Here is a 56,479-nt window from a genome sequence, read left to right as displayed (position 1 = left end):
TCGAGTACAAGCCTTCTGCCGCTACTTGGCTGAACAGCTCATGGAAGGCGTCGAGGTCAATCAGGCGAATCTTGCGTGGCTGCATGCTCGGTTCATCTTGCCAATCGTCCCCCATGCTAAGCGAAACCGCGCCAGTCTCACAGCCAAATGTAAAGCGAACTTGACTCACGAAAAGACCGTCGCTAATGTAAAGCTTACTTTCCACATCAGGAATGCGTCATGAGCCAGAACCGTTTTCCCGTCCACTTCGCCCTGGCGATGGTTGCCTATGTAATCGCGGTGATCATCAGCAGCCTGTTGCTCGGCACGGTTGCGGACGGAGCGTTGCGTACCCTGTGCGCGCTGATTCCCATTGCCCCACTGATCGCCGTCGCCGTCACAGTGATTCGCCAGGTTCGTCAGCTCGATGAACTGGCCCGCGCCATCCATCTGGAAGCGTTGGCCATGGCTTTCGTGGGTACAGCCCTGATCACCTTCAGCTACGGCTTTCTGGAGACCGCCGGCTTCCCACGCCTGTCGATGTTCTTCGTGTGGCCGGTACTGGCCTCCCTGTGGGCACTGGGTTCGGTGATCGCCTGGAGACGCTACCGGTGATCAACCATGTACGTGAACGGCGCAACGAGCGAGGCTGGTCACAGGCTGATCTCGGCGCGAAGCTGGGCGTCTCGAGACAGACCATCAACGCCATCGAGACCGGCCGCTACGACCCCAGCCTGCCCCTCGCCTTCAAGATCGCCCGGCTGTTCGAGTCACGCATCGAAGACCTGTTCCAGGCACCCGAGGAGTGAGCATGCCAGCAGCTGAACACTCACCCCTGCAGCGTTATCTGCATGCCGTCGAGCACCAGGGCTTCGCTCCCGACGCTGCCCAGTTGCAGGCCGCGCACCTGCTCCAGGCCTGCCATGAAGCCCTGCATGCAGCGCCAGCGCAAACGCCACAAGGGGTCTATCTGTGGGGCCCGGTGGGGCGTGGCAAGACCTGGCTGATGGACAGCTTCTACCACTCGCTGCAGGTTCCAGCTCGGCGTCAACACTTCCACCATTTCATGCGCTGGGTGCACCGGCGCCTGTTCGAATTGAGCGGCACCGCCGAGCCGCTCGCGGTGCTGGCCCGCGAGCTGGGTGCGGAAATTCGTGTGCTGTGCTTCGATGAGCTGTTCGTCAGCGACATCGGCGACGCGATCCTGCTCGGTCGCTTGTTCGGCTCGCTGTTCGATGAAGGCGTGGTACTGGTCGCCACGTCCAACCAGCCGCCGGATCAGTTGTACGCTGGTGGCCACAATCGCGAGCGTTTCCTGCCGGCGATAGCCGCGCTGCAGCGACACATGCAGGTGGTCGCCGTGGATGGCAACCAGGATCATCGTCAGCACCCAGGCCAGCACTGCCAGCGCTACTGGGTTCGCGAGCCGGGCCAGCCCAGCGCCCTGCCCGCGCTGTTCGATTCGCTGAGTGGCGGCGAAACCGCCAGCCACGAAGCGTTGGCCCTCAACCACCGATTGATTGGCGTACAACGTCACAGCGACACGGTGCTGCATTGCAGCTTCGAGCAGCTCTGCGTGCAGCCTCTCGCCGCCCAGGACTTCATCCTGCTGTGCGACCGTTTCACGGCCATTTTGCTGGGTGACGTGCCAGCCCTCAGTGCTCAGCAGCGCCCCGCGAAGATCGCCCGCGGCACCGAAGATGCCGCCGAGCGGGTGGTGGCCGGTGACCGTCATCTGCCGGCGCTGTCAATTCACGATAACGCCGTGCGCCGCTTCATCGCCCTGGTGGACGAGTGCTACGACCGCCGCGTGCCGCTGTATCTGGAAGCCGAAGTGGCCCTTGAAGCGCTGTACACCGAAGGCTACCTGTCCTTCGCCTTCCGCCGCACTCTGAGCCGGCTGCAGGAAATGCAGATGCAGCGCTTCGGGTGATGGAGAGCGTGCCGAGTTGTGGATGGCACCAACGCTCCAGCGTGGGTGTACAGGCCAGGGCGCTCCGCGCCCGTTTTAGCCAAGCTGCGGTATTCGAAAGCGGACAAATAGCGTCCAGGAGGTAATCCCACACAGAGCGTGAGAGCGATGCGCTGCCTACCCTTGCGCGACCGTTGGCTCGATGCCGAGGAAGGCGCATAGCTCGGCCTTCTTGGCCATGGCGTCCTGGTAGCCCAGCTCGATCAGTTCGCTGCAGTAGCCGGGTTCGAACAGCAGGTAGCTCAGCACCCCGCCACCGCCATCGCGGGTCGCGCCGGGGCCGCGCAGGAACAGGCGCAACGCGGCAGGCATTTCGCGACGATGGCGGGCGGCGATCACGTCCAGTGGCTGGCTGGGGGAAATCACCAGCACCTCGACCGGCGTCAGGCCATAGGCACGGCTGCGCTGCTCGGCGGGCACCAGCCGACCCAGCTGGTTGAGGCGCCCCAGCAGCTCGACATCGCTCTCGACGTTATCGATGAAAGTGCTGTTGAGCATGTGCCCGGCGATCTGCGCCAAGCTGGGCATGCTGCCGGCCGGCCGTGGAGCTGCGGCACCGGCGCTGTTCTGATCGCCCACCGGATTGCCGCTCACCCCCACCACCAGCACCCGGGTGGCGCCAAGGTGCAGTGCCGGGCTGATCGGTGCCATCTGCCGCACTGCGCCATCGCCGAAGTATTCGCGGTTGATCTTCACGGGCTCGAAGATCAGCGGAATGGCGGTACTGGCCAGCAGATGGGGCAGCGCCAGACGGGTCGGTACGCCGACACGACGATGGCGAAACCAGGGATCGATGGCCGCCCGCCCCTGATAGAAGGTCACCGCCTGGGCCGACTCGTAACCAAAGGCCGTGACCGCCACCGCACGCAACTGGCGATGACGTATCGCGGCAGCGATGCCGGAGAAGTCCAGTTCGCGTTCGAGCAACCCGGCCAGCGGCGAACTGTCGAGCAGCGCCACCGGCACCTGCTTGCCCAGGCCAAGCATGCTGTGGCCGACGAAACGGCTGGCCTGGCGCAGCACGCCGGGCCAGTCGCTGCGATACACCTGATCGGTGTGAAAGCTGCGCCACACGGTGCTCAGTCGGCGCACCGCCTCGCGGAAATGCAGAGCACCGCAGGCCAGGCTGACCGCATTGATGGCACCCGCCGAGGTGCCGACGATGACCGGAAACGGATTGCCTGACGAATCAGGCAGCAGATCGGCAATCGCCGACAGCACGCCGACCTGATAGGCAGCGCGAGCGCCACCACCGGAGAGAATGAGGCCAGTGGTGGACGGCTCGCTGCGGGCATCCTGCGTCATCGGGTCGATTCCAATTCGAGGTTGTCAGTAGAGCTTGGGCTCGCCTGGTGGACGGGTCTTGAAGCGGCGGTGCGCCCACAGGTACTGCGTCGGGCAGGTGGCGATGGCTTCCTCGACCCAGGCATTGACGCGCAGGCAATCGGCTTCCTCGGTCTCGCCGGGAAAGTCTGCGAGCGGCGGGTGAATGGTCAGGCGATAGCCCTGGCCGTCCGGCAGGCGCTGCTGGGTGAACGGCAGCACGATGGCGCGGCCCAGGCGGGCGAACTTGGTGGTCGCCGTGACCGTCGCGGCCTGCACGCCGAACAGCGGCGCGAACAAGCTCTGCTTGGGGCCGTAATCCTGATCCGGCGCGTACCAGATCGCCCGGCCGCCACGCAGCACCTTGATCATGGCGCGCACGTCTTCACGCTCGATGGCGGTGGCATCCAGATTGTGACGCTCGCGCCCGCGCCGCTGCACGAAGTCGAACAGCGGATTGCGATGCTCACGGTACATGCCGTCGATGGTGTGCACCTGGCCGAGCAACGCGGCGCCGATCTCCAGGGTGGTGAAATGTATCGCCATGAGGATCACACCCTGCCCTTGGGCCTGGGCATGCTGCAGGTGTTCGATGCCTTCGATGTGGGCCAGTTGCGCGAGCTTTTCGCGGGGCCACCACCAACTCATGGCCATCTCGAAAAAGGCGATGCCGGTGGAAGCGAAATTTTCCTTCAGCAGTCGCTCGCGCTCGGCGGCGGACATCTGTGGAAAGCACAGTTGCAGGTTACGCGTGGCAATGCGTCGCCGGGAACCGGCCACCCGGTACATCAGCCAGCCAAGGCCACGCCCCAGGCGCAGCAAGGCGCCATAAGGCAATTGCACGATCAGCCACAAAAGACCCAGCCCCAGCCATAACGGCCAGAAGCGTGGGTGAAGGAAGGAGCGACGAAATACGGGACGATCCATTGACGATCCTGGACAGCGTTCAAAGCCGCTTAGTCTAACAGCTCGGTCGGCGATGATGCTCCACCGCCATTCAACGCTGCCAGCTGATGTGCAGCGTTTCTCCGACGACCATGCGCTGCATGTGATCGGCCACCACGGGCTCCAACTGCTCCAGAGTGGCCGCGTCCGGTGCCTCGATGAGCACCTCCAGGCCGCCCTCCACCACCGCCAGGGTGCAACGCGCCGGGTCGAAGAAGATCTCGCCACGGGTTTCGTCGAAGCTCACCTGAAACTTGTGGCTCCAGTGCCGACACAAACGGGTCACGCAGCGCACGGCATGTTCGGTGGTAACCGTCGCACGGGATTCGGGCATGGCAGGGCTCCTGATCGATAGGCTGTTGGCGAGGCGGGAAATCTAGCACGCCGCCTCGCTGCTCGGCATGCGGCATTGTTGATCCATACGATCGAAAAGCCTGGACTTGCATGCCGGTCGACCCGGCGTCAGGATCGTACCCAGCCAATAACAATACCCGCCCCGTCACGGCCAGGAGAACCCCATGCAAGATGTCGTCATCGTCGCCGCCACCCGTACCGCCATTGGCAGTTTCCAGGGGGCGCTGGCGGATGTTCCGGCCACCGAACTGGGCGCGGCGGTGATCCGTCGCCTGCTCGAGCAGACCGGCCTGGATGGCAATCAGGTCGATGAAGTGATCCTCGGCCACGTGCTCACCGCTGGCGCCGGGCAGAACACCGCCCGCCAGGCTGCCATCACTGCCGGCCTGCCTCATGCCGTACCGGCCCTGACGCTCAACAAGGTCTGCGGCTCCGGCCTCAAGGCACTCCATCTCGGTGCCCAGGCGATTCGCTGCGGCGACGCCGAAGTGATCATCGCCGGCGGCATGGAAAACATGAGCCTGGCGCCCTACGTGCTGCCCAAGGCACGCACCGGATTGCGCATGGGCCATGGCCAACTGATCGACAGCATGATCAGCGACGGCCTGTGGGATGCCTTCAACGATTACCACATGGGCATCACCGCCGAGAACCTGGTGGACAAGTACGCGATCAGCCGTGAGGCCCAGGATGCCTTCGCGGCAGCCTCCCAGCAGAAAGCCCTGGCAGCCATCGAGTCCGGGCGTTTCGCCGACGAGATCACCCCGATCCTGATTCCCCAGCGCAAAGGCGATCCCGTCGCTTTCGCCACCGACGAGCAGCCCCGCACGGGCACCACGGCAGAAACCCTGGCCAAGCTGAAACCGGCCTTCAAGAAAGACGGCAGCGTCACCGCCGGTAACGCCTCGAGCCTCAATGACGGCGCGGCCGCGGTGCTGCTGATGAGCGCAAGCAAAGCGCAGAGTCTGGGGCTGCCGGTGCTGGCGCGGATCAAGGCGTACGCCAACGCCGGCGTCGACCCGGCGATCATGGGCATCGGCCCGGTATCGGCCACCCGCCGCAGCCTGGACAAGGCTGGCTGGTCTCTCGATCAGCTCGACCTGATCGAAGCCAACGAAGCCTTCGCCGCCCAGGCGCTTTCGGTGGGGAAAGAACTCGGCTGGGATGCCAGCAAGGTCAACGTCAATGGCGGTGCCATAGCCCTCGGCCACCCGATCGGCGCCTCCGGTTGCCGCGTGCTGGTTACTCTGCTGCACGAGATGCTCAAGCGTGACGCCAAGAAAGGTCTGGCCACCCTGTGCATCGGTGGCGGTCAGGGCGTGGCGCTGCTGCTCGAGCGGGATTGAACACGGTGAGCGGTTGGGCCTGCCACTTCAGGGCCGGTTCGCGATACGATCAGGCTCCATCCCGACGAATCTGCCCATGAACGATTTCCCGACCCTCCACTATCTGTTCGCCGAATGCCGCAAAACCTGCCCGCAGCGCCCGGAAGTCACGGCCATCGTGCTCTTCGCCCTGCTCTGCGAGGATGACGACGTGGTGTACCTGGAAATCAGATACACCGACTACGCCAGCGGCCAGTCCGAAGGTGACCACCTCTGGCTGTCATTGGAGGAGGCAATGGACTCCGCTCTGGAGGATCACGGCATTGCCGAGGATGACTGGCGAGCGCTGTCGACCCGGGAGATCGCCCGCATAGACCGCACCATCGAGTAACGGACAGGGCTCACAGCCCAAAGTGGTCGACGCTAGCGTCGGCAGCCGTCCCACAGTTTCATGATCTGACCGACCGCAGCATCCAGCGCCACATGTTCGATGCCGTCGCGAGCCAGGGTAGAAAGCCCCAGCAGAAAGCTGTCGAACGCCGACGTCAGTGCCTGTACATCGGTATCGGCCGCCAGCTCACCGTCGGCGATTGCCCGCTCGATACAGGCACGTAATCCCTTGCGCGTGCGATCGCGAACCTCGCTCAGCACCGTCGCCCCCTGCTCCGGCGTGCACACGCCGATCACCCCGAGGGCCACCATGCAGCCCCGCGGGTGCCCCGTCTCGCATTGCATGCTGGCCGAGCGGCGCAGCGTCAGCTCGACGGCATCGCGTGCCGACAGATCGCTGTCGAAGAGACTCTCGGTAACCCGCCCGTGAGTGCTCATGTACCGCTCAACCACCTCATCGAACAGCGCCTCCTTGGAACCGAAAGCCGCATAGAAACTGGGTGCTGAGATACCACCACCGATCCCGGCCTTGAGCTGGCTCAGGGATGTAGCCTGATAGCCATGCTCCCAGAAAAGGTGCATTGCCTGAACGATTGCCGCATCGCGGTCGAATGTGCGTGGGCGCCCCATCTGTGCCATGCCTCTTCCTCCTGCTTGATGACATAAATACTAATCGATACAAAAGTCGTTGACCATGGGTCTCTGCCAGCTTACATTTGTACCAATCGTTATATATATGAGAAGCAGCCCATGACCGATTCCTCGAAAACCGATTCACTTCCCGTTTCAGCGCTTTTGGCTCTGGCGATGACAGGCTTCATCTGCATCCTCACCGAAACCCTGCCGGCTGGCCTGCTACCGGAAATCAGCGCGGGCCTCGAGGTTTCCCCGGCCCTGGCCGGGCAGCTGGTCACCCTCTATGCCCTGGGTTCGCTGCTGGCCGCGATCCCGCTGACCATCGCCACCCAGGGCTGGCGGCGGCGCAATGTATTGCTGCTGTCGATCATCGGTTTTCTAGTGTTCAACTCGATCACCGCCTGGTCATCGGACTATGTACTGACACTGGTTGCGCGCTTCTTCGCCGGCATGGCGGCAGGGCTGGCCTGGAGCCTGATCGCTGGTTACGCCCGTCGTATGGTCGCTCCGCACCAGCAGGGCCGAGCCCTGGCGCTGGCCATGGTGGGTACGCCCATCGCCCTTTCCCTCGGTGTGCCGATCGGCACTTGGCTTGGTGGCATGGTGGGCTGGCGCACCGCCTTCGGGCTGATGTCCCTGCTCAGCATCGGGCTGATCGTCTGGGTGCTCGTCAAGGTACCGGACTACCCCGGGCAATCGCGAACCCAGCGCATCGCCCTGCGTTCGGTACTGCTGACGCCCGGTGTGCGCCCCGTTCTCGCCGTAGTGCTGACCTGGATGCTCGCCCACAACATGCTCTACACCTACATCGCCCCCTTCGTCGCGCCCGCCGGGCTGGGTAATCAGATCGATGTCGTCCTGCTGACCTTTGGCGTCGCCGCCCTGGCGGGTATCTGGATTACCGGCCGGCTGGTTGATCGCCATCTGCGCCAGGCAGTACTCACCAGCCTTGCCACCTTCGCCCTGGTCGCCCTGCTGTTCGGCCTGCATGCCGAATCGGTCGCCGTGCTCTACGTCGGCGTGTTCGTCTGGGGGCTGACCTTCGGGGGTGCGGCCACCCTGCTGCAAACGGCTCTGGCCGACGCCGCCGGCCCTGGCGCCGACGTGGCGATGTCGATGAACGTAGTGATCTGGAACAGCGCCATCGCCGGCGCGGGCCTGACCGGCGGCGTGCTGCTCGGCCAGTTCGGCGTCGGCGCCTTCCCTTGGGTGATGCTGGCCCTGCTGCTGATCGCCCTGTGGATCGCCTCGGCGGCCAACCGCCACGGTTTCCCGTCCGGACAGCGACGCAGCGATGTGGTCGTCGCCGGACACTGATCACCCACCTTTGCCAATCAGGAGATAACCACCATGTCCCATTCAGATCGCAAATCCGTTCTGGTACTCGGCGGTAGCCGCGGTATCGGTGCCGCCATCGTGCGCCGCTTCGCCAGCGATGGCGCGCAGGTAATCTTCACCTACGCCAACTCGGCGGCACCGGCAACGCAGCTGGCAGAGGAAACGGGTAGCCGCGCCGTGCAAGTGGACAGCGCCGATCGTGCAGCCCTGACTACCCTGATCGACGGCCTCGGGCCCATCGACGTGCTGGTGGTCAACGCCGGCGTGTTCGTCGCGGGCGACCCGCTGGAGCTGGATGCCCAAGCCATCGACCAGCTCTTCACCATCAATATCAACGCGCCCTACCATGCAGCGGTCAGTACAGCGCGGCAAATGCCAGCCGGCGGCCGCATCATCCTGATCGGCTCGAACATCGCCGACCGCTCAGCGATGCCGGGCATGGCCGCTTATGGCGCCAGCAAGGCCGCATTGAGTGGCATGGTCAAGGGACTGGCAAGGGATTTCGGCGCGCGGGACATCACCGTCAACGTCGTGCAGCCAGGCCCGACCGATACCGAGATGAACCCGGCCGACGGCCCGCTGAACGAGCTGATGCACAGCTTCATGGCGATCAAGCGACACGCCCGCAGCGATGAGATCGCCAGCATGGTGGCCTGGCTGGCGGGTGCCGAAGCCGGGCTGGTGAGCGGAGCGGCGCTGACCATAGACGGTGGCTTCGCGGCCTGACCACAGCGGCCTGGCGCGAAATTGCCGCCAGGCCTCTTTAGGGCACCTCTAAAAGCTACCTGCGTTGTCACCGCTGCGTTAAAAACAGGCTCAGAATGCTCATTTACAGCCCGTAAACTGCGCTTCTTCGCCTGTTTTTGCCTTGCGCTGACTGCCTCGCTAACGTTTTTAGAGGTGCCCTTTAGCCACGGATGGGCAGCGCGGCCTCGGCAAATCTCTCAAAATGTTTCAAAGATGAAAAATATTTCCGAGCATGCCGTCTTTAAACCACATGTACTTGGGAACAACTCTCAAGTAAGCAGTGGATTGTTAACGGATGACTCGCACTCCTCACACACGGTTTCATGGCAAACCGGCCTTATCGCTGAGCCTGCGCACATTGGCCTGCCTCACCTTGCTGGGTGGCGCCCCGCTGGCCCTGGCACAAAGCACGGACAGCGTATCGCCTTCTGAAACGAGCACGACCAACCGCCTGAATTTCAATATTCCGGCCCAGTCGCTGACCGCTGCGCTGGGCTCGTTCGGCAGCCAGAGCGGCGTACAAGTGAGCTATGAAGCCGCTCTAACCGAAGGCCTGAGCGCGCCGGCAGTGAATGGCACGCTCAGCGTCGAAGAAGCCATTGCGCGTCTGCTGCAAGGCAGCGGCCTGGGCTGGTCACTCACCCCGGAGCGCACCCTGCTGCTGTTTCGCCAGGAGCCTGTTTCGTCGCTGATGCTCTCGCCATCGACCATATCGGCCAGTGGTGAGCTGCCCGAATCCGCCTACGGCGCAGTGCAGGGCTATCGTGCCACCCGCACAGCGACCGGCACCAAGACCGACACCGCGCTGCGCGACGTACCGCAATCTGTACAAGTGGTTTCGCGTCGGGTGATCGAAGACCAACAGATCAGTAGCCTGGGCGACGCCCTGGCCAATGTCAGCGGCATCCAGCGCGGCAACAGCCATGGCTCGACCACCGAGAGCTTCCATGTTCGCGGTTTTCTCGCCACCACCTACGCGGTGGACGGCATGATGACCAACTCCCAGGTGGTACGCCCCGAGGTACTCAGCGACCTCGCCAATATCGAACGGGTCGAAGTCCTCAAAGGCCCCGCCTCGGTGCTTTACGGACGCGGCAACCCTGGCGGACTGATCAACCTGGTTACCCGCAAGCCGACCTTCGAACCTCAGGCCGAAATCAAGGCGCAGGCTGGCTCCTGGGACTTCTATCGGCTACAGAGTTATGTCAGCGGCGCACTGGATCCCGCAGAGACCCTGGCAGGCGGCCTGGCGATGGCCTGGCAGACCGATGGAGGCTACCGCCACACCTTCCATGATCGCACCCGCAACTACATCGCCCCGACCCTGCGCTGGCAGCCCAGCGACAGCACCACTGTCGACGTCGGCTTCGAGTACACCGAACTGAAAGGGCCTTATGACCGCGGCCTGCTGGTAATCGGCAACCGTGTCGATTCACGTCAGCGGGTGATTCTCGAAGAACCTCTGTCTTACAGCGAGACCAACAAGGCAGCCTTCTGGATCAAGACCGAGCACCAGGCCAACGACTGGCTGACGCTGCGCCAAGCAACCAAGATTGACGACTCGCGCAAGGACTTCCAGAACATCAACTTTCAGGGATTGCAGGCCGATGGCCGCACGCTCAATCGACGCCCTACCGACTATTCGGAAGATATCGATTCGATCAGCGCGCAGTTCGAAGCGGTTGCCGATTTCAACACCGGTGGGCTGCAGCACACCGCCCTGCTCGGCTACGAATACGTCACGGGCAATCGAGAAGCGCGCATCTACCGCGGCGTAATCGCGCCCATCGATATCTATGAGCCGGTATACGGCGCGCAGCCGGAGAACTTTCAGCTGAGCAGCACCGCCAAACAGAAGATGCATAGCCACAGCCTCTATCTGCAAGACCAGATCGCCCTGAACGAGCAATGGAAACTGCTCGGCGGGGCGCGCTGGGATTCAGTGGTGCAGAAGATGAACACCATCGAGAACGGCACATCGGATGCTTTCGAACTGACGCCTGAAGCGCTGTCGCCGCGCATCGGAGTGGTCTATCAGCCGCAGGACTGGCTGTCGCTCTACGCCAGTTACAGCCGCTCCTTCTCGCCGCAGACCGATCGCACCCGCAACAACGTCGTGCTCGACCCCGAGACCGGCAAACAGTACGAAATAGGCGCCAAGCTCGAGTTGATCCCAGAGCGCCTGAGCGCAACGCTGGCGCTGTTCGAGATCACCCGGCAGAACGTCTCGGCAGACGATCCGGCAGACGACGACTTCTCCATCCAGACTGGCGAGCAGCGGGTGCGCGGCATAGAACTGGATGTCTCCGGCGAGCCGGTCGATGGCTGGAACCTGATCGGTAATATCGCCGTGATGGATGCCAAACTGACCAAGGATCCGGAGCTGCGGATCGGTGCACGCCTGGAAGCCGTTCCGGTTCTCAGCGGCTCGCTATGGAACAGCTACCAGTTGCAGTCCGGAGCCTGGCAAGGGCTAGGCTTCGGCGCCGGCGTCGTGTTCGCCGGCAAGCGCTACGGCAACATCGAAAACAGCTATTCGGTAAGTGGCTACGTGCGTTTCGATGCCAGCGTGTTCTACGACGTGACCGAGCAGGTAAGGGTGTCGCTCAACGGCCAAAACCTCACCGATATCCGTTACGTCGAGACTATCTCCAGTGCCAACGCCTACCCAGGCGACCCGGCGTCCGTGGTAGCGAGCGTCAGCGCCCGGTTCTAGAACAGCGAGCGATGCCCGCTCAGGTCACCCGCTCGGCTACCGGCAGCTTGGCGATGGCGTCGCGGGTTTCGCGATCCTGGGCATCGCGCCAGGTGCGGAAGGCATCCAGCTCGCTGCCCCAGGTTTTCATCACCCAGGCGAGCACGGCCAGGTCATCCACCAGGCCCAGGCCGGGGATGAAGTCGGGGATGGCGTCCAGCGGCGACACGAAGTACAGCAGGCCGGCCACGATGGCGAGCAGCGCCTGCGGGTTGATCGCCCGATAGCTGCCCCGCCACCAGGCCACGCACAGCTCCTGCAGCAGGCTCAGGTCGCCTCTCAGTGAAGACAGGCTGCGACCTCCTCCACTGCTTTTACGGGTCACTGCCAGTAGCAATGCCGGCAAGCGACCGCGCTTCAGGAAACGCTGCGCGATGGGCAGGTAACGGGCAAAATTCCACGGTGCTTTCATGACCACTCCTCGTCAGCCCGCGTGTTCGCTGGGCTGTCTGTGGTTATCCACCATAGCTGTGGATAACCTTGTGAACAGTTATGGGATTAGCTTACCAAACGCCCTTGCCATGCGGCCTTGCCACAGATCGGACATTTTTTATCCAGCGGATAAAATCCTGCTAAATCAATTAGTTAAAAAAATCAAAAGATTTCGTAAAAAACCTGACCAAGTAAATAAGAACCTTTGTCGCAGTGTGCATAACCGTAACGCAGTGGTTGCATTCGGAGCGCTTTGCGGCTAGGCAAAAGCCCCAGAAACGACAACGCCCCGTAGAACGGGGCGTTGCTTTGAACAGGCTGAGCTTACTGAGCGGGAGCAGCCTCAGGTGCAGCTTGTTCCTGAGCAGCCTGATCCTTGATGGCGATCAGTTCCAGGTCGAACACCAGTACCGAGTTGGCCGGAATGGCCGGGCTCGGGCTCTGGGCGCCATAGGCGAGTTCGGACGGGATGTACAGTTTGTACTTCTCGCCGACGTGCATCAGTTGCAGGCCTTCGACCCAACCCGGAATCACGCCGCCAACCGGCAGGTCGATCGGAGTGCCACGCTCGACGGAGCTGTCGAACACGGTGCCGTCGGTGAGCTTGCCTTCGTAGTGAACGGTGACCACGTCATCAGCCTTGGGCTGAGCGCCGTCGGCCTTCTTGACCACTTCGTACTGCAGACCCGAAGCGGTGGTGGTGACGCCGTCACGCTTGCCGTTCTCTTCGAGGAACTTCTTGCCGGCCTGGGCCGCTTCCTCGTTCATTTTGGTCATGCGCTCTTCGGCACGCTTTTGCAGAGCAGCGAAGGCTTCAACCAGCTCTTCATCTTTCAGGCGCTGCTCTTTCTTGCCAATGGCGTCTTCGATGCCTTGAGCAACAGCATTGGGATCCAGATCATCCATGCCTTCCTGAGCCAGGCTTTTGCCCATGTTCAGGCCAATGCCGTAGGAAGCCTTCTGAGCCGGGCTTTCCAGTTTGACTTCGCTGGTTTGCGAATCACAACCGGCGAGCACCAGGCCCACCAGGGCGATCGCTGCTGCCAAACGATGCTGTTTCATGCTGATTCCTTGTTCGCTACGCCCTAGGGCAATCGAGTAAAAGCGCGAGCTTAGGGGGTGTGGGTATAGCAACGCAAGCCGCGTTGCTGTGAATTTATCCAGGCAGATCACGCATGCGTTGCGGGAAATGGCGAGATGAAGCAGAAAGCTGACCGGATCGTTCAGTTCGCCGCGCCGATTTGCCAAGGCAGCGGTGTAACTGACTAGCCGGTATGAGTTTTTTTCTAGGGGGAAGTTCACTGCCAGACCGAGCAAATTGGCATCATCGACTGCTTGCGTATGCCCTCGCCACCCGTGAAGCGGAGTCGCGCCCCAATACCTTGCTGATACGCAGCCCGGCATCGATCAAACGCGACAGATCGACGCCGGTTTCGATGCCCAGGCCCTGCAGCAGATAGAGCACATCCTCGCTGGCGACGTTGCCGGTCGCACCCTTGGCATAAGGGCAGCCGCCCAGGCCGGCGACCGAGCTGTCGAACACCGCAACGCCCTCCAGCAGGCTGGCGTAGATATTGGCCAGCGCCTGGCCGTAGGTATCGTGAAAGTGCCCGGCCAGTTGCTCCCGTGGCACGTCGCGAGCTACCACCTCGATCAATTGCCGCACGCCGCCAGCGGTGCCGACGCCAATGGTGTCGCCCAGGGAGATTTCATGGCAGCCCATGGCCTGCAGTTCCCGCGAGACGGCGGCAACCTGATGGGCCGAGATCGCGCCGTCATAGGGACAGCCCAGCACGCACGACACGTAGCCGCGCACGCGGATGCCGTGCTGCTGCGCCATGTCTATCACCGGCTGAAAGCGCAGCAGGCTCTCGGCAATCGAGCAGTTGATGTTGCGCTGCGAGAAGGATTCCGACGCCGCTGCGAACACAGCGACTTCTCTCACCCCAGCCTCGATTGCCGCTTCCAGCCCTTTCAAGTTTGGGGTCAACACCGCGTAGGTAATACCGGGCCGCTGATCGATGCCGGCGAATACCTCAGCACTGCCGGCCATCTGCGGCACCCATTTGGGCGACACGAAACTGCCGACTTCTATATAGCGGAGCCCGGCAGCGCTCAGGTCGTCGACCAGGCGCACCTTGTCAGCCACGCTGATCGGCTGCTTCTCGTTCTGCAGGCCATCCCGCGGGCCCACTTCCACCAGGCGTACATGGCTGGGCAGGCTCATGGCTGTGCCTCCAGTTCGACCAGTACCGCTCCCTCGCCAATCAATTCGCCCTCGGCACAATGGATCGCCTTGATCGTCCCCGCCTCGGGCGCCCGAATGCTGTGCTCCATCTTCATGGCTTCCAGCACCACCAGTGCAGCGCCCGCCTCGACCTGCTGACCCGGCTCGACCAGCACACGAACGATGCTGCCGTTCATGGGTGCGGTGAGCCCACCTTGATGTGCGTTGCCCACCGCGGCAGCGGCAATCGGATCGAAACGGCGCACCGCCAGCCACTCCACGCCCCAGCGCAGGTAAAGCGTGTCTCCCTGGCGCACGACCTGTGAATGGCGTACCGCGCTGGCGGGACGCGCCTGAAGCACCAGGCTACGGCTTACATCGCCGCACACCAGAGTCATATGCACCTCGGCCGGCAAACCGTTGCGCCAGGCACTGCGTGCCGCCCAGGGCGAATGCGGATCGTCCGCCCGCTGCCGCTCGGCATCGGTGGCCAGGAAGGCCGCGCCAGCCTGCTGCCAGAACGCTTCCGGCAGCTCTTTATTTGGCGGCAGCAGCTGCGCCTGGTGACGCTCGATAAAGCCGGTATCCAACTCCGCTGCAGCAAACGCGGGATTCGCCAGAATGCGCTGCAGGAATGCCAGGTTGGTCTTGAAACCACCAACCACCGTTTCCCCCAGCATGGCCAGCAGGCGCTGGCGGGCCTCTTCACGGTTCTCGCCCCAGGCGATCAACTTGGCCAGCATCGGGTCGTAGAACGGCGATACTTCATCGCCCTGCTCCACCCCGCTGTCGACCCGGCGCCCCGGTCCGGCTGCCGGTTCGCGGTACAGGTCGAGATGCCCACTGGCCGGCAGGAAGCCGCCTTCAGGATCTTCGGCGTACAGGCGCACCTCGATGGCATGGCCGTCGAGGGGCACCTGATCCTGACGGATCGGCAGCGGCTCACCACGCGCCACACGGATCTGCCAGGCCACCAGATCGAGACCGGTGATCGCTTCGGTCACCGGGTGCTCGACCTGCAGGCGAGTGTTCATCTCCATGAAGAAAAATTCGCCCCGGGCATCGAGGAGAAACTCCACGGTACCGGCGCCGACATAGCCGATAGCCTGCGCCGCGCGTACGGCGGACTCGCCCATGGCCCGCCGCAGTTCCGGCGACAGGCCCGGCGCGGGGGCTTCTTCGACCACTTTCTGATGACGCCGCTGGATCGAGCAGTCACGCTCGTTGAGGTACAGGCAATTGCCGTGCTGATCGGCAAATACCTGGATCTCCACATGGCGCGGCTGCAGCACATATTTCTCGACCAGCATGCGCCCGTCACCGAATGCCGACTGCGCTTCACGCTGCGCCGACGCCAGGGCCTCGGCCAGTTGGCCTTCGCTCTCCACCACCTTCATGCCCTTGCCACCGCCGCCGGCAGTCGCCTTGAGCAACACCGGATAGCCGATGCGCGCGGAAGCGGCGCGGAAGGTCTCCAGATCCTGTGCGTCGCCATGGTAGCCCGGCACCAGCGGCACACCGGCCTCCTCCATCAGCGCCTTGGCCGCGGACTTGCTGCCCATGGCATCGATGGCGCTGGCCGGCGGGCCTAGAAAGATCAAACCGGCTGCTTCGAGCTTACGGGCAAAGCTGGCGTTCTCAGACAGGAAGCCATAACCGGGATGAACGGCCTGCGCGCCGCTGGCCTGCGCAGCTTCGATGATCCTGTCCATCAGCAGGTAGCTGTCACTCGGTTTGGCGCCGCCGAGGTCGATGGCGAGATCCGCCTCGCGCACGTGCCGGGCGCTGTGGTCGATGGCGCTGTGAACTGCCACCGTGGTCATCCCGAGGGCTTTGGCGGTGCGCATCACCCGGCAAGCGATCTCGCCGCGGTTGGCGATCAGAAGCGTGTCGATGGTTTTCATGACTGGGCCTGCCAGGCGGGTGGGCGTTTCTGCAGAAAGGCGTTGAGGCCTTCCTGCCCTTCTTCACTGACGCGAATGCCGGCGATCACGCTCTCGGTACGCTGGCGCAGGGCGTCACTGAGCACACCGCTGCCGACGCCGTGCAACAGCGCCTTGCTCTCGCGCATCGCCTGCGGGCTGTTGAGCAGCAGGTTGGCGATCCATTGTTCGACCTCGCCCTCCAGCTCGGCGGCGGGATAACACTCGGCGAGCAGGCCCAGCTCCCGAGCACGCTCACCACTGAAGCGCTCGGCACTGAGCGCGTAGCGCCGGGTGGCGCGCTCGCCGATGGCCTGCACCACGTAAGGGCTGATCACCGCGGGAACCAGGCCGATGCGCACCTCGGAAAGGCTGAACGATGCCTCGCTGGCACCGATGGCGATGTCGCAGCAGGCCGTCAGCCCGACCGCACCGCCGAACGCGGCGCCCTGCACCACGGCCAGCGTCGGACACGGCAAGTGGTAGAGCAGGCTCATCAACTCACCGAGTTGGTGGGCGTCTCGCAGGTTGCTGGCGTAGTCGAGCTGCGCCGAAGCCTGCATCCAGCCCAGATCAGCGCCGGCGGAGAAATGCCGCCCCTGGCCACGCAGGACGAGAAACCGCAGGCTGTCGTCAGCCGCCACCTGGCGCAACGCCTGGATCAGCTCCTCGATCATCTCGGCATTGAAGGCGTTGTGCTTGTCCGGGCGGCTCAGCCACAGGGTGGCGACCCCGCGGGGGTCGGTGTGCAATTCAATGCTGCTGAAATTGGTCATCGGTCTGTCCTCGGCCGGGGCTACATGCGGAACACGCCAAAGCGTGTCGGCTCGATGGGCGCGTTGAGGCTGGCGGAAATCGCCAGCGCCAGCACTTCGCGGGTCTGCGCCGGGTCGATCACACCGTCGTCCCACAGCCGCGCACTGGAGTAAAAGGCGTGGGCCTGGCGCTCGTATTGCTCGACGATAGGCTGCTTGAGGCGCTGTTCGTCCTCGGCGGAAAACACCTGGCCGGCGCGCTGCGCTTGCTCATGCTTGACCTGCACCAATACCCCGGCAGCCTGCTGTGCGCCCATCACACCGATCCGTGCGTTGGGCCACATCCACAGAAAACGCGGGTCATAGGCACGGCCACACATGCCGTAGTTGCCGGCGCCGAAGCTGCCGCCGATGATCACCGTGAACTTGGGCACCCGGGCGCAAGCCACCGCAGTGACCAGCTTGGCACCGTGTTTGGCGATGCCGCCCTCTTCGTATTTCTTGCCGACCATGAAGCCGGTGATGTTCTGCAGGAACAGCAGCGGGATGCCGCGCTGGCAGGCCAGTTCGATGAAGTGCGCACCTTTCTGCGCGGCTTCGGCGAAGAGGATGCCGTTGTTGGCCAGGATGGCGATGGGATAGCCGTTGAGGTGGGCGAAACCACAGATCAGGGTGGTACCGAACAGCGCCTTGAACTCGTCGAGCTGCGAGTCATCGACGATCCGCGCGATCACTTCTCGCACATCGAAAGGTTGTTTGGGGTCGGCGGGAATGATGCCGTACAGCTCATCGGCGGCGTAGCGCGGCGCGATGGGCTGCCGCGCCTGCACGTCACCGAGCTTGCGCCAGTTGAGGTTGGCAATGCAGCGGCGCGCCAGGGCCAGCGCGTGCGGGTCGTTTTCCGCATAGTGATCGGCCACGCCACTGGTCTTGCAGTGTACGTCGGCGCCACCGAGTTCCTCGGCGCTGACCACTTCACCGGTGGCTGCCTTCACCAGAGGCGGGCCGGCGAGAAAGATGGTCGCCTGTTCGCGCACCATGATGGTCTCGTCGCTCATCGCCGGCACGTAGGCGCCACCTGCGGTGCACGAGCCCATCACCACGGCGATCTGGACGATGCCCTGGGCGCTCATGTTGGCCTGGTTGAAGAAAATGCGGCCGAAGTGCTCGCGATCGGGAAACACCTCGTCCTGACGCGGCAGGTTGGCGCCACCGGAATCCACCAGGTAGATACACGGCAGGCGGTTCTGGCTGGCGATGGCCTGGGCGCGCAGATGCTTCTTCACGGTCAGCGGGTAGTAACTGCCGCCCTTCACCGTGGCGTCGTTGGCGATAATCATGCATTCGACACCTTCGACACGGCCAATTCCGGCGATCACCCCCGCGGCGGCGACGTCTTCGTCATACACCTGGTAGGCGGCTAGCTGACAGATTTCCAGAAACGGCGAGCCTGGATCGAGCAGCCAGTCGATGCGCTCGCGCGGCAGCAGTTTGCCGCGCGAGCGGTGTCGCTCCTGCGCTTTTGCACCTCCGCCTTCGCGAGTGCGGGCGAGCAAGCCGTGCAGCTCATCGACCTGAGCCAGCATCGCCTCACGGTTGGCGGCGTACTCGGGGGAACGGGTGTTCAGTTTTGTACACACAATGGCCATGACATTGGCTCCGACTGGCAGCGTGGGCTTCGATCACGCCGTTTCGTTGAACAGCTCGCGACCAATCAGCATGCGGCGAATTTCACTGGTGCCGGCGCCGATCTCGTAGAGTTTGGCGTCGCGCCACAGGCGCCCGACCGGATACTCGTTGATGTAGCCATTGCCGCCGAGAATCTGGATCGCCTCACCGGCCAGCCAGGTGGCTTTTTCCGCTGCATAGAGGATGACCCCGGCGCAGTCCTTGCGTACCTGGCGCACATGGCCGCTGCCCAGGGCGTCGAGCTGCCGGCCGACCGCGTAGAGGTAGGCGCGACAGGCCTGCTGGGTGGTGTACATGTCAGCCAGCTTGCCCTGAATCAGCTGGAACTCGCCGATGCTTTGGCCGAATTGCTTGCGGTCGTGGATGTAGGGCACCACCACGTCCATCGCCGCCTGCATCAGCCCCAGCGGGCCGCCAGAGAGCACAGCACGTTCGTAATCCAGACCGCTCATCAGCACCCTGGCGCCTTCGCCGACGCCGCCGAGCACGTTTTCCTCGGCCACCTCGACATCCTGAAACACCAGCTCACCGGTGTGCGAACCGCGCATGCCGAGCTTGTCGAGCTTCTGCGCGACGCTGAAACCTGGCGCGCCCTTCTCGACGATGAAGGCGGTCATGCCCTTGGCGCCAGCGCTTGAGTCAGTCTTTGCATAGACCACCAGCACATCGCAATCCGGGCCGTTGGTGATCCACATCTTGGTGCCGTTGAGCACGTAGCGGTCGCCCTTTCGATCGGCGCGCATCTTCATCGACACCACGTCGGAACCGGCATTGGGCTCGCTCATGGCCAGTGCCCCGATGTGTTCACCGCTGATCAGCTTCGGCAGGAAGCGGCGCTTCTGGGCCTCGCTGCCATTGCGGTTGATCTGGTTCACGCACAGGTTGGAATGGGCCCCATAGGACAAGCCGATACCGCCAGCGGCCCGGGAGATTTCCTCCATGGCGATCATGTGCGCCAGGTAGCCCATGCCGGCGCCGCCGTATTCCTCGCTGACGGTCAGGCCGAGCAGGCCCATGTCGCCGAACTTGCGCCACAGATCCATGGGGAATTGGTCACTGCGATCAGCTTCGGCAGCCCGTGGGGCGATTTCCTTCGCGGCGAAACCGGCGACCGCGTCGCGAAGCATGTCGATTTCCTCGCCGAGGAAGAAATTCAGACCTGGCAGAGTGATGCTCATGTAACGACTCTCCATTGTTGTAGTTGTTGGATGCGTTAAACGATTGGCAAACAGACCTCAGGAAGCAGTCATCTCCTGCATGGCAGTCATACAACGCTGTTCAGCGGTATCCAGCTCACGCTGCATCTGCTGGATGTCGAGCAGTTGGCGGGCGAGATGCTCGCGGCGCTCGGCGATCTTTTCCAGGAAATGGTCAAGCTGCTTGCGGTTGCCCCCAGCCGGGTCATAGAGGTCGATCAATTCCTTGCACTCGGCGAGGGAAAAACCGATGCGCTTACCGCGCAGGATCAGCATCAGCGTCACTCGGTCACGGGCGCTGTAGATACGCTCCTGGCCCTTGCGCTCGGGCGCGAGCATGCCCTGCTCCTCGTAGAAACGAATGGTGCGGGTGGTGATGCCTAGTTCGTGGGCCAGCTCGGAAATGCTGTAGGAATGACTCATGGTACGAGCGACCCGCCTGAATGACCTTTACGTAAACGTAAGCCTGCAACTACACAGCTGTCAAATTGGCGAGAGGTTAGGCGGGAAATGATTAGCGGGATGGCGTGGATGCATGGCCGTTGCGGCCATGCAGGTCAACACGGCCTCAGGATTTCGGCTCGTCATCCCAGGGCTGGCCGTCGAGCGGGTGTTTCTTGGCCAGTTCGGCTTCATCGAGGCCCGAGCCGCCGCCGATATCGCCTTCACTGACAATGCTCAGGTCGCGGTCAGCGGGCTCGTCGTCACCACGTTCCCGCGGCGAGTGTGCGCCAGTATCGTCGATCAGGTTCTCGGGGCTCAGGTCGTCGAGGCTGACACCGTCTTCGTGGCGACCTTCTTTCAGCGTTTCACCACCGCTCTGCCCCGCGTCGCGCACGCGCTCATCCGGATATTCGTGCTGCACCTCGTCCGCTGGACGACGGTCGCCGATGCGCCCTTCGCGCTCATCCTTGCTGTCGCTGAAATCCAGCTGCTCGATCGAGCCCATGCGATCCTCGGTGTCATCGATCTCCCGAGGTGTGGCTGGCTGCTTGGGTGTGCTCATGACGTTCTCCAGTATGGGTCTGTTCGGTTGACTCGACCCATACCGGGAAAATTCAGGGAAAGTGACGGGATGCGATGTGCAGCTCAGCCCTCACCCACCAACTGCTCCAGGGCTTCTTCCAGCGGGCTGACGCTGGTGGGGCGAACCAGTCGGGTGACCTCGACACCGTCACGCAGGAATACCAGGGTCGGCCACAGCTTGACCTTGAAGGCGCGCCCCAGGGGCCGGCCGCTGCCGTCCTCGATCTTCAGGTGAGTGACCTCGGGATAATCCGGCATTACCTTGGCCAGCAAAGGCTGCGCCGCCTGGCAATGGCTGCACCAGTCGGTGCCGAATTCGATGAGGGTCATACCAGGCTTCGCCTGTACTTCAGCGGCTGTCGGCGCCGTGCTGCTGTATTCGCTGCTCATGCTATATCTCCGCTCGTGAGCCAAACGCAACCGGCCCGCGCATGGCGGGCCGATTCGTGTTCTCAGCGTATCAAACGCCGTCAGTGACTTTCTTGACGACGGGCTTTACCCGCTCAGCGATTTCGCTTTCCAGCCGGGTGACGGTTTCTGCGATGCGATCCACGTCGGGGCGCATAGAACGGGCGTCTTCCACGAAACCTTTGAGTCGGCAATGGCCGCTCAGGCCACGGGCGACCAGCAGGCCGCCGAACGCTGCGCGAGCAAGGCCGAATACACCACCGCGCTTCAGGCCGCCACGGGCCATGGCGATACCACTGCCGATGGAAAGCGCACGCTCCCAACCCTGCACGTTACTGCCGCTTTGCTTATCGAATGTGGACATATCGCTAGCTCCAGTTTGTCTGTGATTCACAACGGACAGGCCAAAAGCGGCCGATGTTCGACCACTCCGACAAGCGGATGAGCGGCATTCAGAGATAACGCAGCCAGGTCAGGTCACGACGACGGGCCTTGAGTGCCGCGAACCAGCGAACCGGCGGGAACAGCACCACGGCGAGCAGAATCGAACAGAGCCATACAGGGCCGATCGAGTCGAAACCAAAGTAGTCGCCCTGATTAGTGCCCCAGATAGCCACGGCAGCCAGGTACAGCAGCTTCAGCACATAGAGGTGCAGCAGGTAGAAGAACATCGGCGCGCCACCGTACACGGTCAGCGCCTTGAGCCAGCGGTTGCCCTGGGCACGCTCGAACGCCAGCAACAGCAGCAGCCCCAATCCCAGGGTCAGCGAAAGGAAGGCCAACGATGGTGGATACTTGGTGATGTTGAGGATGCTCATCAGGGTTTCCACCCAGTTGCTGCCCACCACCCAGCTATTCTCGCCGTAGCCGTTGCCCGCACGAACCACGACGAACACCAGTAGCGAACCGAGCCCCCAGCCAAGCAGCAGAGCCTGACGACTTGCGGCGTCCGCAGCGCGACCGAACCACGAACCGGCGGCATAACCCAGGGCGATCACGCCGATCCACGGCAGCAGCGGATACGAGGTGCGCAGACGCAGATCGTCGGACACTTGCAGCCAACCGCGATCATGCAGGATGGCCCATGGCACGTGCATCGCCGAGTCGGCCGCGAAGTGCAGGCCATCGAGCAGGTTGTGGCCGCACACCAGCACCAGTCCCAGCACGATCAGGACGCCGCGCGGCAGCCAGACCAGCAGCGACAACGCCAGCATGCTCAGGCCGATGGCCCAGATCACCTGCAGGTAGATCACCGTCGGCGGCACCTGGAAAGTCCAGGCGAAGTTCACCAAGGTGAATTCCAGCACGACCAGAAACAGCCCGCGCTTGAACAGAAACGCACTGACCGCAGCTCGGCCATTGGCCTTCTCGCCATACAGGAATGCCGACAGGCCGGTCAGGAAGATGAAGACCGGCGCGCACAGGTGAGCCAGGGTACGACTGAAGAACAGCGACGGTTCGGTGCTGCTCACATCCATGGGATCGAGTACCTGACGGTGCAGGAAAAACGTTTCTCGCACATGGTCGAGCAGCATGAACAGAATGACGAGCCCGCGCAGGGCGTCGATGGAGGTAAGGCGTGAGGTAACGGGATTGGCGATTGCGGCAGTGGTCATAGCATATCCAGAACAGAAAGCCGGGAAGACAGAGGGTCTCCCCGGCACAGCGAATGGTTATGATATAACAAACTATTACTGGCAGCCCAGCCCCATCGTTGATGGGCCATCCGCTCAACAGCAATGCGCTGAAACCCATCTCCCTGCCCGTTTATCCGCACTTCAGACCAGAAACGAAATGGCCCCCGTCAGTACCGCCACCAGGGTGATTGCCAACGACAGCAGGACAGCCCACTTCACCGTGGCTTTCTGAAAGTCGCCGATGTCCTTGTCCACCATGCCGACCAGCAACAGAGTCGAGGCCACCAGTGGGCTCATCAGGTGAACCGGCTGCCCGAGGATCGAAGCGCGGGCGATTTCCACCGGGTCGATGCCATAGGCTGCTGCAGCCTTGGCGAGAATGGGCACCACGCCGAAATAGTAGGCATCGTTCGACAGCACGAAGGTCAGCGGCATGCTGGTGACTGCCACCACCAGTGGGAACAGATGGCCCCACGACGGCGGGATCATGTTGACGATGCTTTGCGCCAGGGCATCGACCATCTTGGTACCCGAGAAGATGCCTGCGAACACCCCTGCCGCAAAGACCAGCAGCACCACCGTCATGGCATTTCCCGAGTGGGAGAGGATGCGCTCCTTCTGAATGTCGAGCTGCGGGTAATTGATCATCAGGGCGACCACGAAACCGATCAGGAACAGCACGGCGGCGTGAGCGATGCCCATCACCAGCGCCGTCATCACGGCGATCACCAGAAACAGGTTCACCCACACGAAACGAGGACGCTTGTAGGGCTGGTCGCCGAGGATTTCCTCGATGTAGCAGTTGCCGCCGCCAGTCTGCAGTTCGGTATTGCCGATGCGGCTGCGCTCCTTGCGGCCAAGCACGTAGGCGATCAGCACCACGAAGGCAGCGCCAGCCACCATGGTCGGCAGCAAGGGAATGAAGTACTCGGAGGCATCGAGCCCGAGTGCGGCGATGGCGCGGGTCGCAGGCCCACCCCAGGGCGTCATGCCACTCATGATGCTCAGCGACAGCATCGAAACAGTGGCGAGCACCATGGGGTTCATGCCAATACGCCGGTACAGCGGTAGCATCGCCGCGCAGGTGATCATGTAGGTGGTGGTGCCATCGCCGTCCAGCGCAACGGTCAGGGACAGCAGCGCAGTCCCTACGGCGATCTTCACGGGGTCACCGTTGACCTTGCGCAGGATCTTGCGAATCAGCGGATCGAACAGCCCGGTGTCGATCATCAGCCCGAAGAACAGGATCGCGAACAGCAGCAATGCCGCCGAGGGCGCGACCATCTTCAGACCATCGAGAATCATCTTGCCGGTCGAATCGCCAAAGCCTGCAGCAACGGCGAAAACGATCGGAATGAAGGTGAGCGCCACGATGGGCGACATGCGCTTCGACATGATCATGTAGGTGAACACGACCACCATCGCCAACCCGAGTAAAGCGAGCATAGAGTTCTCTCTTTTTGTTTTTGGAGACGAGCATCTCGTGGCGATCCGGCACAACCGGATTTGCCCAAGTTACATGCTTCGTTTGCTGCAGTGATGGCTCTCTCCGTAGAACCCGTTGTCAGGAGACCAAGGCCTCACTGGACGGCGACGTCATCCGGCCAGAAGGCGCTCCTCAGGAGCGTGCACCTCACCGGAAAACAACCGCCTGGCGGTACGTACCACGGACGCACGAATGGTCTCGCCCTGCTCGCCCACGTAAGCCAGTGCCACCTCGATCGAACCGCTTGGATGTTCGATCCGCACCTGGCTCATGCGCGCTGCACTGGCATCCAGATCAAGCATCTGCGCGGCCACGGTTCCCACGCTGACGCACGCGGTGGCCAGACCGATGGAACCGGTGATGGCCAGTGCGCGGTGGCAGTTGTGGGGCATGAAATACCTGACCTGAATCGTTCCGCCGGCCGAGGCTGGCGCCAGCAGGACAGGCTTCGGAATGACCTTGTCGGTGACATCCCCAAGCCCCATGGCCAGCCCAGCCTGCAGACGAATGGATTCGAGCCGGGCGAGAAAATCCAGGTCGGCGTCGAGCTCGGCAGGTGATTCGCGGCCCGTCTTGCCGAGGCTGGCGGCATCGATCAGCACCATCGGCATGGCCATGTCGATACAGGTCGTTTCAACGCCATTGAAGCGGTCGCGGGTATTGCCGGTGGGAAACAGCTTGCCTGTCTTGCTGCCGGCGGCGTCCAGAAAGGTCAGTTCGATAGGTGCGGCGACACCCGGCACGCCATCGATGCGGGTCGCCCCGGCGTAGGTGACTGCGCCGCCTGGCGTCTGCACCTTGGCGCTGACGAAGGTGCCGGTGTTGAGGTTCCTGATACGCACCTCGGTGGTAGCGGGTTCCGCCTTCACCAGGCCCTGCTCGACAGCGAAGGGCCCCACGGCGCAAAGCATGTTGCCGCAATTGGGCGCGGTATCGACGCGGCGCTGGGAGACCATGACCTGCACGAACAGGTAGTCGACGTCTGCATCCGGGTGGCTGGACGGACTGACGATGGCGACCTTGCTGGTTTGCGGGCTGCCACCGCCTATACCGTCGATCTCCAGCTCATGCCCTGCACCCATGACCGACAGCAGTACTTCATTTCTCTCGTCTACCGACTCAGGCAAGTCGCTGGCGAGAAAAACCGGGCCTTTCGAGGTGCCTCCGCGCATGAGCACACAGGGAATTGGCTGCATGATTCTTACTCTTGTACTGATCAATCAGGCCGATTGATGTCTTGAGCAAAAGAGTTACACGCACCGACAATTCCATCAAATGCAAAGATTTAAGCAATTAATGCATTTAACGCATCAGTCAGAATTGCATCCGCGGATGGCTGAAAAGCGCAAAAACGCGGATAGCGTCACGCCGGCTTGTCACCGCCCAGCGCGGTATAACCCGGCCATTGGCGCAGCAAGGTATCGACGAACTGCTCCGCTGCTGGTGACAGCGACGACCCATGACGGCGCACCAGCCCCAGGGTGCGACTGATCACCGGGTCAACCAGCGGGCGCTGCACCAGCGTCGGGTGATCGTCGGCCGGCATCGCCAGGCTGGGCATGGCGGCGATGCCAAGGCCAGCCTCGACCATCCCCAGGGAAGTGGACAGGTGCTGAACCTCGTAAAACCAGCTGGGCCGCCAATCGAGGTTGGCCAGACCATGGTCGAGCAGCACGCGGTTGCCGCTCAAACGCCCCACGCCGATCAAGCGGTAATCGCTCAGTTCACGCCACGCCACCTGAGGCTGCTCTGCCAATGGATGGTCACGTCGACAGGCGAGCACGAAGGGCTCGTTGACCAGCGGGGTGAAATCGATCTCCGCGTTCTGCCCGCTGAGCATGTTGATGCCGAAATCCGCCTCGCCACGCAGCACGGCTTCGAGACCTTCGTGGGCACTCAGGTCGAGAATGCGAATGCGGATTTTCGGGTACTGCCGATTGAATTCGCGAATCACCGTGGGCAGAAAATAGAACGCCGCAGTGGGAATGCACGCCAGGGTGACCTGCCCGGACTGTCGCTCGGCCAGTTCTCGAATGCCCAGAATCGAACGCTCGAAATCATCCAGCAGACGTCGAGCCTTGGGCAGGAAATCACGCCCCACCGCAGTCAGGCTGACCCGCCGCGTGGTGCGATCGAGCAGTTGCGTGCCCAAGCCCTCCTCCAGCTTTTGCATGCGTCGGGTGAGCGCCGGCTGGGACAGATGAATGGCGTTGGCCGCCTCGTGGAAATTGCCGAATTCAGCAATTTTGACGAAGGCACGAAGATCCTGAAGCTCATAATTCATGCATAAAACCTATCAATGACGACTTTTATTATGGAAGGCAGATTAGTCCATTAATCAGAAGGCGGCGACCGCCTGTGAAAATACCCCATCCGAAGCCTCTAGCCAGCGCATTAATGCACATAAAGCATTAGTTATTGAAATATATGCAATTTACAAAACAAAAGACACTGACCACCATTTAAGGAAAGCAACAATAAGCGAATTTATTGCACTGGAGACATCATGCAAGCCATTCCCTGCGTCCTGATGCGCGGCGGCACTTCTCGCGGCCCGGTCTTTCTGGCCAACCACCTGCCCTCCGATATCGCCCAGCGAGACGAGCTGCTGCTCAAGGTAATGGGCTCGGGTCACGAGCTGGAAATAGACGGCATCGGCGGCGGCAATCCGCAGACCAGCAAAGTCGCCATCGTGAGCACCTCCCCTCACCCGGATGCCGATGTCGACTACCTGTTCGTGCAAGTCATGGTCGCCCAACGCCGGGTCGATACGGCGCCCAACTGCGGCAACATGCTCTGCGCCGTCGGCCCGTTCGCCATCGAGCACGGTCTGGTCAACGCCTGCGCTCCAGTGACACGGGTACGGATTCGCAACCTCAACACCAACACGCTGATCGACTCGGAAGTGCAGACGCCCAAGGGCAAGGTTCGCTACGAAGGAGAAACCAGCATCGATGGCGTTCCCGGCAGCGCCGCGCCGATCAAGCTGACCTTTCTCGATGCGTCCGGTGCCAAGACTGGAAAACTGCTGCCCACCGGCAATGTTCGCGACCGCTTCGACGGTGTCGAGACCACCTGCATCGACATGGCCATGCCCATGGTCATCATGCACGCCGAAGCGCTGGGCAAGACCGGCTACGAGACACCTGCGCAGTTGGACGCCGACAGCGCGTTGCTGGAGCGCCTGGAGAGCATCCGCCTGCAGGCCGGCAAGGCCATGGGCCTCGGTGACGTCAGCCAGATGGTGATTCCCAAACCCGTGCTGCTTGCCACGCCACGCAACGGCGGCACGCTGTCGACCCGCTATTTCATGCCCCACACCTGCCATCGCTCCATCGCCGCCACCGGCGCCATCGGCTTGGCCAGCGCCTGCGCTTTGCCGGGAAGCGTTGCGTTCGACATCGCGCCGATAACCGGAGTCGCGCTGGTACGCCTGGAACATCCGGGCGGGCAGATCGAAGTGTCACTCACGCCTGGCGAAAACAGCCAGCCGCAACACATGCAGGCCTCCCTGATACGCACCGCGCGGCGACTTTTCGCCGGCGATGTCTACGTGCCGCTGGCGGCAAGAGGCACCCAGAAAAACTGACGTCACCTGCTGCCAACAAAGAGAAAACAATAATGACAAGAAAGAATCTGCTCTACGTATCTCTCGCTCCTGCCTTCCTGACGGGTCTGCCGCTGGCCGTGGGCAATGCCCAGGCGGCTGGTTTCATCGACGACAGCAAGGCCAATCTGGAACTGCGCAATTTCTACCTCAACCGTGATTTCCGCGACGGCCCGGGGCAGAACAAGCGCGAAGAATGGGCTCAGGGCTTCATCCTCAACATGGAGTCCGGCTACACCCAGGGCACCGTCGGTTTCGGCGTGGACGCCCTGGCCATGCTCGGCGTCAAGCTCGACTCATCACCCGACCGCTCGGGTACCGCGCTGCTGCCACGCAACGGCGATCGGCGCGCCGAGGACGACTACAGCAAGCTGGGGCTGACCGCCAAGGTGCGTTTCGCCGACAGCGTACTGAAGGTCGGTACCCTGCTACCGAAGATGCCGACCCTGCAGTTCAGCAACAGCCGCCTACTGCCGCAGACCTTCGAGGGCTGGCAGTTGCAGAGCAAGGACATCGACCGACTGACAGCCTCGTTCGGCGAAATATCCCGGGTGGTGCAGCGCGATGTCTCGGGCTCCAGCAAGCTGGCACTGAACAACAAGAACGGCCGTTTTGGCGGTAGCCCGAGCAGTGATCATCTGCGCTTCGCCAGCCTCGACTATGCGCTGACGCCAACCACTCAGGTGAGTTACCACCAGGGTGAGCTGAGTGACATCTACCGCCAGCACTTCCTCGGTTTGCAGCACACGCTTGCCCTCGGCCCGGGCAAGCTGAAAAGCGACCTGCGCTACTTCAAAAACAGTGAAAGTGGCCAGGCGCGTGCCGGCGATATCGACAACCAGGTGTTCAACGCCATGTTCACCTACAGCCTGGCCGGCCACGCCCTGGGCGTTGCCTACCAGCGCATGCATGGCGACGACGGTTTCACCTATGTCGACGGCGCAACGCCTTACCTGACCAACTTTCTGCAGATCAACGACTTTGCCGGGCCCGATGAACGCTCCTGGCAGGTTCGCTATGACTACGACTTCAGCAAAGTGGGCATTCCCGGCCTGACCTTCATGACGCGTTATGTGCGCGGCAGTGGAATCGACCTGGCAAATGGCGAGAGCGGCAGCGAGTGGGAACGCAATACCGACCTGGCCTATGCATTCGCCGAAGGGCCGCTTAAGAACCTGAAAGTCACCTGGCGCAACGCGGCCTACCGCGCCAACTTCACCCGTGGCATCGATGAAAACCGCCTGATCCTGAGTTACGCCCTGCCGATCTGGTGATACGGCACCACGAAAAACCTGCCAATAAATCCAATACAGGTAACCACCATGAAAGCTTTCAAGAACTGCCTTCTTCTGCCCCTCGCCAGTGCACTGCTACTGACCGGCCTACCGGCCAACGCAGATCAGCCACACCGTCCCGAATGTATCGCGCCGAGCAAACCGGGCGGCGGTTTCGACCTCACCTGCAAGCTCGCCCAGGCCGGCCTGAAAGACAATGCCGTGCTCAAGTCGCCGATGCGTGTCACTTATATGCCGGGTGGCATCGGCGCTGTCGCCTACAACTCGGTAGCCGCCAACCGGCGTAATGAGCCGGGCACGTTGATCGCGTTTTCCGGCGCTTCGCTGCTCAACCTTGCTCTGGGCAAATACGGCCAATTTGACGAAAACGCCGTGCAGTGGCTGACCACCATCGGCACCGATTACGGCACCCTCGCGGTTCGTGACGACTCGCCATACAAGAATCTCGACGATGTCGTGCAGGCGCTCAAGAAAGACCCGAAAAGCGTCGTCGTCGGTGGCGGCGGCAGCATCGGCGGCCAGGGCTGGATGAAAATCGCGCTGCTTGCCAAGGCCGCAGGCATCAACCCCAGCGAATTGCGCTATGCGGCGTTCGAAGGCGGCTCCGAGCACTACATGGCACTGATGGGCAAACACGTCGATCTGGTCACCGGCAGCGCCAGCGAGATCGCCTCGCAGAAAGGCAACGACATCCGCACCCTGGCGGTATTCAGCGAAGAGCGCCTGCCGGGCGACCTGGCCTCCATTCCCACCGCTCGCGAACAAGGCTACGAGATCCAGTGGCCATTGATCCGCGGCTACTTCCTCGGCCCGGACGTGCCAGAAGAGCAGGTGCAGTGGTGGCGCGAGTCCTTCGCCAAACTTGAATCCTCACCCGACTTCGAACGCTACATGGTCGACCGTGACGTACTGCCGATGTATGTCAGCGGGCCGGAGCTGAAGGCGCTGGTACACAAGCAGGTCGAGGAATACCGCGAGTTGGGCCGCGAATTCGGCCTGGTCGAATAACCCTTCCGGGGGGAGCCGTTCGGCTCTCCCCATGGAGCATCCTATGCAAGACCGTATTTTTGCGGGCGTCAGCCTGCTGCTTTGTCTCGGCCTGTCGTTGGCGGCCTGGAGTTACCACGCGCCGTTTTCCTACGAGCCGGTGGGGCCACGAGCCTTTCCCCTGCTGCTGATCGTGATGATCGCCATGGGCGCCATCTACCTGTTGGTGAAGCCGTCGCGGGCCAGCAACGAAACAGCGGAACCGGCCCTGGATCGTCACGTAATCCGCAAGATCGTGCTGTGCATCGTGGCGCTGCTGATCTACGCCGCGCTGTTCGAACTCGCCGGTTTCATCATCGCCAGCACGGTCTTCGCCATCGCCATGGCGCGCTTGTACGAAGGCACCTGGAAAGCCAGCCTGACATCCGGCGTGCTACTCGCGGTGGGCCTCTACCTGCTGTTCGACAAAGCCCTCGATGTACCGCTGCCACTCGGCCTACTTTCAGGTCTGGAGTTCTAACCGTATGGATACTTTCAGCTATCTGGGGCAAGGCTTCGGCGTCGCCCTGAGCCCCTACAACCTGTTCACCGCACTGTGCGGCACGCTGATCGGCACCATCGTTGGCCTGCTGCCGGGCCTGGGCCCGATCAACGGCGTGGCGCTGCTGATCCCCATCGCTTTCGCCCTTGGTCTGCCACCGGAAACCGCGTTGATCCTGCTCGCGGCCGTGTACCTGGGCTGCGAATACGGCGGTCGTATTTCTTCGATCCTGTTGAACATTCCGGGCGAAGCGTCGGCCGTGATGACCACCCTTGACGGCTACCCGCTGGCACGTCAGGGCAAAGCGGGCGTGGCCCTGTCGATCTCCGCCTGGAGCTCGTTCGTCGGTGGCCTGATGGCGACCTGTGGCGTGGTGCTGTTCGCGCCGCTGCTGGCCAAATGGGCGGTCGCTTTCGGCCCCGCCGAGTATTTCGTGCTGATGGTGTTCGCCATCACCTGCCTGGCCGGTATGGCGGGTAATAAACCGATGAAGACGGCCATCGCCTGTTGCATCGGCCTGTTGCTGTCCTGCGTCGGCATCGACTCCAACAGCGGCGTGTATCGCTTCACCTTCGGCAGCCTCGGCCTGGCCGACGGCATCCAGTTCGTGGTGCTGGTGCTCGGCCTATTCTCGGTCAGCGAAATCCTCGTGCTGCTCGAGCGCACGCACCACGGTCAGAAGGCCATCGAAGCGAAAGGCCGCATGTTGTTCAACATGAAGGAAGGCCTTTCGGTGCTGGCCACCAACCTGCGCAGCGGCGCGCTTGGCTTCGGCCTGGGCATCCTGCCGGGCGCCGGCGCGACCCTGGCCAGCGCCGTGGCGTACATGAGCGAAAAACGTCTGGCCACCAAGGACAACAAGTTCGGTGAAGGTGACCTGCGCGGCCTGGCGGCGCCGGAAACCGCCAACAGCGCTTCGGCCTGTGGTTCGCTGGTGCCGATGCTGACCCTCGGTGTGCCCGGTTCCGGCACCACCGCAGTGATGCTTGGCGCACTGACGCTGTACAACATCACGCCCGGCCCGCTGCTGTTCCAGAACCAGCCGGACATCGTCTGGGGCCTGATCGCCTCGCTGTTCGTGGCCAACATCATGTTGATCGTGATGAACGTGCCGATGATCAAGGTGTTCACCAAGATCCTCGCCGTGCCGTATTGGGCACTGGTGCCGGCCATCGCCATCATTACCTCGATCGGCGTTTACGCCGTGCATGCCACCGCGTTCGATCTGTACCTGATGATCGGTATCGGGGTGGCCGGTTACATCCTGCGCAAGATGGACTTTCCGCTGTCGGCGATTCTGCTCGGCTTCATCCTCGGCGGTTTGATGGAGCAGAACCTGCGCCGCGCCCTGTCATTGTCCAATGGAGACCTGAGCATCCTCTGGGGCAGCTCGATCACCCTGGCCGTATGGGCCCTGGTGGCATTGATGATAGCCTTGCCCATCTGGCGTATCTGGCGGGCTCGCCGCAGGGCAGCGGCCCAGAGCGTCGGCTGATACTTCACCGAATCAGGCTCCCCGTGGAGCCTGAACCGCCTGGGAGCCTGCCATGCATATCGTCATTCCCGATGACTACCAGAACGTCATCCGTACCCTCGACTGTTTCGCCACCCTGAGCGGCCATCAGGTCAGCATCTATCACGATGCTGTCGACGACACCCGACTGCTGGCCGAGCGCTTCGCCGATGCCGATGCGCTGGTGCTGACCCGAGAGCGCACGCGCATCGACGAAGCACTGCTCGCCCAACTGCCGAAGCTCAAGCTCATCAGCCAGACCGGCAAGGTTTCCAGCCACCTCGATGTAGACGCCTGCACCCGCCATGGCGTGGCCGTCATGGAAGGCCGCGGCTCGCCCATCGCCCCTGCAGAGCTGACCTGGGCGCTGATCATCAATGCCAGACGGCAGCTATTCCCGGCCATGCAAGGCCTGTATGCCGGGCAGTGGCAGGTCAACCTCGGCCAGCGCCTGGCCGGGCAGACGCTGGGCATCTGGGGCTACGGCAAGATCGGCCAACGCCTGGCCCGTTATGCCCAGGCTTTCGAAATGCCCGTATTGGTCTGGGGCAGCGATGCATCAAGACAGGCCGCGGTTGCCGACGGACACCGCGCGGCGCCATCACGGGAAGCGTTCTTCGCAGAATCCGATGTACTCACCCTGCACTTGCGCCTCGCCCAGAGCACTCGGCATCTGGTGACCGCCAAAGATCTGGCACTCATGAAAAGCAGCGCATTGCTGGTCAATACCAGCCGCGCCGAACTGATCGCCCCGGGTGCCTTGCTCGAGTCACTGAACCTTGGCAGGCCGGGCTATGCCGCGCTTGACGTGTTCGAACAGGAGCCGATTCTCGACCCTGCCCACCCGCTGCTGAACCACCCGGCCGTGCTCTGTACTCCGCACCTCGGTTACGTCGAGCGCGAAGGTTACGAGCTGTATTTCGGCGATGCATTTGCCAACGTGCGGGCTTTCTTCAAGGGTGAAGACTGCACGCTGGCTAATCCCGAGGTACGACCGCCAAGCGAATGACAGAAATCTTTCGACTTTGTGAAACGCGCCACAAAGCCCTTTCTTGAGCGGTTTAAGCTTGATGCGGCGCGGCTTCCAGCGATGCCGGGGGTCACCTTGAGCAAGGCTTGAGTAGGCCGCAGCAGCTTTAAAAACCTGACCACGAAAGCAGAAAATAATTATTAATCCTTATAAATCAATATTTTACGAAATCTAAAACCGCCCATCCGATAAACAAGCATTTTTCTGACGCAGGAATACTATCAGCCGAACGATGGATACCGCCCCACCCGTGGGCGGTCATTGCAAAGGAAGGCTTGATGAAAATTCTCGTGCTGGGAAACATGGGCTACGTCGGCCCGGCGGTCATCCGCGAACTGACGACCCGCCATCCCCAAGCCATCGTGCATGGCTTCGACAACGCCTATTTCGCCCACTGCCTCACCAACGCTCATGTCTTGCCGGAACAGCGCCTGAGCCAGCAGTTCTTTGCTGACGTGCGTGACCTTTCACCACAGTTCCTCGAAGGCTACGACGCAGTGGTGCAGCTGGCGGCCGTCTCCAACGATCCAATGGGCGACCGCTTTGCCAGCGTGACCGAAGCAATTAACCAGAACGCCACCGTCGCTATCGCCAATGCGGCCGCCCGTGCCGGGGTACGCAACTTCGTCTTCGCCTCCAGCTGCAGCGTGTACGGCGTGGCCCAGGGTGGGCCGCGCACGGAAAGCGATCCCGTCTCGCCCATGACCGCTTACGCCCGCTCCAAGATCGGCAGCGAAGATGCGCTCTCCGACATCACCGGCGACATGGTGATTACCAGCCTGCGCTTCGCCACGGCCTGCGGCATGTCCGACCGGCTGCGCCTGGATCTGGTGCTCAATGACTTCGTTGCCGGTGCGCTCAGCGAAGGCCGCATCACGGTGCTCAGTGATGGCTCGCCATGGCGCCCATTGATCGACGTCGCCGACATGGCACGGGCCATCGACTGGGCCATCCAGCGCAGCGCCGACAACGGCGGGCGCATCTTGCGCGTGAATACCGGCAGCAACGAGCGCAACCATCAGGTTCGCGACCTCGCCGCCGCGGTAGCCGATGCCCTGCCCGGCACCGAGGTGAGCATCAATACCGAAGCCCCCGTCGACAGCCGCTCCTATCAGGTCGATTTCAGTCTGTTCGCCAGCCTTGCCCCCGCTCATCAGCCGCAGATGAGCTTATCGAAGTCGATCAGCGGGCTGGTCGAGGGCCTCAAGGGCATGAGTTTCAGCGACAGCCAGTTTCGTACATCGCCGCTCGTGCGCCTGCGCGTGCTGCAAGGCCATATCGACAGTGGCCGACTGAGCGAAGACCTGCGCTGGCAATCGCGCTAGATCGCGACCGCATTACCGGGCCATCTGACCCACTGATACAGCGTCCATTAACCACGGGGGAGCACCATCATGAAGGTTGCAATCTTTGCGGGTGGCTTCGGCACCCGCCTGAGCGAAGAGACGGCGATCCGTCCCAAGCCGATGGTCGAGATCGGTGGCCGACCGATCATCTGGCACATCATGAAGATGTACGCGCACCACGGCTTCAAGGATTTCGTGGTGCTCGGCGGCTACAAGGTCGATTACATCCGCGACTACTTCCTGAACTACCGCGCGCAACGCACCGACTACACCATCGACCTGAAGACCGGCAACATCGATTGGCTGGAGAGCGTCAGCGAAGACTGGCGCGTTACCGTGCTCGATACCGGCGCCGACTCGATGACAGGCGGGCGCCTCAAGCGTGCCATGCCGCTGTTGTGCAACGAGCCGTTCTGCCTGACCTACGGCGACGGTGTCAGCGATGTGAACATCAGCGAGCTGGTCAAGGTGCACAAGGCCTCGAAGCGCTGGTGCACCCTTACCGCCGTCACCCAGCCCGGGCGTTACGGCGCACTGCGCCTGAACGAAGACCTCAATCGCGTCGAAGCCTTTCGCGAGAAAGGCGCTGCCGATGGCGGCCTGATCAATGGCGGATTCTTCGTCTGCCAGCCGGAAGTCTTCGAGCTGATCGATGACGACCAGACCACCTGGGAAAACGAACCCATGGATCGCCTGGTCGAGCGCGACATGCTTGGCAGCTACCACCACAAAGGCTACTGGCAGAGCATGGACTCACTGCGCGACAAGATCACCCTGGAAACCGCCTGGGCCAGTGGCGCGCCGTGGAAACAGTGGAACGACTGAAGGAGCAGCACCGATGATCATCGTTGACACGGCCCTGGCCAAGCGCGAAGCCGAAGGCCGACCCATTCGTGTGGGCATGATCGGCGCCGGCTTCCAGGGCAGCGGCATCGCCCTGCAGATCCTTACGGCGACCACCGGCATGCGCCTGTGCGCCGTGGCCAATCGCACTATCGGCAGTGCCGTCGGCGTGTACGACCAGGCCGGTATCGAGCCGCTGCAGTGCAATACGCAGGCCGAGCTGGAACGCGCCATCGCCAGTGGAACGCCTGCGGTCACCGAGGACGCCCTGGCCCTGGCGCGCGCCGAAGGGCTGGATGCGATCATCGAAGTCACCGGCTCCATCGAATACGCGGCGGGCGCGGTGCTCGCCGCGTTGGAGGCCGGCAAGCACGTGGTGCAGATGAACGCCGAACTGGACGGCACCATCGGCCCGATTCTCAAGCACAAGGCTGACCAAGCCGGAGTCATCTACACCTTTTCCGATGGCGATCAGCCGGGCGTGCAGATGAACCTTTACCGCTTCGTGGCGGGGCTCGGCATCAAGCCGGTGCTGTGCGGCAACATCAAAGGCCTGCACGACCCGTATCGCAACCCGACCACGCAACAGGAGTTCGCGCGCCGATGGGGGCAGAAAGCGGCGATGGTCGCATCCTTCGCCGATGGCACCAAGATCTCCTTCGAGCAAGCCATCGTGGCCAATGCCACCGGTATGCGCGTCGCTCGCCGCGGCATGCTCGGCCCGGACTTTTCCGGCGGCAATCCGGGCGCACCGCTGGTGCCCATCGAAGACACCATCTCCGCCTTCGAAGCACACCTGAAGCCAGACGAGCCCGGCCTGGTCGATTACGTCGTAGGCGCCCGCCCAGGCCCCGGCGTGTTCGTCATCGGCACCCTGGAAAATCCGCGCCAGCGTCATTACCTGGAGCTCTACAAACTCGGCAAGGGCCCCTACTACAGCTTCTACACGCCTTATCACCTGTGTCACTTCGAGGTACCCAACTCGGTCGCCCGCGCTGTGCTGTTCGGCGATCCGGTACTGACTCCACGCGGCGGCCCAAGCGTGGGCGTGATCACGGTGGCCAAGAAGGATCTGCAGCCAGGCGACCGTATCGATGATTTCGGCGGTTACGAGACCTACGGCATGGCCGAGAACATCGCCGCTATCCGCGATGAAAACCTGCTGCCCATCGGCCTGGCGCTCGGCTGCACGCTCAAACGCGCAGTGAGCAAGGACAGCGCACTGACCTTCGATGACGTGCAATTTCCCAGCGGGCGAATCGTCGACCGCCTGTACGCCGAGCAGGAATGCCTGTTCGCAGCGGATGCCGCCAGCACACGACGCTTTCGCGACTTTCTCGATCAGGAGCAGCCATGATCTTTCACAGCACCACACTCAACGACGCCCGGCTGATCGAACTGGAACCGCGCGGCGATGAGCGCGGCTACTTTGCGCGCACCTTTTGCGCGGAGGAGTTCGAGCGTCATGGCCTGATCAGCCACTTCGTGCAGCAGAACACCTCACGCTCGGCACGTCGCGGTACCCTGCGTGGCCTGCATTATCAGATGCAGCCCCATGGAGAAGCCAAACTGGTGCGCTGCACCCGCGGCGTCATCGTCGATGTGATCGTCGATCTGCGCGAGAACTCCTCGACCTACCTGCAGCACGAGGCCTTCGAGTTGAGCGCCGATAACCAGCGCCAGCTCTACGTGCCGCCAGGCTTCGCCCACTCCTTCCAGACCCTGAGCGATGATGTCGAGGTCAGCTATCTGGTGTCGAGCGCCTATACGCCGAGTGCCGAGCGTGGCCTGCGTTACAACGACGAGAGCCTGAGCATCGACTGGCCATTGGCAGTGACCACCATTTCCGAAAAGGATGCGGCCTGGCCCCTGATAGCCGACCGCACCGAACGCCTCTACTGAGCGGGCATCATCTCCGGCTGCAGGAAACTGGCAGCCGGTTCGATATCCAGCGACATCACCGGTAATGTCATCTCGAACGCCGGCACCACGGCCCGGCGAATCTGCACCCGCAGGCTGTCCAGCGGTGCATCGGCAGACTCGACCCGCGGCGAGAACGCCAGGGCTTCGAGCAGCCCCTGCAGGACGATGCGGGCTTTGTAGAACTCACCGCCACGCACCAATCTGAACATCCCCCAGAGCCGGTGAGTCAGGGTCGTCAGCAACCGGCGACGGTTGGCGTACTTGCGGGTGATGAACAGTTCGTTGCGCACGAAGTGGCGATGATAGCGAATCCGCGCAGGGCTCTTCTCGGTGCGGATGTTGATCGCCCCGCCGCCCTCCTGACGCAGATGCAGCACCTTGCTCGCGCCCACCAGATAGCCCGGCGTGTTACGGGTCACACGTAAGGTGAACTCGGTGTCTTCGCCCCAGATGAACATCGAGGAAATCGGCACGCCGAACTCGGTCAGTGTGGTGCGAGGTACCAGAATGGAAACGAAGGTCGCGCGTGAAACCGGCACCACGCCGAGATCCACGGTGGCCGGCCAGCACTCGTAATCGATTCGGTTACGCCGCTGATCCAGCGACGGCGCGTTGTTGACCAGACCATCCTGGGTGTAGGCACCCGACAACAGAAAGGTGCGCTTGATATTCCGTGCTGCCAGCGACTCATCCGCCTCGATCAGCCGTTGCAAGGCATCGGCACAGGGAATCACGTCATCGTCCATCATCCAGATGAAATCGGCGCCGCGCTGGTAAGCCATCCGGAACCCGGCATTGAAACCACCGGATGCTCCGACGTTATCCGACAGTACATATAACTCCAGACCGGGCAATGCCAGATCCAGCACCATTTGTTCCGTACCATCGGTACTGGCGTTATCGATCACGATAACGCCATCACAGGGTCTTGTTTGTGCGTGCACGGCATCCAGGCAACGTTTGAGCAAATCCTTGCGGTTATAAGTAAGAACCACTGCGTATATGTGCGTCATGATTCATCATCCTTAATCAGAGTTGATATCTATTTGCCACCATGGCTCCAATCTTTTTTTCTTCAGCTGATCCGTTATGCAGATGCGTCATCAGCAGCTCGATTCAGAGGATCCGACAGCGCGTAACAGGCAGGCAAAATCATCAAAAAACAGGCGCCATAAAAACGATTACAACTTCCTGGGGAACTTTTCTTGATACGAGCAACACGCAACTAATATGTACCTTTCCGGCAAATAAAAACCAAAATGACAGCACAATTTTCGTAGCCACTTGTCGGATTTATCGGCGCGATAAATAACTCGCCACTCGTCGCCGAAATGCACCAAATAAATTAATGAGGGCCTACTATCGATAACTGCTAGAACAGCAGTTGATGGCACTTCGCAAGCATGGAAAGCAGAGGCCTTATGAGCATCGACGTGAAGATTTCGGACGTCGCCTGGTACCTGATCCAGTGCAAACCCCGACACGACGACAAGGCCTGGGAGCACTTGAACAGACAGGGCTTCGAGTGCTTTTGCCCGCACACAAGGACGCAAGTGATCAAGGCTGGCAAGCTTGTACAAATCACTCAACCACTATTTCCCGGATACCTTTTCCTGCACATGGAGAAACAAGGTAACTGGGCAAAATTGCGCTCGACACGCGGAGTCAGCAGGGTCGTTGCTTTTTGCGGAACACCCTGCCGAATAGACGATGCCATTATCGAGAAATTGAAAGCGCGCAGTTTGCAGAGAGTGCAGGAAAAAGCGCTGACCGCTGGAGACAGAGTGCATATAAGCAGCGGCCCGCTGGCTGATATGGATGCAATATTTCTGGCCATGGACGGCGAACAGCGAGTGATGCTGCTGCTTCGCTTACTTAATCGGGAAAGGCGGATCAACGTCCCACTTTCTCAACTCTCTATCTTACAGGCATGAATATTGCTCAACCTCTTAACATGCCTGTAACGCATTCCCCATAACATCCAGACTGGACTTTGAGCCATAACACTGGCTCCACCCAATACAGCGTCAATGCCCTGAAGAATGATGGCCTTGGGGCGGTAGCGTATTTATCCAGAATTGAGCGACCGCCCCTGATTGCAGCGCTGGCGGCGAGAGTGAACCATTAAGGCGCACAAGAAGTTCCCTATTTTTTTATCGAGCACCCTGTGACGAGTTTCACGACCAACGGGGAACTTCTTCCTTGAGCCGACAACCAATGACTCATGAAAAATGGCCGCAAGTCAACGCGATAGACGCTTAAACAATGGCTGTCGGATTCCTGTCCCACAGCGTTGACATCCGGCCACTCCACTCAAGCGATCGACCCCGGGAAGGGATTTGGCACGATGAAACTCACCAAGATATTGACGGCTTCGCTAGCAGGTACGCTGTCTACGGCCAGCTGGGCAACCGACCCGGCAAGCATCGACCTGGCTGGTTTCGAGTTCACGCCTACCCTCGACGTTACCGAGAGCTACGACGATAACTACCGTGGCCTGCGTGATGGCGCCGGCTCTTCCTGGATCACCAGCATCAACCCGAAGTTTCTGCTCAGCGCGGAGACGCGCAACAGCGGTTACCAACTCGAGTACGAATTCGACGACCAGACCTACCACTCTGATGATCGGGCCAGTCATACCGATCATCATCTGCGCTTTCGCAGCGTTCTCGAATTCAACTCGCGCAATCGTCTGCGTTGGAACCTTGGGTATCACCGCATCGAGGAAACCATCGATCTGGCGGATCCCGATGACAATGAAAACGATAAGTACGACCGCAGCGTAGCGGGCGCCACTTACAGCTACGGCACGCTGAGCGGTTTGAACCAGCTGGAATTCGGCGTCAATCGCGAAGGCATTCGCTACCGAAACAGCGGTGAACTCAACGCTGACGAAGAGCGCGACAGCACCATGTTCAACACCGTGTGGTACCACCGTCTCGGTGGCAGCACGCGATCGCTGGTCGAGCTGCGCCACACCGATCACGACTACATTCGTAGCGGCAGCAACCGCGACAGCACCAATGACGCCGCACTGTTCGGCGCTACCTGGGAAGCGACCGCCAAGACCTCCGGCACCCTGCGCCTCGGTGCCGAACGCAAGAACTTCGACAGCGATACGCGTGAGGATTACACCAGCCCAATGTGGGAAGTTGGTGTGGCCTGGGAACCGCGAACCTACTCCGTCGTCAAACTCAACACCCGCCGCGCTTTCGATGAAGGCGACGACGGTGCGAGCACGGTTCAGGACACCACCACCCGCCTGAGCTGGGAACATGAATGGTCGGCCTTCATCCGTACGGATCTTGACTATCGCTTCTCCGATCGCGACTACAAGGCGATCGAGCGCCAGGACGAGCGCACCAGTTACGGCCTGGGAGTCACCTACTCCCCGGATCGCTGGGTCGATGTATCACTGGGTTACCGTCACACCGAAAACGATTCGAGCGTGAGGGAAAAAACCTATGACCGGAACATCTATCAGCTGTCGTTGAGCTTGAGCCTCTAGCACCGGGGCCACTCAGCAGGGTGACGACCAACGTCACCACCCCTATCAACCTTTATCCGTTCGCCTTTGCAGCGAGCGGTGGCGCCCCTTTTTCTGCGCCACAGACGAATCAACCACAAGGAGTAAGCGGATGTCAGTCCACCGTCTGTTCAAAGCCTTTTCGCTGCTGCTGATGCTCGCATTCGCAGCAACTGCCCAGGCCAATCCACAGTATCGGCTGAGTTCCGGCGATGTGCTCAAGATCAGTGTCTTTGGCGAGCCCGATCTGTCGTTTGAGGAAATCCGCCTCAACGACGCAGGCACCTTCTCCTACCCGTTCCTGGGGTCAATCGAAGCCAGCGACAAAACTGCTGGCGACATCGAACGCATCATCACCGACAGATTGAAGGCCGATGGTTATCTGGTCGACCCCCGCGTCTCCGTCAGCGTGACCACCTACCGCGAGTTCTATATCAGCGGTGAAGTGAAAGCGCCCGGCGGCTACCCCTATCAGCCTGGCCTGACCCTGGATCGCGCCATCGCGCTGGCCGGCGGCCTGACCGAACGCGCCTCCACCAAACGCATCACCATCGCGCGTGGTACAGGCGAAGCCCGTGCTTCGGAAAAGGCCTCGCTCGACACCCTGGTCAAGCCGGGTGACACCATCACCATCGATCAAGGGTTCTTCTGAATATGAACAGTCCTGCACGAACGATCCGACAGTGGCAGCCATCGCCGTCGGAAGCAGATAGCGATTACATCGACCTGCGGCGTATCTGGAACGCCATCTGGATGCGCAAGTGGGCCATCGCCCTGTTCGTGGTAGTGATCACGCTGGTCACTGCCTTCGCCGTGTCCCGCATGACACCCGTTTACAGAGCTGTTTCGACGGTGATGATCGAGACCAAAGGCACCCAGCTGGTGTCCTTCCAGCAGGTCTATGACACCACCGGCGCGGTAAACGAATACCTGCAGACCCAACTCGGCCTGATCAAGAGCCGTGGCGTCGCAGAGAAGGTGGTTCGCGAACTCAACCTCACCGAGCACCCAGATTTCGACCCGCGCCAGCAGCCCAAGCCGCTGATCAACGTCGGCGGGTTCGTCAGTAGCGTGCAAGGCATGCTGTCGGTCACCGGGCTGGTCGATGCGCCCGAGCCGGCCAAGCCGCTGACCGAGGCAGAGCTGCTGGATATCGCCACAAAAATCCTGATGGATCGCACCAGCATCTGGGTCGAAGGCAAAAGCCAGTTGGTCAGTATCTCCGTCGAGCTGCCCGATCGACTGACCGCCGCTGCTATCTCCAACTCGCTGGCCAGCAACTACATCGACAGCCAGCTTGAAGCACAGATGGAAATGTCGCTGTCGGCCACCACCTGGATGAACACGCGCCTGACCGAACTGCGCAGCTCCTTGCAGGAAGCCGAGAATCGCCTGCAGAGCTACCGCGAAGCCGAAGGCCTGGTGGATGTGAACGGTGTGGCAACCATCAGCAACAACGAGCTGTCGCTGACGGGTGATCGCATGATCGATGCCCGCCGTCAGCGTGCCGAAGCGGAAAGCCAGTACCGTCAGGTCGAATCCATGGGTTCTACCGACTGGCGTCGCCTGTCCAGCGTGCCTGCCGTACTGGGCAACCCGTTGATCCAGCAATTCAAGGCTGAAGAAGCGCGCACACGTGCCAAGGTCGAAGAGCTGTCGCGCCGTTACGGTGAGCGCCACCCGGCCATGGCCGCTGCCAAGTCGGATCTCAGCGCTGCGTCAGCGAGCCTGCGTGCTCAGGTCGAGCAGGTGGTCGCGAGCATTGAGCGCAACTACCAGCTGGCAGTTGCCAACGAGAACTCCCTGAATGCCTCGTTCAACAAGAACAAGGAGCAGATTCAGGATATTTCGCGCAAGGAATTCAAGATCCGTGAGCTGACCCGCGACGTGGAAAGCAACCGTTCGCTCTACGAGACGTTCATGACCCGCCTGCGCGAAACCGCAGCCACTCAGGACGTCAACTCGAGCAATGCGCGAATCATCGATCAAGCCATCGCTCCGGTTCAGGCCAGTGCGCCGAACAAGAAGCTGCTGATCGTCCTGGCTGCCGGTCTGGCACTGATATTCGGTATCGCCCTGGCGGTGATCCGCGACATCCTCAACAACACCTTCAAGAGCGCCGACGACGTCGAAAACAAGCTGAACCTGCCGGTTCTCGGCATCGTGCCGCTGATTTCCAACAACACCAAATACACCGCTGCGCACCTCTTCGAGCATGGTGAAGATGCGCGCTTCTGCGAGTCGATTCGTACCATTCGTACCAGCCTGATGCTGGCCGATACCAATCACGCGAAGAAGGTATTGGTGGTCACCTCCTCCTCACCCGGCGAAGGCAAGAGCACCCTGGTGGCCAACATGGCATTCGCCCTCAGCCAGCTGCAACGCGTACTGCTGATCGATGCCGACCTGCGTCGCCCGACCCTCGCCAAGAGTTTCGACTTCCCGGTCGGCACCCCTGGCCTGGCCAACCTGATCAGTGGCAGCGCCAAGGTCGAAGATTGCATCCACAACATGGGCAACAACCTGGACATGCTGCCGGCCGGTGCGGTACCGCCAAACCCGCTGGAGCTGCTGGCATCGCCACGTTTTGCCAAGTTCCTGGAGATGATCAAGGAACGCTACGACCACATCATCATCGATTCGCCGCCTAGCCAGGCTGTGAGTGATGCCTCGCTGCTGTCGACCTTCGCCGACTCGGTCATCTATGTGATCAAGTCCGAGGCCACCTCGATTCCACTGGCACAACGCGGCGTAGGCCACCTGCTGCAGAGCGGTGCATCGCTGATGGGCGTGGTGCTTAACCAGGTCGACGTGGAAAAGGCTGCCCGCTCCGGCGAGTACAGCGGCTACTACGACCACTACGGCTACAGCGACCGCAAGGCTTGATGCAGCCATGACCAACCAGCGCATGACAGCAGGAGGTATCTGATGATCGATCTGCATAACCACTTGCTGCCGGGCATCGACGACGGCCCGGCAGACCTGCCAACCGCGCTGGAAATGGCCCGCATGGCCGTAGCCAACGGCATCAGCCATATCGTTTGCACGCCGCATATCCATGCCGGCCGCTACGACAACGACAGTGACAGCATTCGCGCAGCCTGCAACAGCTTCAACGAGGCGCTGCAGGAAGCGGGTATCGACCTCAAGGTCGGCGCGGCCGCAGAGGTTCGTTTCTCTGGCGAGCTGATGACCCGCGTGATGGACGGCAGCATTCCGTTCCTCGGCCAGTGGGAAGGCAAGAAGGCGCTGCTGCTGGAGTTTCCCCACGGGGAAATGCCCTTCGGTGCCGAGCGGCTGACCCAGTGGCTGTTGGAAAACGGCGTGGTACCGATCATCGCGCACCCGGAACGCAACAAGGTGCTGATGCACACGCCGAGCAAGCTCAAGCCTTTTATCGAGCAAGGTTGTCTGCTGCAAGTGACCGCCGCATCTGCCGCTGGTCGCTTTGGTGAACGCGCAATGCACCTGGCTCACGAACTGCTGAGACATCGCGTGGTCAGCATTATGGCGACTGATGCTCACAACCTTGATCACCGCCCCCCCCAATTACAAGAAGGTCTCCTGCAAGCCGCCCGGATCCTGGGCGAGAGAGAGGCCGAACGTCTGGTCATCGACACGCCCTGGCGCATCGCACACCAGCATTTCGCTTAGTTGACTGCCTGATAACGCGTGCCTGTTGGTTCAGGCCGCTGGATTCGTATTTGTTGGAGGTTGGAAAACCATGCGTCGAGAACTCAGCACCAGGACGCACTGCAGCAACCAACTGGCGCAAGCCCCGGGTTCGCTCGCCGCTTCGTCATACGTATCGCAAAAGGACAGGTCGCCTCTCGTGTGTTTTCCGGAGGCATCCCACTTCATCGAAGATTTGCACGAGGATCGCCGCACATGATTTCCAAACGGATCAATCCTGCCGAGAACCGCAGGGGGCTGACGTTCTGGGGTCAATGGTGCCTGTGCCATTACTCTGGTCAGCATGCTGCTCTGCTATCTGGTCATCCAGCGTTATGGCGACGTGCCGACCGAGTACCGTCTGCTGATCGTACTCACGGTACTGGGCTCCGTGCCGGCCTATGGCCTGCTGCGCGTATACCACAAGCGCTTCAACTACCTGACCGGTCTGGCGCACTTGCTGGCTGGGTGGCTCACCCTTCTCGCCGGCCTGCTGTTCGTGGCCTACTTCAGCCAGAGTCTGGATCGATTCTCCTTCGAGATCATGCGTGAGTGGGCGCTGCTCGGCTTCCTTGCCCAGGCGATCGCCTTCATTCCGCTGCGCTATTTCGCCAGGCTTCATTCGGAAAAGCTGCGCAACGATCGCGTCTCGCTGATCATTGGTTCGGGCGAGAAAGCCCACGAACTGGCCGAGCGCCTGGCTGCCTCCAACCGCGTTCCGCTGATCGGCATGCTCGCTTCAAACGAAGATGCGCATACTCAGGATGGTCGCTTCCCGATTCTCGGCGCCCTGCACCAGCTGCGTGAAGTGACCGAGCAACATGGTGTACGCCGTGTATACATCGCCCTGACTCTGGACGAAATCTCGCACATCGAGAAGCTCTACATCGACCTGCTCGATATGAGCGTCGACGTGGTCTGGGTACCGGACTTCGGCAGCATGCCGCTGCTCAACCAGTCGATCTCGCAGATCGAACAGTTGCCGGCGATCTACCTCAACGAAAGCCCGATCAGTTCACACCCTGCTGCCGTGTTCAGCAAGGAGCTGATGGATCGCACCCTGGCCTTCCTCGCGCTGGTGGCCCTGAGCCCGGTGTTCATCACCGCCGCCATCGCCGTGAAGCTGTCCTCCCCTGGCCCGGTGTTCTTCCTGCAACCGCGTCATGGCTGGAACGGTGGCGTGATTCTGGTGTGGAAATTCCGCTCCATGCGCATGCATGACGACAAGAAGGTCAAGCAGGCGACCCGTGAAGATCCGCGCATCACCCCGGTCGGACGCTTCCTGCGCCGCACCTCGATCGACGAATTGCCGCAGCTGCTCAATGTGCTGCGCGGCGAAATGTCCCTGGTCGGCCCACGCCCTCACGCCGTGGCCCACAACAACTACTACAGCGACAAGATTCTCGCCTACATGGCCCGCCACCGCCTCAAGCCGGGTATCACCGGTCTGGCTCAGGTAACCGGCCATCGCGGTGAAACCGAAACCCTGGAAAAAATGCAGCAACGCGTGGAACAGGATCTGGCCTACATCAACAACTGGTCGTTGTGGCTGGACATCAAGATTCTGGTGAAGACGCCTTTCACCCTGTTCTCGCGCGACATTTATTGAACGATGCCCCCTTGGCGTCACGTAACGATTAACGCTCACTCAAGGAATTTTTATCCATGAATATCACTGTCGTTGGAACCGGCTACGTCGGCCTCGTCACCGGCGCCTGTATCGCCGAGATGGGCAACACGGTTGTCTGCGTGGATGTCGATCCGAAGAAGATCGAAAACCTCAAGCGCGGTGTGCTGCCGATCTACGAGCCGGGTCTGGAGACCGTCGTGGAAGAGAACTTCGAGGCCGGTCGTCTGCAGTTCACCACTGCCCTGCCGGAAGCGATGGAGCAGTCGGACATCATCTTCATCGCCGTCGGCACGCCGCCCGGTGAAGACGGCTCCGCCGATCTGCGTTACGTGGTGGAAGTGGCACGCCAGATCGGCAGCCTGATGACTCGCCACACCACCGTGATCAACAAATCCACGGTACCGGTTGGCACCGCCGACCTGGTTCGCGCCGAGATCCTCGAGCAGTTGGAACTGCGCGGCAAGGACATCAGTTTCGACGTGGTTTCCAACCCGGAATTCCTCAAGGAAGGTGCTGCAGTCGACGACTTCATGCACCCGGATCGGATCATCATCGGCACAGACAGCGAGCGTGCTCGCAAGGCCATGAGCGAGCTCTACGCCCCGTTCATCCGCAACAACCCGCGCATCAAGTTCATGGGCGTGCGTGATGCGGAAATGACCAAGTACGCCGCCAACGCCATGCTGGCCACCAAGATCTCGTTCATGAACGAGATCGCCGGGCTCTGTGAGCGTTTGGACGTGGACATCGAAAACGTGCGCCTGGGCATCGGCTCGGATCAGCGTATCGGCTACCACTTCATTTACGCCGGCTGCGGCTATGGCGGCTCGTGCTTCCCGAAAGACGTCAAGGCACTGATCAGCATCGCGCACCAGAACGACTTCGAGCCCAAGGTTCTGCAAGCCGTCGAGGCGCGCAACGAGCAGCAGAAGCAATCGCTGTTCAACAAGCTGGCCGCGCACTTCGAGGGTGACCTCAAAGGCCGTACCTTCGCCGTCTGGGGCCTGGCGTTCAAGCCGGGTACCGACGACATGCGTGAAGCGCCGAGCGTGGTGCTGATCAACAGCCTGATCAACGCCGGTGCCAAGGTCAAAGCATTCGACCCGGTTGCTAGTGAAACCGCCGCACGCGAGTTCCCCGAGCACTGGTTCAGCGAAGGTCGCCTGCAGATCGTCGACGGCCAGTACGAAGCGGCTATCGATGCCGACGCACTGGTTCTGGTCACCGAGTGGAAGCCATTCCGCCGCCCGGACTTCAAGGCCCTGAAAAAGCTCCTCAAGCAGCCGGTGATCATCGACGGCCGCAACCAGTACGACCTCACCCAGGTGGATCGCGAGGGCTTCGATTATTACGGCATTGGCCGTAAGCAAGTGAACGGCTGAGACCCTCCTGACAATGGACGTCATCGAACCCAAAGCCACGGTTCCCACCGCCCTCTGGACACGCCTCGGCGTGTCCGGCAGAGCGGCGTTGCGCAGCCCCGTGCTGCGCAATATCGCGACCGTTGCTTCGGGTACGGCTGGCGCCCAGGTCATCACCCTTGCCCTGATGCCGGTCATCACCCGGATCTACGGGCCAGAGACCTACGGGGTACTCGGGGTATTCATGAGCCTGGCGTTCATGCTCATCCCGGTCGCTGCCCTCACCTATCCAGTCGCCATCGTGCTTCCGAGGCGCGATGCCGATGCCCGCGGTCTGATCCGCCTGTCCCTGCTCGTCGCCTGCGCCTTCTCGGTGCTCGTGGCAGCCGTCATCGCCCTGTTCGGCGAGAAGCTGGCCAGCCTGACAGGCGTCACTCAGATCGCCCCTTTTCTGATGCTGCTGCCCCTGGTGCTGCTCGCCGGCGCAGCGCTCGAAGTCACTCAGCAATGGCTGATTCGCCAACAACGCTATCGCCTTACCGCTGGTGTGGCCGTACAGCAGGCCATCGCCCATAACGGCCTGCGTATCGCTGTCGGCCTACTGCATGCCAGCCCTACGGCTCTGCTGCTGAGCACCGCAGTCGGCCCCGTGCTGCACACCCTGATGCTCAATTGGGGCCTGCGTCGCAGCCCAAGCGTGAATACCCAGGAAGCGGCCACAGGAGCACAGCTGAGTACCCGTGAACTGGCCCTCCAGTACCACGACTTCCCGCTGTATCGCGCGCCACAGATGCTCATCAACGCGGTATCACAGAACCTGCCAACGCTCGTGTTGGCGGTGTTCTTCGGCCCGGTGGCGGCTGGTTTCTTCGCCTTGTGCAAACAGGCCCTGAACGTGCCGACTCAATTGATCGGCAAATCCGTGGCTGATGTCTATTACCCACGCATCAGCGCTGCGGTGCATAACCACGAACCAATCACCGCCATGTTAGCCAAAGCTACGGCAGCGCTGGCATTGGCCGGCCTGCTGCCTTTCGCGCTGGTGTTCTGCTTTGGCCCGCAGCTATTCGCCCTGGTGTTCGGCGAGCAATGGGCGGTAGCCGGTGAATACGCGCGCTGGCTAGCCCTGGCCGAGTACATGATTTTCGTAAGCCGCCCCTGCACGGTCGCCGTTCCGGCACTCGCACTACAGGGTCGCTTCCTGATCTTCGAGGTGCTCAGCACCGTATTGCGCATCGCTGCCCTGATGGCCGGCGCCCTGTTCCTGGAGCAGGCCGAGCAGACCGTCATGGCCTTTACCGCGGCCAGCATCCTGATCTACCTGAGCCTGATCGCCAGCGTGCTGCTCGCCGCACGCAACTGGCACGGCAAGGCCGATCGGCAGACGCGCCGCGATCGCCCCTAAACACTTTTATCAGAGACTGGCTTCGATCCTATGACCGCACAATTGCCCACCATCGTCGTCATCGGCTACAACCGGCCGAAGAGCCTCAGCCGCCTGCTCGGCTCACTGATCAAGGCTCGCTACCCCGAAGGCGAGGTTCGCCTGGTAATCAGCCTGGACAACTCCGGCAACCCGCAGCCACGCCAGGTCGCCGAAGCCTTCGACTGGCCGCACGGCGAGAAACGCATCATCGCTCACCCCGAGCGCCTCGGCCTGCGCCAGCACGTACTGAGCTGTGGCGACCTGACCGAACAGTACGGCGACGTGATCATTCTCGAAGACGATCTGTTCGTCTCACCGTTCTTCTACGAGTACACATGGCGGGCACTGCAGGCCTATGCCGACGATGCAGGCGTGGCCGGTATCAGCCTGTACAGCGTGCAGTTCAACCAGACCGCCAACCTGCCCTTCACGCCCATCGATGACGGCGACTCGGCCGTGCATTTCATTCAGATGGCCGCGTCGTGGGGGCAAGCCTGGTCGCGGCAGCATTGGCAAGGATTCCGTCAGTGGCTGGAAAGCCACGGTACCGACATCAGCCACATCGACGGCATACCCGCGGATATCCGCGGCTGGCCGGAGTCCTCGTGGCTAAAGCTGTTCACTGCCTACATCATTTCCCGGGATCTGTACTTCGTGTACCCGTTCCGTTCGCTGAGCACCAACTTCGGCGATCCGGGTCAGCACTTCAACATCGCCTCGTCGCGCTTCCAGGTACCGATCCAGCAACAGCCGATCGACTACCAGTTCGCAAAACGCGAAGACAGCGTGTCGGTCTACGACGCCTTCTGCGAGCTGCTGCCAGCCTGCGTAAAACGCCAGAATCCAGTGCTCGAGCCCTACGATTTCACGGTCAACCTGTATGGCTGCAAGACCTGCAAAAAAGGCCTGCAACTGACCCGAACAGAAGCCCGTGGCCTGCACAATTTCAGCCTTTCCATGAAGCCCATGGAACTGAGCATCCTGCATAACATCGAAGGTGAGGGCCTAGCCCTGATCGACTCGGCCGATATAGACGGCGCCAGCCTGTCGCGGCCCAAAACGGAGTACGACATCTACCGTTTCTTTTACAAGTTTCCGTCGGTACGGATCATTCTTTTTGGCGTTATGGAACGCCTCCAGTTGCTGCTCAAGCGTACGTCCTAACGGTCGCGTTCAGCAACCGAACACAGACCCTCTATCAATTGAACATCGCAGGTATCGCAATGGAACAGAAAAAAGCGCTCATCACTGGTATCACGGGTCAAGACGGCTCCTACCTGGCCGAGTTTCTGCTCGAAAAGGGTTACCAAGTGCATGGCATCAAGCGTCGTGCCTCGTCGTTCAACACCCAGCGCGTGGATCACATCTATCAGGATCCGCACGTCGACAACCAGAACTTCATCCTGCACTACGGCGATCTCAACGACTCGTCCAACCTGACCCGCATCATTCAGGAAGTGCAGCCTGACGAGGTCTACAACCTCGGCGCGCAATCCCACGTTGCGGTGAGCTTCGAAGCACCGGAATACACCGCCGACGTCGACGCCATGGGTACCCTGCGCATCCTCGAAGCCATCCGCCTGCTGGGCCTGGAAAAGAAGACCCGCTTCTATCAGGCCTCGACCTCCGAGCTCTACGGCCTGGTGCAGGAAACCCCGCAGAAGGAAACCACGCCCTTCTATCCGCGCTCGCCCTATGCGGTCGCCAAGCTGTACGCCTACTGGATCACCGTCAACTACCGCGAAGCCTATGGCATGTACGCGTGCAACGGCATCCTCTTCAACCACGAGTCGCCACGTCGCGGCGAGACCTTCGTGACCCGCAAGATCACCCGCGGCATGGCCAACATCGCCCAGGGTCACGAGCCTTGCCTGTACATGGGCAACATCGATTCGCTGCGTGACTGGGGCCATGCCAAGGACTACGTCCGCATGCAGTGGATGATGCTGCAACAGGATCAGCCAGACGACTTCGTGATCGCCACCGGCGTGCAGTACTCGGTACGTGAATTCATCACCTGGTCTGCCGCTGAGCTGGGCGTGCACCTGCGCTTCGAAGGCACTGGCGTGGACGAGCAAGGCATCGTCGAGCGCATCGAGGGCAACAATGCGCCAGCTCTGAAGGTCGGTGACGTGGTCGTGAAAATCGATCCACGCTACTTCCGCCCTGCCGAGGTGGAAACCCTGCTGGGTGACCCCACCAAGGCCAAGACCAAGCTGGGCTGGACGCCGGAAATCACCGTACAGGAAATGTGCGCCGAGATGGTTCGTGAAGACCTCAAGGTCGCCAAGCGCCACGCGCTGCTGCGTGAGCACGGCCACGATCTGCCGGTATCCGTGGAGAACTGAGGATGACTACGACTTCTCTCGATCAGCGCATTTTCGTCGCCGGCCATCGCGGGATGGTCGGTTCGGCGATCGTGCGTCACCTGCAGAGCCTGGGGCACCAGAACATCATCACGGCGCCCCGTGAAAGCGTGGATCTGATCGACGCTGCCAGCGTGCAGCGTTTCTTCGCCGACCAACGCATCGACCAGGTTTACCTGGCCGCTGCCAAGGTCGGTGGCATCCATGCCAACAACCAGTATCCGGCCGACTTCATCTATCAGAACCTGATGATCGAAGCCAACGTCATCAACGCTGCGCACAATGCCGGTGTGAACCGGCTGCTGTCGCTCGGCAGCTCGTGCATCTACCCCAAGCATGCCGAGCAGCCGATGCGTGAAGAGGCGCTGCTGACCGGCGTACTGGAGCCGACCAACGAGCCCTATGCGATCGCCAAGATCGCCGGGATCAAGCTGTGCGAAAGCTACAACCGCCAGCACGGTCGCGACTACCGCAGTGTGATGCCGACCAACCTGTACGATCCCCACGACAACTACCATCCGGAAAACAGCCACGTCATCCCTGCCCTGCTGCGTCGCTTCCATGAAGCGACCCTGCGTGGCGACGATGAGGTGGTGATCTGGGGCAGCGGCACGCCGATGCGCGAATTCCTGCACGTCGACGATATGGCAGCCGCCAGCGTGCACGTGATGAATCTGGATGATGCCACCTACGGGGCGCACACCCAGCCGATGCTCTCGCACATCAACGTCGGTACCGGGCAGGACTGCACCATCCGCGAGCTAGCAGAAACCATCGCGCGGGTTACCGAGTTCCAGGGTCGCCTGACGTTCGACAGCAGCAAGCCCGATGGCACGCCGCGCAAACTGATGGACGTATCGCGCCTGGCCAAGCTTGGCTGGACGGCGAGCATCGATCTGGAAACCGGCCTGCGTGACGCCTATCGCTGGTTCGTCGAACACATCGACGATGTGCGCAGCTGATGTTTCTGCCTGCCGATACCTTCAAGACCGTGGTCGCCAGCACACCGCTGGTGTCCATCGATCTGCTGGTTCGCAACGCAGAGGGCGAGCTGCTGCTGGGCGAGCGTCTCAACCGCCCTGCCCAGGGCAGCTGGTTCGCTCCAGGTGGGCGCATTCTCAAGAATGAAACCCTGGATGCCGCTTTCGAACGCCTGACCCGGGAAGAACTGGGGCAGGCATTCGGGCGCGATCAGGGCAGGCTGCTCGGCGTCTACGAGCACTTTTATGACGACAGCGTGTTTGGCGAAACACCGGATACCCACTACGTGGTGATCGCCTACGCACTGGAACTTGGCGCTCAGCAGAGCCTGCAACCGCCGAGCGTGCAGCACGGTCGCTACCGCTGGTGGCCGATCGAGCAGATGCGCGATGAACCGCGCATACACCGCAATACGCGGGACTACCTGCAGGCGCTGTACTAGACCTCTCGCAAGCCACTCAACGCGGCGTCGGCTTGCGAGCCACGACAATTTCGATATGGGAACGCGAGCTTGTTCAAGCAATTCCTGGCATACCGCAACCTGCTGCTGATCCTGTTTGTCCTGAACTCGGCCTGTTTCTTTCTGACCGACGACAAGAAGGCCGGCATCCCCTACCTGCGCGAGCTTTATCTGCTCGGCCTGGTAGGCTGCGCTGCGGCCCTGTTTCTGGTCTGGAAACGCGTATACCAATCCAAGACCAGCCTGTGGATCATCTTCATGGGCCTGGTGCTGCCGGTCACCTCGGCGATCATGGCGGAACTCAATTTCGATCAGCCGTTCATCTATGGCCTGCTCGAAGAACGTCGCAGCTTCGCTTATCTGGTGTTCTTCCCGGCCCTGTTCCTGCTGATCAAGACCGCTCCGACGCAAAAGCACCTGGAGAGCTTCTTTCTCTACTCGGGTCTGGCGTGCGCCTTCGTCGGCTACTGCTACTACTTCGGGATCATCCCGGAAAACTCAGGCGTCTCGTTCACCGTGGATGCCAAGGATGCCGGCGAAGTGCTGCTGCGGCCGAACCGTTTCCGTATCGGTTCGAGCTACGTGACCATCTGCGCCTTCATGCTCATGTACAGCATGAAAGAGCGTATCTCGCTGTTCAAGGTCGTCACCCTGCTGTTCTTCGCCTCGTACCTGTGGCTGGTGCTGCAGACCCGTCAGACCATGATCATCTGGTGCCTGGCCGGCCTGTGGATCTTCCGTGACCGCATCGACTCGCTGATCAAGCTCGGCCTGCTCGCGGCCACCATTTTGGTCGCCTCGTACTTCATCTTCCCGGAGTTCTACTACGAGCAGTTCGCCAAGTTCGAAGCCCTGCTCGACGAGGCCACCACCGGGCCCGGCGTGCGCGACACCACCACGGCGATCATCATCGGCGCGGTTGCCGACAACTGGTACATCGGCATGGGGTCGCTGTCGCTGCAGTGGAAAGGCGGCTTCGGAGCACTCTACAACCCGCACTTCTATCTGTCGGACGTGGGCATCTTCGGCGTGTACTACCGCTACGGGTTCCTCACCCCGGTGATCGCCTTGATCTTCTACGCCGGCTACCTGCGCATCATGAAACGCTGCCCGCAAAAGGGCCCGCTGCTCAATGCCTTCCAGCTGGTGTTCTGGTTCCAGATGCTCAACATGTTCCTGTCCAACTCGCTGATGTATGGCGGTGATGTGCTGGGCATCGGCGCCGCCTGTTTCCTGTACTTCTCCCGCGCCTACGCGACGGAGAAATCCCCGACTCGAGAGCTCAGAGGCACACGCCATGACAAACTTCAGTATCGTGACCATCAACTGGAATAATCTGGAAGGCCTCAAACAGACCTACCAGAGTGTGGCTGCCCAGACCTACCGGAACTTCCGCTGGATCGTCGTCGACGGTGCCTCCAATGACGGTGGCGCCGAATGGCTGGCCACCATCGACGAGCCCTACGCCGAGATCACCTCGGAGCGCGACAAGGGCCTCTACGACGCCATGAACAAGGGCCTGATCAAGGGCTCGGCGACCGAGGGCTACACCCTGTTCCTGAACAGCGGTGATTCGTTCTACGACGAGAACGTGTTGCAGAAGGTTGCCGATGCAATCGAGCAGGCGCCAAGCAAGCCGCGTTACGTGTACGGCGACTACTACCTGCAGAACGCCGAAGGCCGCCTCACGCCACAGAACGCGAAGAAGATCGAGCACCTGGTGCTGGGCATGCCGTCCAGCCACCAGGCGATGTATTTCGAGAACGAGAGGCTGCGCAGCGTGCGCTTTCGCGAGGATTTCAAGCTGTCTGCGGACTACTGCATGATCGTCGAATTCCTGCAGGGCCAGGATCACAAGCGCGACGTGCTGAAGGTCGCGTCGCCGCTGTGCATCTTCGACACCACGGGGGTTTCTACCAGTCGTCGCTTCGATGCATTGAAGGAAGATATGCGCATCCGTCGGGAGGTCATGAAACTATCGCCTCTGCACAGTATCTCTTTGTATGTCCTGCACTACGTGCATACCCATAGCAAGCTGCTGAAAGCGGCATTGGGCAAATGAATCGCGAGCAACAGCAGCCGTTGCCCGCTCGTAACGCGCGCCAGTGGCGCAAAGAGGTGCTGATGAAAGCCTTTGACATCGAGTTCTACGCTGGCTCCAAGGATCGCCTGGTCGAGGACTTGGTCGAGCACAGCACTGACCCGTACAGCTACGTCGTGACACCTAACGTGAATCACATCGTGCAGCTGGAGACCGACCACGACCTCAAACGCTCTTACGCCGTGGCCCGCCACCGCGTCTGCGACAGCCGTGTGTTGCTGCCTCTGCTGCGCATGCTCAAGGTACCCGTGCAAGACGCGATTCCCGGCAGCACGCTCACCGAAGAGCTGATCGATATCGCCGAGCAGCGCGCCTGGAACGTTACCGTGATCGGCTGCGAAGATGAAGACATCCAGCATCTGCGAGCGCGCTACCCGCACATCACCTTTCACCATCACAACCCACCGATGGGCTTCATCCACAGCGAAGAAGCGATCCAGGCGTGCCTGTCCTTCGTCATCGAACACCCGTCCAATCTGGTGGTGCTCTCGGTGGGCTGCCCGCGTCAGGAAATCCTGGCGCAGAAGATTTTCGAAACCGACCAAGCCGTCGGCATCGGTCTGTGCGTGGGCGCCTCGATCAACTTCCTCTCCGGAAGAATTCGTCGCGCTCCGCTGTGGATGCAACGCTACTCTCTGGAGTGGCTGCACCGCGCATTCACCGAACCTCGTCGACTGGTAGGACGCTATGCGCATGACGCGTTCCGCATCCTGCCGATCCTGCTCAGGGAATTCAAACTTAGGCAATCACTCTTCATGGGAGGAGCTCCACGATGATTCCTGTCATTCTTTCTGGTGGTAACGGCTCGCGCCTGTGGCCACTTTCGCGCCAACTCAACCCTAAACAGTTCCTGCCCATCGCCGACGATTCGTTGTCTATGCTGCAGGCGACCATTCGCCGCCTGGAAGGCTTACAAGTCAGCCAGCCATGCCTGATCTGCAACGAGGAACACCGCTTCCTCGCTGCCGAGCAGCTGCGCGCCCTGGGTATCGAGAACGCCAGCATCCTGCTTGAGCCGGTTGGTCGCAACACCGCTCCAGCGGTCGCTCTGGCCGCCATCAAGGCCCTGGAGAAAGAGCACGACCCAGTATTGTTGGTGCTGGCAGCAGACCACCTGATCAAGGATGTGAGTGCCTTCCACCGCGCCGTGGAAACCGCCCTGCCCTTCGCCCAGGCTGGCAAGCTGGTGACCTTCGGCATCGTGCCGACCCATGCGGAAACCGGTTACGGCTACGTGCAAAAAGGCGCCTCGGCAGGTGAAGGTGGCTTCTCCGTACAAAGCTTCGTGGAGAAACCGGACAGCGAGACCGCAGAGCGCTACCTCGCTTC

The 56,479-nt window shown here is 61.5% G+C and carries 53 protein-coding genes and 2 pseudogenes (2 of these 55 running past the window's edge); 34 read left to right on the top strand and 21 right to left on the bottom strand.

The annotated features are described in order from the left end of the window. Positions 1 to 85 carry the start of a GNAT family N-acetyltransferase gene (locus K5Q02_RS13885; RefSeq protein WP_225831421.1) on the bottom strand. Its footprint begins 428 nt before the window's first position, so the window shows 85 of its 513 coding nt (coding positions 1–85); the start codon lies at positions 83 to 85; its stop codon lies beyond the left edge, outside the window. Positions 86 to 219: 134 nt separating this feature from the next. On the opposite strand from K5Q02_RS13885, the gene K5Q02_RS13880 reads away from it, so the two are divergent. Genes K5Q02_RS13880 through zapE form a run of 3 tightly spaced genes read left to right on the top strand, consistent with a single transcriptional unit; the run spans position 220 to position 1,912 of the window. Continuing rightward, entirely contained in the window at positions 220 to 594 is a 375-nt protein-coding gene (locus tag K5Q02_RS13880; protein ID WP_225831419.1) for a hypothetical protein, read from the top strand. After that, the gene (locus K5Q02_RS13875) at positions 591 to 788 is read left to right on the top strand and encodes a helix-turn-helix transcriptional regulator (protein ID WP_225831417.1); all 198 of its coding nucleotides are present in this window, start codon (positions 591 to 593) and stop codon (positions 786 to 788) included. The genes K5Q02_RS13880 and K5Q02_RS13875 overlap by 4 nt, the downstream gene beginning before the upstream one ends. Positions 789 to 790: 2 nt before the next feature. After that, entirely contained in the window at positions 791 to 1,912 is a 1,122-nt protein-coding gene (zapE, locus tag K5Q02_RS13870) for a cell division protein ZapE (RefSeq protein ID WP_225831415.1), read from the top strand. Between the two features lie 156 nt (positions 1,913 to 2,068). Here zapE and K5Q02_RS13865 read toward each other — a convergent pair whose 3' ends face one another. The 3 genes from K5Q02_RS13865 to K5Q02_RS13855 all read right to left on the bottom strand — a co-directional run bounded on the left by K5Q02_RS13865 (position 2,069) and on the right by K5Q02_RS13855 (position 4,553). Next, on the bottom strand, positions 2,069 to 3,256 hold the full coding sequence (locus K5Q02_RS13865; protein WP_225831413.1) for a patatin-like phospholipase family protein: 1,188 nt from the start codon (positions 3,254 to 3,256) through the stop codon (positions 2,069 to 2,071). Positions 3,257 to 3,280: 24 nt separating this feature from the next. Continuing rightward, the gene (locus K5Q02_RS13860; RefSeq protein WP_225831411.1) at positions 3,281 to 4,201 is read right to left on the bottom strand and encodes a lipid A biosynthesis lauroyl acyltransferase; all 921 of its coding nucleotides are present in this window, start codon (positions 4,199 to 4,201) and stop codon (positions 3,281 to 3,283) included. A gap of 70 nt (positions 4,202 to 4,271) precedes the next feature. Next, a complete protein-coding gene (locus K5Q02_RS13855; RefSeq protein ID WP_225831410.1) occupies positions 4,272 to 4,553 on the bottom strand; it encodes a DUF2218 domain-containing protein in 282 nt (93 codons plus the stop codon). 184 nt (positions 4,554 to 4,737) lie between these two features. On the opposite strand from K5Q02_RS13855, the gene K5Q02_RS13850 reads away from it, so the two are divergent. Together K5Q02_RS13850 and K5Q02_RS13845 are read left to right on the top strand one after the other, a co-directional pair. Beyond that, positions 4,738 to 5,919 carry an acetyl-CoA C-acetyltransferase gene (locus K5Q02_RS13850; RefSeq protein WP_225831409.1) on the top strand — a complete coding sequence of 394 codons (1,182 nt, stop codon included), beginning with the start codon at positions 4,738 to 4,740 and terminating at the stop codon, positions 5,917 to 5,919. A gap of 76 nt (positions 5,920 to 5,995) precedes the next feature. Beyond that, complete coding sequence (locus K5Q02_RS13845; RefSeq protein WP_042552702.1) at positions 5,996 to 6,289, top strand: hypothetical protein; 294 nt, start codon at positions 5,996 to 5,998, stop codon at positions 6,287 to 6,289. 32 nt (positions 6,290 to 6,321) lie between these two features. Here K5Q02_RS13845 and K5Q02_RS13840 read toward each other — a convergent pair whose 3' ends face one another. Next, the gene (locus K5Q02_RS13840) at positions 6,322 to 6,927 is read right to left on the bottom strand and encodes a TetR/AcrR family transcriptional regulator (RefSeq protein WP_225831408.1); all 606 of its coding nucleotides are present in this window, start codon (positions 6,925 to 6,927) and stop codon (positions 6,322 to 6,324) included. A gap of 111 nt (positions 6,928 to 7,038) precedes the next feature. Here K5Q02_RS13840 and K5Q02_RS13835 point away from each other — a divergent pair, with 111 nt between their 5' ends. The 3 genes from K5Q02_RS13835 (at position 7,039) to K5Q02_RS13825 (ending at position 11,725) form a co-directional block, all read left to right on the top strand. After that, the gene (locus K5Q02_RS13835; protein ID WP_225831407.1) at positions 7,039 to 8,241 is read left to right on the top strand and encodes an MFS transporter; all 1,203 of its coding nucleotides are present in this window, start codon (positions 7,039 to 7,041) and stop codon (positions 8,239 to 8,241) included. A gap of 33 nt (positions 8,242 to 8,274) precedes the next feature. Next, entirely contained in the window at positions 8,275 to 8,988 is a 714-nt protein-coding gene (gene bdcA, locus K5Q02_RS13830; RefSeq protein WP_225831406.1) for an SDR family oxidoreductase, read from the top strand. Positions 8,989 to 9,304: 316 nt separating this feature from the next. Continuing rightward, positions 9,305 to 11,725, top strand: a complete 2,421-nt coding sequence (locus tag K5Q02_RS13825) for a TonB-dependent siderophore receptor (RefSeq protein ID WP_225831405.1) — start codon at positions 9,305 to 9,307, stop codon at positions 11,723 to 11,725. A gap of 19 nt (positions 11,726 to 11,744) precedes the next feature. Here the strand turns inward: K5Q02_RS13825 and K5Q02_RS13820 are convergent, their stop codons facing one another. From K5Q02_RS13820 to K5Q02_RS13750, 15 genes are all read right to left on the bottom strand, one after another. Continuing rightward, on the bottom strand, positions 11,745 to 12,176 hold the full coding sequence (locus tag K5Q02_RS13820) for a YkvA family protein (RefSeq protein WP_179537733.1): 432 nt from the start codon (positions 12,174 to 12,176) through the stop codon (positions 11,745 to 11,747). A gap of 344 nt (positions 12,177 to 12,520) precedes the next feature. Next, complete coding sequence (locus K5Q02_RS13815; RefSeq protein WP_225831404.1) at positions 12,521 to 13,258, bottom strand: FKBP-type peptidyl-prolyl cis-trans isomerase; 738 nt, start codon at positions 13,256 to 13,258, stop codon at positions 12,521 to 12,523. 262 nt (positions 13,259 to 13,520) lie between these two features. Then, on the bottom strand, positions 13,521 to 14,423 hold the full coding sequence (locus tag K5Q02_RS13810) for a hydroxymethylglutaryl-CoA lyase (protein ID WP_225831403.1): 903 nt from the start codon (positions 14,421 to 14,423) through the stop codon (positions 13,521 to 13,523). Continuing rightward, positions 14,420 to 16,327 (bottom strand): acetyl-CoA carboxylase biotin carboxylase subunit, encoded by a 1,908-nt coding sequence (locus K5Q02_RS13805; RefSeq protein ID WP_225831402.1) that lies wholly within the window; start codon positions 16,325 to 16,327, stop codon positions 14,420 to 14,422. The genes K5Q02_RS13810 and K5Q02_RS13805 overlap by 4 nt, the downstream gene beginning before the upstream one ends. Next, positions 16,324 to 17,121: a gamma-carboxygeranoyl-CoA hydratase gene (locus tag K5Q02_RS13800; protein ID WP_225831401.1), complete on the bottom strand. Its 798-nt coding sequence runs from the start codon at positions 17,119 to 17,121 to the stop codon at positions 16,324 to 16,326. The genes K5Q02_RS13805 and K5Q02_RS13800 overlap by 4 nt, the downstream gene beginning before the upstream one ends. Before the next feature lie 20 nt (positions 17,122 to 17,141). After that, positions 17,142 to 18,749 carry a carboxyl transferase domain-containing protein gene (locus tag K5Q02_RS13795; RefSeq protein ID WP_225831399.1) on the bottom strand — a complete coding sequence of 536 codons (1,608 nt, stop codon included), beginning with the start codon at positions 18,747 to 18,749 and terminating at the stop codon, positions 17,142 to 17,144. A gap of 33 nt (positions 18,750 to 18,782) precedes the next feature. Continuing rightward, on the bottom strand, positions 18,783 to 19,961 hold the full coding sequence (locus K5Q02_RS13790; RefSeq protein ID WP_225839682.1) for an isovaleryl-CoA dehydrogenase: 1,179 nt from the start codon (positions 19,959 to 19,961) through the stop codon (positions 18,783 to 18,785). Positions 19,962 to 20,024: 63 nt separating this feature from the next. Beyond that, positions 20,025 to 20,408 carry a MerR family transcriptional regulator gene (locus tag K5Q02_RS13785; protein WP_225831397.1) on the bottom strand — a complete coding sequence of 128 codons (384 nt, stop codon included), beginning with the start codon at positions 20,406 to 20,408 and terminating at the stop codon, positions 20,025 to 20,027. Between the two features lie 145 nt (positions 20,409 to 20,553). Then, positions 20,554 to 20,991 carry a phosphotransferase system, HPr-related protein gene (locus tag K5Q02_RS13780; protein ID WP_225831394.1) on the bottom strand — a complete coding sequence of 146 codons (438 nt, stop codon included), beginning with the start codon at positions 20,989 to 20,991 and terminating at the stop codon, positions 20,554 to 20,556. Between the two features lie 83 nt (positions 20,992 to 21,074). Next, entirely contained in the window at positions 21,075 to 21,401 is a 327-nt protein-coding gene (locus tag K5Q02_RS13775) for a thioredoxin family protein (RefSeq protein ID WP_225831392.1), read from the bottom strand. 70 nt (positions 21,402 to 21,471) lie between these two features. Further along, positions 21,472 to 21,783: a YgaP-like transmembrane domain gene (locus K5Q02_RS13770; RefSeq protein ID WP_225831390.1), complete on the bottom strand. Its 312-nt coding sequence runs from the start codon at positions 21,781 to 21,783 to the stop codon at positions 21,472 to 21,474. Between the two features lie 88 nt (positions 21,784 to 21,871). Next, positions 21,872 to 23,035: a DUF1624 domain-containing protein gene (locus tag K5Q02_RS13765; protein ID WP_225831389.1), complete on the bottom strand. Its 1,164-nt coding sequence runs from the start codon at positions 23,033 to 23,035 to the stop codon at positions 21,872 to 21,874. 162 nt (positions 23,036 to 23,197) lie between these two features. Beyond that, a complete protein-coding gene (locus K5Q02_RS13760) occupies positions 23,198 to 24,502 on the bottom strand; it encodes a CitMHS family transporter (RefSeq protein ID WP_225831386.1) in 1,305 nt (434 codons plus the stop codon). A gap of 150 nt (positions 24,503 to 24,652) precedes the next feature. Beyond that, entirely contained in the window at positions 24,653 to 25,738 is a 1,086-nt protein-coding gene (locus tag K5Q02_RS13755; RefSeq protein WP_225831384.1) for a 4-oxalomesaconate tautomerase, read from the bottom strand. Positions 25,739 to 25,905: 167 nt separating this feature from the next. Continuing rightward, positions 25,906 to 26,826 (bottom strand): LysR family transcriptional regulator, encoded by a 921-nt coding sequence (locus K5Q02_RS13750; RefSeq protein WP_225831381.1) that lies wholly within the window; start codon positions 26,824 to 26,826, stop codon positions 25,906 to 25,908. A 222-nt stretch (positions 26,827 to 27,048) separates the two neighbouring features. On the opposite strand from K5Q02_RS13750, the gene K5Q02_RS13745 reads away from it, so the two are divergent. From K5Q02_RS13745 to rfbC, 10 genes are all read left to right on the top strand, one after another. After that, positions 27,049 to 28,131, top strand: coding sequence for a 4-oxalomesaconate tautomerase (locus K5Q02_RS13745; protein ID WP_225831379.1), 1,083 nt, complete (start codon positions 27,049 to 27,051; stop codon positions 28,129 to 28,131). A 32-nt stretch (positions 28,132 to 28,163) separates the two neighbouring features. Then, positions 28,164 to 29,423, top strand: coding sequence for an OprD family porin (locus tag K5Q02_RS13740; RefSeq protein WP_225831377.1), 1,260 nt, complete (start codon positions 28,164 to 28,166; stop codon positions 29,421 to 29,423). A gap of 48 nt (positions 29,424 to 29,471) precedes the next feature. Continuing rightward, complete coding sequence (locus K5Q02_RS13735) at positions 29,472 to 30,452, top strand: Bug family tripartite tricarboxylate transporter substrate binding protein (RefSeq protein ID WP_225831376.1); 981 nt, start codon at positions 29,472 to 29,474, stop codon at positions 30,450 to 30,452. A gap of 43 nt (positions 30,453 to 30,495) precedes the next feature. Further along, on the top strand, positions 30,496 to 30,951 hold the full coding sequence (locus tag K5Q02_RS13730; protein ID WP_225831374.1) for a tripartite tricarboxylate transporter TctB family protein: 456 nt from the start codon (positions 30,496 to 30,498) through the stop codon (positions 30,949 to 30,951). Between the two features lie 4 nt (positions 30,952 to 30,955). After that, positions 30,956 to 32,467: a tripartite tricarboxylate transporter permease gene (locus K5Q02_RS13725; protein WP_225831372.1), complete on the top strand. Its 1,512-nt coding sequence runs from the start codon at positions 30,956 to 30,958 to the stop codon at positions 32,465 to 32,467. 52 nt (positions 32,468 to 32,519) lie between these two features. Further along, the gene (locus K5Q02_RS13720) at positions 32,520 to 33,494 is read left to right on the top strand and encodes a D-2-hydroxyacid dehydrogenase family protein (protein WP_225831370.1); all 975 of its coding nucleotides are present in this window, start codon (positions 32,520 to 32,522) and stop codon (positions 33,492 to 33,494) included. 299 nt (positions 33,495 to 33,793) lie between these two features. Then, positions 33,794 to 34,840 (top strand): NAD-dependent epimerase/dehydratase family protein, encoded by a 1,047-nt coding sequence (locus K5Q02_RS13715; RefSeq protein ID WP_225831368.1) that lies wholly within the window; start codon positions 33,794 to 33,796, stop codon positions 34,838 to 34,840. 69 nt (positions 34,841 to 34,909) lie between these two features. After that, the gene (gene rfbF, locus K5Q02_RS13710; protein WP_225831366.1) at positions 34,910 to 35,686 is read left to right on the top strand and encodes a glucose-1-phosphate cytidylyltransferase; all 777 of its coding nucleotides are present in this window, start codon (positions 34,910 to 34,912) and stop codon (positions 35,684 to 35,686) included. Positions 35,687 to 35,699: 13 nt separating this feature from the next. Then, a complete protein-coding gene (locus K5Q02_RS13705) occupies positions 35,700 to 37,061 on the top strand; it encodes an NAD(P)H-dependent oxidoreductase (protein WP_225831365.1) in 1,362 nt (453 codons plus the stop codon). Next, positions 37,058 to 37,606 carry a dTDP-4-dehydrorhamnose 3,5-epimerase gene (gene rfbC / locus K5Q02_RS13700; RefSeq protein WP_225831363.1) on the top strand — a complete coding sequence of 183 codons (549 nt, stop codon included), beginning with the start codon at positions 37,058 to 37,060 and terminating at the stop codon, positions 37,604 to 37,606. Before K5Q02_RS13705 ends, rfbC begins: the two co-directional genes overlap by 4 nt. On the opposite strand, the gene K5Q02_RS13695 is transcribed toward rfbC, so the two are convergent. Beyond that, complete coding sequence (locus tag K5Q02_RS13695) at positions 37,600 to 38,640, bottom strand: glycosyltransferase family 2 protein (protein WP_225831362.1); 1,041 nt, start codon at positions 38,638 to 38,640, stop codon at positions 37,600 to 37,602. The genes rfbC and K5Q02_RS13695 overlap by 7 nt on opposite strands. Before the next feature lie 408 nt (positions 38,641 to 39,048). Here K5Q02_RS13695 and rfaH point away from each other — a divergent pair, with 408 nt between their 5' ends. From rfaH to K5Q02_RS13615, 16 genes and pseudogenes are all read left to right on the top strand, one after another. Further along, positions 39,049 to 39,561 (top strand): transcription/translation regulatory transformer protein RfaH, encoded by a 513-nt coding sequence (rfaH, locus tag K5Q02_RS13690; RefSeq protein ID WP_225831360.1) that lies wholly within the window; start codon positions 39,049 to 39,051, stop codon positions 39,559 to 39,561. A 413-nt stretch (positions 39,562 to 39,974) separates the two neighbouring features. Further along, complete coding sequence (locus tag K5Q02_RS13685; protein ID WP_225831358.1) at positions 39,975 to 41,135, top strand: outer membrane beta-barrel protein; 1,161 nt, start codon at positions 39,975 to 39,977, stop codon at positions 41,133 to 41,135. Positions 41,136 to 41,265: 130 nt separating this feature from the next. Then, on the top strand, positions 41,266 to 41,805 hold the full coding sequence (locus tag K5Q02_RS13680) for a polysaccharide biosynthesis/export family protein (protein ID WP_225831356.1): 540 nt from the start codon (positions 41,266 to 41,268) through the stop codon (positions 41,803 to 41,805). A gap of 2 nt (positions 41,806 to 41,807) precedes the next feature. Beyond that, positions 41,808 to 44,039 (top strand): GumC family protein, encoded by a 2,232-nt coding sequence (locus tag K5Q02_RS13675; protein ID WP_225831355.1) that lies wholly within the window; start codon positions 41,808 to 41,810, stop codon positions 44,037 to 44,039. 42 nt (positions 44,040 to 44,081) lie between these two features. After that, complete coding sequence (locus K5Q02_RS13670) at positions 44,082 to 44,807, top strand: tyrosine-protein phosphatase (protein ID WP_225831353.1); 726 nt, start codon at positions 44,082 to 44,084, stop codon at positions 44,805 to 44,807. A gap of 234 nt (positions 44,808 to 45,041) precedes the next feature. Beyond that, positions 45,042 to 46,434, top strand: a pseudogene (locus K5Q02_RS13665) (undecaprenyl-phosphate glucose phosphotransferase). A 56-nt stretch (positions 46,435 to 46,490) separates the two neighbouring features. Further along, positions 46,491 to 47,837, top strand: a complete 1,347-nt coding sequence (locus K5Q02_RS13660; RefSeq protein ID WP_225831349.1) for a UDP-glucose dehydrogenase family protein — start codon at positions 46,491 to 46,493, stop codon at positions 47,835 to 47,837. Between the two features lie 13 nt (positions 47,838 to 47,850). After that, positions 47,851 to 49,221 (top strand): lipopolysaccharide biosynthesis protein, encoded by a 1,371-nt coding sequence (locus K5Q02_RS13655; protein WP_225831347.1) that lies wholly within the window; start codon positions 47,851 to 47,853, stop codon positions 49,219 to 49,221. Between the two features lie 30 nt (positions 49,222 to 49,251). Beyond that, positions 49,252 to 50,406, top strand: coding sequence for a glycosyltransferase family 2 protein (locus tag K5Q02_RS13650; RefSeq protein ID WP_225831345.1), 1,155 nt, complete (start codon positions 49,252 to 49,254; stop codon positions 50,404 to 50,406). 59 nt (positions 50,407 to 50,465) lie between these two features. Then, on the top strand, positions 50,466 to 51,590 hold the full coding sequence (gene gmd, locus K5Q02_RS13645) for a GDP-mannose 4,6-dehydratase (RefSeq protein WP_225831343.1): 1,125 nt from the start codon (positions 50,466 to 50,468) through the stop codon (positions 51,588 to 51,590). 2 nt (positions 51,591 to 51,592) lie between these two features. After that, positions 51,593 to 52,570: a GDP-L-fucose synthase gene (gene fcl / locus K5Q02_RS13640; protein WP_225831341.1), complete on the top strand. Its 978-nt coding sequence runs from the start codon at positions 51,593 to 51,595 to the stop codon at positions 52,568 to 52,570. Beyond that, positions 52,570 to 53,031 (top strand): GDP-mannose mannosyl hydrolase, encoded by a 462-nt coding sequence (locus K5Q02_RS13635; RefSeq protein ID WP_225831339.1) that lies wholly within the window; start codon positions 52,570 to 52,572, stop codon positions 53,029 to 53,031. Before fcl ends, K5Q02_RS13635 begins: the two co-directional genes overlap by 1 nt. Positions 53,032 to 53,100: 69 nt before the next feature. Then, on the top strand, positions 53,101 to 54,384 hold the full coding sequence (locus K5Q02_RS13630; RefSeq protein ID WP_225831337.1) for a hypothetical protein: 1,284 nt from the start codon (positions 53,101 to 53,103) through the stop codon (positions 54,382 to 54,384). Then, positions 54,347 to 55,111: a glycosyltransferase gene (locus K5Q02_RS13625; protein ID WP_225831335.1), complete on the top strand. Its 765-nt coding sequence runs from the start codon at positions 54,347 to 54,349 to the stop codon at positions 55,109 to 55,111. The genes K5Q02_RS13630 and K5Q02_RS13625 overlap by 38 nt, the downstream gene beginning before the upstream one ends. A 62-nt stretch (positions 55,112 to 55,173) precedes the next feature. Next, the gene (locus K5Q02_RS13620) at positions 55,174 to 55,926 is read left to right on the top strand and encodes a WecB/TagA/CpsF family glycosyltransferase (RefSeq protein WP_225831333.1); all 753 of its coding nucleotides are present in this window, start codon (positions 55,174 to 55,176) and stop codon (positions 55,924 to 55,926) included. After that, a pseudogene (locus K5Q02_RS13615) lies at positions 55,923 to 56,479 on the top strand (mannose-1-phosphate guanylyltransferase/mannose-6-phosphate isomerase); it runs 875 nt beyond the window's last position. Before K5Q02_RS13620 ends, K5Q02_RS13615 begins: the two are co-directional and overlap by 4 nt.

The sequence above is a fragment of the Pseudomonas sp. MM211 genome, from assembly GCF_020386635.1.
In the GTDB taxonomy this organism is placed as follows: domain Bacteria; phylum Pseudomonadota; class Gammaproteobacteria; order Pseudomonadales; family Pseudomonadaceae; genus Aquipseudomonas.
The sequence above is the reverse complement of the archived record's forward strand: the minus strand, read 5'-3'. Positions and strand labels throughout refer to the sequence as shown.

What these genes read in the sequence shown, in the direction of transcription:
- K5Q02_RS13880 (WP_225831419.1), top strand. Translation starts at nt 220, where the DNA reads ATGAGCCAGAACCGTTTTCCCGTCCACTTCGCCCTGGCGATGGTTGCC.
- zapE (WP_225831415.1), top strand. Translation starts at nt 791, where the DNA reads ATGCCAGCAGCTGAACACTCACCCCTGCAGCGTTATCTGCATGCCGTC.
- K5Q02_RS13865 (WP_225831413.1), bottom strand. Translation starts at nt 3,256, where the DNA reads ATGACGCAGGATGCCCGCAGCGAGCCGTCCACCACTGGCCTCATTCTC.
- K5Q02_RS13860 (WP_225831411.1), bottom strand. Translation starts at nt 4,201, where the DNA reads ATGGATCGTCCCGTATTTCGTCGCTCCTTCCTTCACCCACGCTTCTGG.
- K5Q02_RS13855 (WP_225831410.1), bottom strand. Translation starts at nt 4,553, where the DNA reads ATGCCCGAATCCCGTGCGACGGTTACCACCGAACATGCCGTGCGCTGC.
- K5Q02_RS13850 (WP_225831409.1), top strand. Translation starts at nt 4,738, where the DNA reads ATGCAAGATGTCGTCATCGTCGCCGCCACCCGTACCGCCATTGGCAGT.
- K5Q02_RS13845 (WP_042552702.1), top strand. Translation starts at nt 5,996, where the DNA reads ATGAACGATTTCCCGACCCTCCACTATCTGTTCGCCGAATGCCGCAAA.
- K5Q02_RS13840 (WP_225831408.1), bottom strand. Translation starts at nt 6,927, where the DNA reads ATGGCACAGATGGGGCGCCCACGCACATTCGACCGCGATGCGGCAATC.
- K5Q02_RS13835 (WP_225831407.1), top strand. Translation starts at nt 7,039, where the DNA reads ATGACCGATTCCTCGAAAACCGATTCACTTCCCGTTTCAGCGCTTTTG.
- bdcA (WP_225831406.1), top strand. Translation starts at nt 8,275, where the DNA reads ATGTCCCATTCAGATCGCAAATCCGTTCTGGTACTCGGCGGTAGCCGC.
- K5Q02_RS13825 (WP_225831405.1), top strand. Translation starts at nt 9,305, where the DNA reads ATGACTCGCACTCCTCACACACGGTTTCATGGCAAACCGGCCTTATCG.
- K5Q02_RS13820 (WP_179537733.1), bottom strand. Translation starts at nt 12,176, where the DNA reads ATGAAAGCACCGTGGAATTTTGCCCGTTACCTGCCCATCGCGCAGCGT.
- K5Q02_RS13815 (WP_225831404.1), bottom strand. Translation starts at nt 13,258, where the DNA reads ATGAAACAGCATCGTTTGGCAGCAGCGATCGCCCTGGTGGGCCTGGTG.
- K5Q02_RS13810 (WP_225831403.1), bottom strand. Translation starts at nt 14,423, where the DNA reads ATGAGCCTGCCCAGCCATGTACGCCTGGTGGAAGTGGGCCCGCGGGAT.
- K5Q02_RS13805 (WP_225831402.1), bottom strand. Translation starts at nt 16,327, where the DNA reads ATGAAAACCATCGACACGCTTCTGATCGCCAACCGCGGCGAGATCGCT.
- K5Q02_RS13800 (WP_225831401.1), bottom strand. Translation starts at nt 17,121, where the DNA reads ATGACCAATTTCAGCAGCATTGAATTGCACACCGACCCCCGCGGGGTC.
- K5Q02_RS13795 (WP_225831399.1), bottom strand. Translation starts at nt 18,749, where the DNA reads ATGGCCATTGTGTGTACAAAACTGAACACCCGTTCCCCCGAGTACGCC.
- K5Q02_RS13785 (WP_225831397.1), bottom strand. Translation starts at nt 20,408, where the DNA reads ATGAGTCATTCCTACAGCATTTCCGAGCTGGCCCACGAACTAGGCATC.
- K5Q02_RS13780 (WP_225831394.1), bottom strand. Translation starts at nt 20,991, where the DNA reads ATGAGCACACCCAAGCAGCCAGCCACACCTCGGGAGATCGATGACACC.
- K5Q02_RS13775 (WP_225831392.1), bottom strand. Translation starts at nt 21,401, where the DNA reads ATGAGCAGCGAATACAGCAGCACGGCGCCGACAGCCGCTGAAGTACAG.
- K5Q02_RS13770 (WP_225831390.1), bottom strand. Translation starts at nt 21,783, where the DNA reads ATGTCCACATTCGATAAGCAAAGCGGCAGTAACGTGCAGGGTTGGGAG.
- K5Q02_RS13765 (WP_225831389.1), bottom strand. Translation starts at nt 23,035, where the DNA reads ATGACCACTGCCGCAATCGCCAATCCCGTTACCTCACGCCTTACCTCC.
- K5Q02_RS13760 (WP_225831386.1), bottom strand. Translation starts at nt 24,502, where the DNA reads ATGCTCGCTTTACTCGGGTTGGCGATGGTGGTCGTGTTCACCTACATG.
- K5Q02_RS13755 (WP_225831384.1), bottom strand. Translation starts at nt 25,738, where the DNA reads ATGCAGCCAATTCCCTGTGTGCTCATGCGCGGAGGCACCTCGAAAGGC.
- K5Q02_RS13750 (WP_225831381.1), bottom strand. Translation starts at nt 26,826, where the DNA reads ATGAATTATGAGCTTCAGGATCTTCGTGCCTTCGTCAAAATTGCTGAA.
- K5Q02_RS13745 (WP_225831379.1), top strand. Translation starts at nt 27,049, where the DNA reads ATGCAAGCCATTCCCTGCGTCCTGATGCGCGGCGGCACTTCTCGCGGC.
- K5Q02_RS13740 (WP_225831377.1), top strand. Translation starts at nt 28,164, where the DNA reads ATGACAAGAAAGAATCTGCTCTACGTATCTCTCGCTCCTGCCTTCCTG.
- K5Q02_RS13735 (WP_225831376.1), top strand. Translation starts at nt 29,472, where the DNA reads ATGAAAGCTTTCAAGAACTGCCTTCTTCTGCCCCTCGCCAGTGCACTG.
- K5Q02_RS13730 (WP_225831374.1), top strand. Translation starts at nt 30,496, where the DNA reads ATGCAAGACCGTATTTTTGCGGGCGTCAGCCTGCTGCTTTGTCTCGGC.
- K5Q02_RS13725 (WP_225831372.1), top strand. Translation starts at nt 30,956, where the DNA reads ATGGATACTTTCAGCTATCTGGGGCAAGGCTTCGGCGTCGCCCTGAGC.
- K5Q02_RS13720 (WP_225831370.1), top strand. Translation starts at nt 32,520, where the DNA reads ATGCATATCGTCATTCCCGATGACTACCAGAACGTCATCCGTACCCTC.
- K5Q02_RS13715 (WP_225831368.1), top strand. Translation starts at nt 33,794, where the DNA reads ATGAAAATTCTCGTGCTGGGAAACATGGGCTACGTCGGCCCGGCGGTC.
- rfbF (WP_225831366.1), top strand. Translation starts at nt 34,910, where the DNA reads ATGAAGGTTGCAATCTTTGCGGGTGGCTTCGGCACCCGCCTGAGCGAA.
- K5Q02_RS13705 (WP_225831365.1), top strand. Translation starts at nt 35,700, where the DNA reads ATGATCATCGTTGACACGGCCCTGGCCAAGCGCGAAGCCGAAGGCCGA.
- rfbC (WP_225831363.1), top strand. Translation starts at nt 37,058, where the DNA reads ATGATCTTTCACAGCACCACACTCAACGACGCCCGGCTGATCGAACTG.
- K5Q02_RS13695 (WP_225831362.1), bottom strand. Translation starts at nt 38,640, where the DNA reads ATGACGCACATATACGCAGTGGTTCTTACTTATAACCGCAAGGATTTG.
- rfaH (WP_225831360.1), top strand. Translation starts at nt 39,049, where the DNA reads ATGAGCATCGACGTGAAGATTTCGGACGTCGCCTGGTACCTGATCCAG.
- K5Q02_RS13685 (WP_225831358.1), top strand. Translation starts at nt 39,975, where the DNA reads ATGAAACTCACCAAGATATTGACGGCTTCGCTAGCAGGTACGCTGTCT.
- K5Q02_RS13680 (WP_225831356.1), top strand. Translation starts at nt 41,266, where the DNA reads ATGTCAGTCCACCGTCTGTTCAAAGCCTTTTCGCTGCTGCTGATGCTC.
- K5Q02_RS13675 (WP_225831355.1), top strand. Translation starts at nt 41,808, where the DNA reads ATGAACAGTCCTGCACGAACGATCCGACAGTGGCAGCCATCGCCGTCG.
- K5Q02_RS13670 (WP_225831353.1), top strand. Translation starts at nt 44,082, where the DNA reads ATGATCGATCTGCATAACCACTTGCTGCCGGGCATCGACGACGGCCCG.
- K5Q02_RS13660 (WP_225831349.1), top strand. Translation starts at nt 46,491, where the DNA reads ATGAATATCACTGTCGTTGGAACCGGCTACGTCGGCCTCGTCACCGGC.
- K5Q02_RS13655 (WP_225831347.1), top strand. Translation starts at nt 47,851, where the DNA reads ATGGACGTCATCGAACCCAAAGCCACGGTTCCCACCGCCCTCTGGACA.
- K5Q02_RS13650 (WP_225831345.1), top strand. Translation starts at nt 49,252, where the DNA reads ATGACCGCACAATTGCCCACCATCGTCGTCATCGGCTACAACCGGCCG.
- gmd (WP_225831343.1), top strand. Translation starts at nt 50,466, where the DNA reads ATGGAACAGAAAAAAGCGCTCATCACTGGTATCACGGGTCAAGACGGC.
- fcl (WP_225831341.1), top strand. Translation starts at nt 51,593, where the DNA reads ATGACTACGACTTCTCTCGATCAGCGCATTTTCGTCGCCGGCCATCGC.
- K5Q02_RS13635 (WP_225831339.1), top strand. Translation starts at nt 52,570, where the DNA reads ATGTTTCTGCCTGCCGATACCTTCAAGACCGTGGTCGCCAGCACACCG.
- K5Q02_RS13625 (WP_225831335.1), top strand. Translation starts at nt 54,347, where the DNA reads ATGACAAACTTCAGTATCGTGACCATCAACTGGAATAATCTGGAAGGC.
- K5Q02_RS13620 (WP_225831333.1), top strand. Translation starts at nt 55,174, where the DNA reads ATGAAAGCCTTTGACATCGAGTTCTACGCTGGCTCCAAGGATCGCCTG.